The organism is Phytohabitans aurantiacus (assembly GCF_027923225.1).
Classification (GTDB): Bacteria; Actinomycetota; Actinomycetes; order Mycobacteriales; family Micromonosporaceae; genus Phytohabitans; species Phytohabitans aurantiacus.
The window spans coordinates 1-40,909 of the sequence record NZ_BSDI01000060.1 but is presented as its reverse complement, the minus strand read 5'-3'; the positions used below and the strand labels follow the sequence as shown (position 1 = coordinate 40,909).

Below are 40,909 nucleotides of genomic sequence, written 5' to 3'. Positions count from 1 at the left end.
CCCACCCCACCAAGCCGCGCGCCCACCAACGCCGGCTTCGGGCCACGCCGCAAAAGGCGCGGCGTAGCCGTGCGTCGTGAGGTCGCACGTCGCAAGAGCCCGCCACTCACCACGCCGATCAAGGGCATTCGCATGGATCAAGGGCGAACGCACGTGGAAAAGAGATCCAACCGCGTGCATTCGCCCTTGATCGGCGCGGCCAGGCCAGGCCAGGCCAGGCGCGCAAGGCGCGGCGCGGCCAGCACAGCGGGGCGAGGCGCGGCGGAGTGCGGCTTGGCGTGGCGCGGCCGGGCGCGGCGAGGCGCAGTGCGGCCAGGCACCGCGAGGTGCGGCGCGTGCGTTTGCCCTTGATCGGTGCGTGAGAAGGGCGTGACGAGATGTGTGTGCCGGTGGGGATGGGCACCTATCCCCACCGGCACCATCGGTGCGGCGTGCACCGTGTACGCGATAGCCGGCCCCACGATTCCGGCATCCCCGCGCCCACACCAAAAGAGTAGGCCCGTCCAGGTTTCGGGTGGTGACACGCCTATGACGTTATTGTTTCGACTCTGGTCAATCGATCGACGTGTCCGAGCAGGGCGTCGAGCCTTAGAGCCGGTTGGTAGGCCTGCGATCGGCCGCGCCGGGCCCAGACGACGACCGACTTGCCGGACGCCGCCTGGACCTCGCCGCAGCTCGACCGCAGGCTTACCAACAGGCTCTTACGGGACTCGGGCCACCGCCGCGAACGTCGCGGACCGGAATGGCTCGGCGTGCAGGGCGTCGCTCTCGTCGGGCTGCCACTCGGGCGTCCACACCACGCCTGGTTCGAGGATTTCGAGACCGCCGAACAGAGCGGTGACCTCGTCGCGGTCGCGGTGGATTATCGGTGCGCCCGCCTCTTCGAAGACCTTCTTGATGACGGCCTCGATTTCGGGGCGGGGGTCTTCGGTGGTGTGCGAGATGACCAGGAAACTGCCGGGCGCCAGCACCGACTTGTATCGAGCCATGATGTCGGCGATGCCATCATCGTTGGCCACGTAGTGGAGTACCGCCACCATCATCAGACCCAGCGGCTGGCTGAAGTCGATCAGCCGCTGGGTCTCGGGCGCGTGCAGCACCGCCTCGGCGTCGCGCATGTCGGCGTCGACGATCGCCACGTTGGGCACGTCGGCGATGATCTCGCGGGTGTGTGCGACCGCGACCGGTTCGTTGTCGACGTACACGACGCGGGCGTCGGGGTTGAGCTGCGTGGCGATCTCGTGCACGTTGCCGACGGTCGGGATGCCGGAGCCCAGGTCGAGGAACTGCGTGATGCCCTGCGACACGCAGTACCGCACGGAGCGCTGCAGAAACGCCCTGTTGGACCGGGCGACGAGCGGCGCGTCCGGGTACGCCGTGAAGAACGCCTCGGCGGCGGCCCGGTCGGCGGCGAAGTTGTGCGCGCCGCCGAGCGCGTAGTCGTAGATGCGGGGCGCGCTCGGCGTGTCGATGTCAGTGCCGGGCGGCGGCCACGTACTCGACTCTGACATCGAAACCCCCAGGTTTAGGAATGCAACAACGCAGAATCCTACGACAGGCGCACGACCATCTTGCCGACGTTGTCGCCGCGCAGCATGCCGAGGAACGCGCGGACGGAGTTTTCCAATCCGTCGACGGTCGTCTCGTCGAAGCGCACCTTGCCGTCGCGCAGCCACTCGGCCATCTGGGCCGCGAACTCGTCCGCCAGGTGGCCGTACGAGCTCACGATGAAACCCTTCAGCGTCAGCTGCTTGCCGATCGCCAACGCGAGGTTGCGTGGCGCCGCGGGCGGTGTCGTGTTGTTGTACTGAGCGACCGCTCCGCACATCGCGACCCGCCCATGTGGACGGAGCGAGGAGAGCGCGGCCTCCAGGTGGTCGCCGCCGACGTTGTCGAAGTACACGTCGATCCCGTCGGGTGCGGCCTCTCGCAGCGAATCGCCGACCGGGCCGTCGTGGTAGTCGAATGCCGCGTCGAAGCCCAACTCTCGCGCGTACGCCACCTTGGCGGCGCTGCCCGCGCTGCCGACGACGCGCGCCGCACCGCGCAGCTTGGCGATCTGGCCGGCGAGGCTGCCCACCGCGCCAGCGGCGCTGGAGATGAAGACAGTGTCGCCGGGACGCATCGCGCCGACCTCGACCAGCCCCGCGTACGCGGTGAGTCCGGTCATGCCGAGCGCGCCCAGGTATGCGGTCGGTGGCGCGAGGCCGGGGTCGATCACCTTGGTGCGGCTCGCGTCGAGTACCGCGTAGTCGCGCCATCCGAGCCCGTGCACCACCAGGTCGCCGACCTTGCGGTCGGGGGACTCGGAGACGATGACCTCGCCGACCGCGCCGCCATCCAGCGGTGCGTCCAGCGCGAACGGCGGGACGTAGGACTTGACGTCGTTCATCCGCCCGCGCATGTACGGGTCGACCGACATGGCTATGTTGCGCACGATGACGTGACCCGGGCCGGGCGATGGCACCGGCGCCTCGACGATCTGGAAGTTTTCCGCCACGGGCCAGCCCGACGGGCGCGAGGCGAGCCGCACCTCACGGCCGATGAGCCGCCCAGCGGCCGCTCCGGCGCTCATTCGTCCACCACCGTCAGTTTGACGTCGATGTTGCCGCGCACCGCGTTCGAGTACGGGCAAACCTGGTGCGCGCGGTCGACGAGCTGCTGCGCGGCCACGCGCTCGACGGACGGCAGGGCGATTTCCAGCTCGACGGCGAGACCGAAACCACCATCGCCGTTGGGTCCAATGCCGACACGGCCGATGACGGTCGATCCGCTGACGTCCGCGCGCGCCTGGCGCGCGACGCGCCGCAGCGCGGAGTGGAAGCACGCGGCGTATCCGGCCGCGAAGAGCTGCTCGGGGTTGGTCGCGCCGCCGGCACCACCCAGCTCCTTCGGTACGGCCAGATCGGCCTCGAGGAGGCCGTCGAAGCTGCGGACGTGCCCCTCGCGCCCGTCGCCAGTTGCCAGCGCTTCCGCGGTGTACAGCACCTGCATCGTGTGCTCCTACTTCTTCTTGGCCGCCAGCTCCGCAGCGGCAATGTCCATAGTGGATGCCAATGTGGTGAGTGTGTCGCGCAGTTCCACGAGCGTTTTCCTGTCGAGACCGGTTGCGGCCACGAGCGTGGCCGGCACGCTGCGCGCACGGGCCTGAAGCTCCGTGCCCGCGGCGGTCAGCCGCACCTCGACCACGCGCTCGTCGCCGGCCGTCCGGTGGCGCGCCACCAGACCAGCGGCCTCCATGCGCTTGAGCAGCGGCGAGAGCGTGCCGGAATCCAGACGCAGCTCTTCGCCGAGCTCCTTCACCGTGCGCCCGTCGCGCTCCCAGAGCACCAGCAGCACCAGGTACTGCGGATACGTCAGGCCGAGCTCGTCGAGCAGCGGCCTGTAGAGCGCGGTCGTCGCCCGGGATGCCGCGTAGAGCGCGAAGCACACCTGGCGCCGGAGGGCCATCTCATCCACGTACTGAACGGTAACTTGCAATTAAGTTGTGCACAACCAAACCAGGTGTGACCCCGCCCTCATCGGCGCGGACCGGGGCATATAAGAATCCCGACACCCTTGCCGACCTGACCAGTCGCGGCGACATCGGCCACTATGGAGGCATGCCCGAGTACCGTCACGCCATCGTCGTCGGCGGCAGCCTCGCCGGCCTTTGTGCTGCCCGCGCCCTTGCCCAGCATGTCGAGCAGGTCACCGTCGTCGAGCGTGACCGGTTTCCGGACGAGCCCAAGGTGCGCAAGGGCGTGCCTCAGGCTCACCATCTGCACGTGCTCATCACCGCCGGTCAGCGCGCCCTGGAGCGGCTCTTTCCCGGCATGATGGCCGAGCTGCACGCGCTGGGCGCGGTGCCGGTCGCCGCGCCGACCGACATTCTGTATCTGAGTACCACCGGCTGGCGGGAGCGGTTTCCGCCGACGCACGGCCTGGTGGGGGCCAGCCGGGAGCTGATCGACTGGACCGCCCGGCGGCGGCTCGTCGAGGATCACCGGGTGCGGTTCCGCACCGCGCAAATCGTCGTCGGGTTGCTGCCGAGTGCCAGCGGTGATGGCGTCGCCGGCGTCGAGGTCCGCGACCGGGAGACCGGTGTGATCGAGCGGATCGCCGCCGACCTGGTGGTCGACGCAAGCGGGCGGAGCTCGCGCAGCCCCGACTGGCTGGCGCAGCTCGGATACGGGCGGCCGGAGGAGAGCCGCGTCGACGCCGGTCTCGGATACGCCAGCCGCCGCTACCGGTTGCGCCCCGGCGCGGTCGACGGATGCAAAAACATCCTGCTCATGCCCAAGCCGCCGGAGTCGTCGCGGGGCGGCGTGCTGTATCCGATCGAAAATGACCGTTGGATGGTGACTGTCGGAGGGCTGGGCAACGACTGCCCGCCGACCGACGAGGAGGGCTTCCTGGAGTTCACGCGAAGCCTGCGCAGCCCTCTGCTGTACGACGCGATCCGGGACGCCGAGCCCGACTCGCCGATCCACGGCTTCCGGCAGACTGCCAACCACCGCCGGCACTTCGAGGCGATGCCGCGGTGGCCGGACGCGTTCCTTGTCGTGGGTGATGCGGCGTGCTCGTTCAACCCCGTGTACGGCCAGGGGATGGCCGTCGCGGCGATGGCCGCGGTGCGCCTCGACGACCACCTGCGAAGCCACCCCGGCGCCTTCGGGCGCGAAATGCAGGCAGCCGTCGCCGAGTGCAGCGCCGCCGCCTGGCTCATCGCCACGGGCGCCGATTTGCGGTACCCGACCACCGCCGGCCCGCGCCCCGGACGGCTCAGCCGGCTCTCGCACTGGTACCTCGATCGCACGTCCGATGTGGCCAACCGCGACGCGCGAGTGTCCGAAGTGCTCACCGACGTGCTGCATCTCGTCTCGCCGCCAGCGGCGCTGATGCGGCCGGGCATCGCGCTCCGGGTGCTCCGCGGGCGGCCCGGCCCGAGGCTGACCGAGCCGCCGATGAGCGCTACTCGGTTGCCCCGTTGAGAATCCAGGGCAGGTTCACCTTGCGGAACACAATGGACACGTGCGAGGTGTCAGTGTTGTTCCTGTCCTCATTGACTTCGATGAGCGCGCCAACGTAGTAGTCCGCCGTCTTGGCCATGCTGGAGTACCCGCCCTCCGCCCACGCTCCGGAGCCCAACGCCGCCCAGTCAGGCAGCGGGGCGTCGCTGAGGAACCGGTGCACCGGCCAGGTCTTGCCCTCGTCGTAGCTGATCCGCAGGTTCATCTTGGTGCGGGTCAGCGTGCTGGCCGAGTTGAGGAAGACGATCCGCGTCGGTGAGTCCAGGTTGTACCGCAGCACCGAACCCTGCATCGCCGGATCCAGCAGCGTTTCGTCCGGCGCGAACGTGGTGTAGGCGCCACCGATCGTGCCGCGCGAGACCCACCGGCGCTTTCCCGTGTTCCATACCTGCGTGGTCGCGCGGTCGTTGCGCATCAGCCGGCCGTCGGTCAGTTCGAGTACAGTGCCTTCGCTGGTGCCTTCCTGGTACGCGCCGCCGCTGGTCGTGATGCGCTGCACCTTCCAGCTAACGCCGTGGTCGTCGCTGTAGATGTTGCGGTGCTGCGCGGGAATGACCAGCCGTCCGGTCGAGGTCTGGATGCCGACGCCCGGCCCGATGGCGTCCCACGCCCACGGGTCGCCGTTGGCCAGCGTTCGAGGTTTCAGAGCCGCCGTCATGTCGACCGGGTCGCTAAAGGACAGTCCGTCGTCAGTGCTGCTGGAGACGTACACCTTGCGGTGCTCCCACGCGGTGATCTTCGTCGTGCCGTCCACGCCGTTGATGCTGTATCCGGCCGGGTTCCACGACATGAAGAGCCACACCTTGTTGTTGCTCTCGTCGACCACGGCGGTCGGGTTGCCCCACGTGCCCAGTCCGGCGCCGACCACCTCCTGCAGCCCCGACCAGGAGGCGCCGTTGTCGATGGAGCGCTTGTAGAGCAGGTTGATGTTTCCGTGGTCGTCGTTCGCCGCCGCCCGTCCCTCGACGAACGCCAGCAGCGTGTTCGACCGGGTGCGGACCAGCGACGGGATGCGGAACGAGTGGTACGTGATGCCGTTGAGCGACTCGCTGCCGCCACCGTCGAAGAGCAGGCGCTCGCTGTGTGCGGGCGTCGCTGCGCCGGCCGGGCGGGACAGTGCTGTCACCGCCAGGCCGGCGAGCAGGCAACCGGCTACGAGGAAGGACGTCCTACGAATGTTGGCCACGCAGCCATGATCGCAAATATCCTTCGACGTTCGTAAGTGGATGGTAGGTGAATTTCACACTGTGCGCAGTGCGGCCGCGGCCGCCGGCGTGAGCTTCAGGTTCGCGTCGAACGTGAGCGACGACTCGCCCGCGGGCGACGGCAGCCCCGTGATGGAGTTGAAGAGCGCGGCCACCAGCAGCGGGCACTTCCAGGTGTGCTGCGCCGCCGGCACCGGGTCCTCGTTGCCGACGAGCTTGCCGTTGAGGTTCGTCATGTCGGTACCGCCGAATGGAGCACCGGTCAGGGCCCCGCTGCGGTCCGTGGTGAGCGCCGAGCGGAACGGTCCGATCGAGCACTTACTCAGTAGGAGATCGGCCGTGGCGACCACCTGGCCGCTGAGTGCGATGTGGATGCCGTCGGCGCCGAACGTCACCGGCCCGCTGAAGTCGGTCACCGGCACGATCTCGACCTCGACCGAGAGCAGGCCCACCGGCACCGAAAGCGGCTCGAACGCCAGGTTTTCCTTGGGAATGACGCCTTCCAGCGTCAACTCGGGTGTCCACCGTACGACGCCGCACGCGGTGGCCGTGGCGCCGGTCGCCGGATCCAACTGTCCGATCTGGACGGCACCGTTGCTGAGCGTACTGGTGAACGGGATGCCGTCCGTCGGGCAGGCGGCCGCCGCGGCGGCGAACCGCGGCGCTACGAAAAGGGTCGAGAGAAGGGCTAGTAGGGCGAGACTGGTAAGGCGCCAGCGGCGGCGCGCAGGGATGAGCGACACGTCTCCACCTCCGGGAGTGTGGCACTGAAGTCGCTACCGATCGGTAAGTTACCGGCGAGTTTAGGATGTGTAACGGCGGCCGTCAATGTGTTGTTTCGGGGTAGGGTACGACGTGGTTTGGAGCGATACGCCGCTGGCGCGCGACCTCGGAATACGCCTGCCGATCGTCCAGGCGCCCATGGCCGGCGGCCCCTCGACACCGCACCTCGCCGCCGCCGTCTCGGCCGCCGGCGGCCTCGGCTCCATCGCGGGCGCGATGCTCGCCCCTGACCAGCTCCGCGCGGCGATCACCGCGGTCCGGTCACTCACCGGCGCGCCTTTCGCGGTCAACCTTTTCGCACCGCAGCCGCCGCCGCGCACCGACCGGGTCGCGGAGTGGTCCACCTTGACCGGTGTACCGCTTGCGGAGCGACCGCCTCCGCCAAGCTTCGACGATCAGCTCGACGTCATAGTGTCCGAGCGGGTGCCGGTCTTCAGCTTCACGTTCGGGATACCGCCTCTCGCGGGCGTCGACGCGGTCATCCTCGGCACCGCGACGACGGTGGCCGAGGCGGTCGCGCTCGAAGAGGCGGGCGTGACCGCGGTGGTGGCCCAGGGCTTCGAGGCCGGCGGTCACCGCGGCACCTTCGACCGCCCAGTCGACCGATCATTGATCGGCACGCTAGCGCTGGTACCGCAGATCGTCGACGCGGTATCGGTGCCGGTGATCGCGTCCGGCGGCATCATGGACGGTCGCGGGATCGCGGCGGCGTTCATGCTCGGGGCTCAGGGCGTGCAGTTGGGCACCGCGTTCCTGCGCTGCCCCGAGGCCGGCACCACCGACGCGCACCGGCGGGCGGTGGGGCAGGAAACCACCGTCACCCGCGTCCTGACCGGCCGCCACGCCCGCGCCGTACGCACCCCGCTCGTCGACCGTCTCGAGTCCTCCACAGTGGACCCGCCCGACTACCCGCTGCCCCGCTACCTGACCCCCGAGCCCCCCATGCTCGTGGGCCAGGCCGGCGCGCTGTCACGGGATCTCCCCGCCGCGGACCTGGTAGCAACCCTCGCCTCCGAAACCACAATCCTCCTCCCGTGAAGGGGGTGGGGTTAGAACCAGGGGGAGGGGCCGGTCGCCGCCGGGATGGGGCGTTTCGTGGATGGTTTGGTGTCGAGGGCGGGTGTGAAGCGGCGTGGTGCCGCCGGCAGAGCCAGCCGGTTGCTTGCCGGCAACGCGGCCACGGGTGCCGCGTCTGGGCGCCGCCGCGGCCGGTCGGTGATCGTCACCAGCATTGCCAGCAACGCGAACGCCACCCCCGCCGCCCCGAACGCCCACGCGTACCCGCCCGTGGTCGCCACCACGGCGCCGGCGTCGGCCAGGTGCGCGCTGCGTGCCGCGGCCACCGCCATCAGCATGGTCAGGCCGACGGTCGGGCCCACCTCCATCGCGGTATTCATGACGCCGCCGGCCAGTCCGGCCTGCCGGGCCTGTACGCCCGCCAAAGATAGGACGGTCGCGCCCGCGAACGCGAGCGCCAGCCCGGTGGCGACGAGCAGGAGGCTGGGCAGGATGCCGGTGGTGTACGGGGTGCTCGGGTCGAGTGTCGCTAGCAGGAGCAGCCCAGCGGCGGCACACGTCAGGCCGAACGCGATGACGCCGTGAGGGCCGCGGCGTTCGAGCCGGCGCCGGCACAGCCGTCCCGCGAGCAGCAGCGTGATCCCGTACGGGAGGAACGCGGCCGAAGTGCGCAGCGGCGTCCAGTCGCGGATCTGCTGGAGGTACAGGCCGAGCAGCAGGGTGATCAGCGAGGCGCCGGCCGCCGCGAACGCGATCGTGAGCAGGCCGACGATGCGGCTGGTGTCGTCGAGGAACGACAGCGGCAGCAGCGGGGAGCGGCCGCGCGCCTCCACCGCGATGAAGAGCAACAGCAGCAGTACGCCACCACCGAGTGGACCGGCGACCATCGGGTCGGTCCACGGATACTGGTCGGTGACGACGAGGCCGTAGCTGACCAGGGTCACCCCGGCGGTGGCGAGGACCGCGGCGAACAGGTCGAGCTGCGGGCGCTCGACCGGCGCGCTGCGCGGCACGAGCCGAGGGGCGATCAGCAGCCCGAGGATGGCCACGGCGATGCCGGGCGCGAACATGTACCGCCACGACACCCACGTGCACACGCCAGCGGTGAGGATGCCCGCGGTCGCGCCGAGCACGGACAGCCCGCCCCAACGGGCCATCGCGCGGCGGTGACTCGCCGGGTCGGCGTACAGGCGATGCAGGACCGCGACGGCCGCCGGCGCCGCGAGCGCCGCGCCCACGCCCTGCCCGAACCGCGCGGCCACGAGCATCTCAAAACCATTCGAGAACGCCGCCGCGGTCGACGCGACGGCGAAGAAAGCCAGGCCCGTGAGCAGCAGGCGGCGGCCGCCGTACCTGTCGACGAGCCGGCCGCCGAACAGCAGCAGCCCGCTGAAGGAGAGCGCGTACGCCGCGCTGACCAGGATCAACTCTGACCGGGTGAGCCCCCAGAGCGTGCCGATGGCCGGCAGGGGGACGGACACCACGGTGATCGTGAAGATGAGCGTCGCCTGGACGGTGCCCAGCAACGCGAATGCTCTGCGGCGCCTGACGATGGCGCGCCGGGGGAATGGCACTACCATGGCCGGTCCTCCCCGGGCCGGGCTTGAATACGATCAGTGGCCGACCCATCACCGTTCGTATCACTGTATCAATATCCATCGTCATGTAGGGACCCGTGCCGGCCAGATCGTACGATCAAGGCGTGCACGCATCAGCCGGTCCCGTGGTCGTAGGTCTCGACGTGGGTGGGACCAGTACCAATGCCACCCTTCTCGACGCGTCCGGCCAGTTCCTCATCGATCGCATGGTCGAGACGCCGAGCTGCGTCCTGCAGGGGCCGGAGGCCGCCCTCGACGCGCTCGCCGGCTCGGTCGAGCAGGTGCTCAGCCTGACCGGCACGGACGCGGCGGCGGTACGCGCCGTCGGGCTCGACACGCCCGGCCCGGCCAGCGCCGACGGGGTGATCTCCTCCCGCGGCGCCACGAACTTCTCGTTGCCCGCCTGGTACGGCTTCGACATCCGGGGCGCTCTCGAGGCGCGGCTCGGCTTGCCCGTGGTCTACAACAACGACGGCAACGCCGCCGCCCTGTACGCCCACGTAGTGCACTTCGGCGCCGACGCGTTCGCGCGCTCGTCGATCTCGGCGATCGTGGGCACCGGGCTGGGCGGCGGCGTCATCGAGTCCGGGCAGGTGGTCAAGGGCGCCACGGGTACCGCTGGCGAGCTGGGCCACGTCCACATCCCGCTCGACGGGCTGCTCGCCGACGGGCAGCAGGTCCCGAAGTGCAACTGCGGGTTCAGTGGTGACGTCGAGAGCGTCGCGTCGCTGACCGGCATCGTGAAGAACCTGCTGCCGTACTGGCTGACCCGCTTCGACGGGCACGAGCTGGCGGCGGTGCCGATCGACAAGGCGGCCCGGCTGGTCCGGTCGTACGGCGAGCGGGGCGACCCCCTCGCGCGGGCGATCTTCGAACAGCAGGCGATGGCGCTGGGGCGGCTCTTCACGATCGCGGCCAACTTCACCGACCCGCACGCGTTCTTCGTGGGTGGCGGGGTCGTCGAGACGGTGCCGGAGTTCCGCGACTGGTTCCTGGGCAAGGTGCGCGAACACACCGTGCTGCGGCGGGAACAGTCCGAAACGGTCACCTTCTCCCTGGTACCCGATCTCGACATGGCCGGGGCGCGCGGCGCCGCGCTGGCCGCGCAGGCCCTCCACCCGTGATCAAAGCTTCATTCAAGTGGTAAGAGCGACTTGAATGAAGCTTCGATCACGGTGCAGCGGGCTGGCGGCGCGTAGCCGGCACGAGCGCGAGTGCGGGCAGCAGGATCAGCGGGACGATCAGCAGCGCCTTGAGCGTGCCGGTGTGGTCGCCGAGGAAGCCCACCAGCGGGGGACCGGCCAGGAATGCCGTGTACCCGATCACCGCGACCACGCTGACCCGCGCGGGCGCCCGGTGTTCCTCGTCGGCCGCGGCGCTCATGCCCACGGGGAAGCCGAGCGACGCGCCCACGCCCCACAGCGCGACGCCGGCGAGGGCGACCGCCCACGAGTTGGCGAGTATCGCGATCAGCGCGCCGGCGCCCGCGATGAAGATCGTGACGGTGAGGGTGCGGACCCGGCCCCAGCGGTCGATGGCGAGCGTGCCGAGGGTGCGCCCGGTGGTCATCGCGGCCACGAACACGCCGAACGTCGCCGCGCCGGCCGCCTCGGTCACGCCGTGACCGTCGACGAACGCCACCGCCAGCCAGTCGTTCGCGGTGCCCTCGGTGAACGCCATGATCAGTACCAGAAGGCCGATCAGCAGCGTGCGCGGCTCGCGCCAGGCGGCGAGGACGCCGCCCGACTTCTCGCGCGGGGCTTCCGGGTCGGCCGCCAGGAAGGAGCGGACGGCGACGAGAGTACCGGCGAGCATGACGCCCGCCGCGAGCATGAGGTGCGCGGCGAGGGGAAGTCCGACGCGCGCCGCGCCGGCTCCGATGCCCGCGCCCGCGACCGTGCCGAGGCTCCACGCCGCGTGGAAGCGCGGCATGATCGTGCGGCCGAGCCGGCGCTCCACGGCCGCGCCCTCGACGTTCATGGCGACGTCGCACGTGCCCGACCCGTACCCGAGTGCGAAGATTCCCAGTCCCACCACGACGATCGAGGCCATGCCGCCACCCAGGCCGGCGATCGCGAGGCCTGCCGCGGCGATGGCCGCCGCCATCGTGACCGTGCGGCGCGGGCCGAGCCGGTGGGTGATCACGCCGGACGTCGGCATGGCCAGGATCGCGCCGGCAGACATCGCGAGCAGCAGCATGCCCAGCCGTCCCGCGGACAGGTCGAGAGCGTCGCGCGCGGCCGGCACGCGGGCGAACCACGAGGCGACGCCGAGCCCGTTGAGCCCGAACACCACCGCGACGCCGTTGCGGGCGGACAGTAAGTACTGTGGCGGGGCGGTGGTCGTGACCATGTCGTCGATACCACCTCTGAAAGCGCTCTCACTTCAAGCGGCTGGTGATGCATGATTGCTCACATGAGTAGACCCGCGACACACCGCGCCACGCTGGACGACGTCGCGCGCGCCGCCGGCGTGTCGCGCTCGACCGCCTCCCGCGTCATCGCGGGGTACGGGCCAGCCTCGGCCGCGACGCGTGACCGGGTCGTCGAGGCGGCCGGCCAGCTCGGGTACGCGCCGAACCCCGCCGCCCGAGCCCTCGTGACCGGCACCGGCTTCCGGCTCGTCGTGGCCGTCGTCGGCGCGACACCGGACGTGCTGCACGACCCCTACGTCGACCGGGTGGTCAGCACCGCCGCCAGCATGTGCGCCCCGCACGACGTCGGCGTCTCGCTGCGCTGGCTGTCGCTGAACGCACCCAGCGACCTGTACGCCATGGCCAGCGACCCGAGCGTGCACAGCGTGCTGCTCGTCAACACCACCCAGGCTGTCCTCGACGCCGTGCCGGCGCGGCTGCTCGGGCGCGTGGTGTCGATCGGCGTCGGCTCGCCGCAGGTGCCCGGATTCGACGTCGACAACGGCGGCGCGGCGGCGGCGACGCTCGCACACCTGTACGACTCGGGCCGGCGCCGGATCGCGATGGTCACCGGTCCACAGTGGATGCCCTGCACGCACCGGCCCGTCGAGTCGTACCTCGCCGCCATGCGCGCCGCCGGCCTGCCCGCGCGGTCGGTCGAGGGCGACTTCACCGTCGCCAGTGGACGGACCGGCATGGCCGAGGTGCTGCACCGCTGGCCGGACACCGACGCGGTGTTCGCCGGCAGCGACGCCATGGCGCTGGGCGCGCTCGCCGTCCTGCGCGAGCGCGGCGTCGACGTGCCGGGCGACATCGCCGTCGCGGGCTTCGACGACGTGCCGTTCGCGGCGCTGAGCGCGCCGGCGCTCACCACCGCCACCCACCCCGTCGAAGAGATCGCCGCCGGGGCCGTCACCGCTCTAATGGCGGGATCGCGGGTACCGCCGGCGACCGCGTACGCCTCCAGGCTGGTCCTTCGGGAGAGCGCCTGACATGGCTTTCGACGTATCGTTGACGCGGGCCGCCTATCCCGCGCTGGCAGACGGATACGCGTACCTCGACGGGGCGGCCGGCACGCAGGTGCCGCAGAGCGTCGTCGACGCGATCGCGGGCGCGTACCGATCGGGCATCGGCAACGTGGGCGGCGCCTTCCCCGCGAGCGACCGCTCCGGCGGCATCGTCGCCGAGTGCCGCGCGGCGGTCGCCGACCTGGTGGGCGGTCACCCCGACGGGGTCATCCTCGGGCCGAACATGACGACGCTGACGTACCGGTTGGCCGCCGCGCTGAGCCGCGACTGGGCGCCCGGCGACGAGGTGGTCGTCTCCCGCCTCGACCATGACGCCAACGTGCGACCCTGGGTGCAGGCCGCTTCGCGGGTGGGCGCGACCGTGCGCTGGGCCGAAGTGGACACCGCCACCGGAGAGTTGCCGGTAGAGCAGTACGACACGCTGATCGGCCCGCGCACCAGGCTGGTGGCGGTCACCGCGGCGAGCAACGTGCTCGGCACCCGCCCGGATGTGGCCGCCATCACGGCTCGCGCCCGCGGTGCCGGCGCATTGTCCTATGTGGATGGTGTGCACGCGAGCGCGCACGGATACACTGACATGGTCGCGCTGGGCGCCGACTTCTACGCCACCAGCGCATACAAATGGTCCGGCCCGCACGTCGGTGCCGTGGTCGCGGATCCGGCCCTGCTGTCGACCGTACGTCCCGACAAGCTCGCCTCGTCGCCCGACACCGTGCCGCAGCGCTTCGAGACGGGTACCTCACCGTTCGCCGACTTCGCCGGTGTGGTGGCGGCGGTCGAGCACCTGGCTGGGCTGGACCCCGCGGCGACCGGCGACCGGCGGTCACGCTTGCGGTCCTCTTTGGACGCGGCTGAGATGTATGAGCGGGAGCTGTTCGGCGTACTGTTGAACGGGCTGGAGGCGATGCCGCACGTAACGCTGTACGGCAAGCCGGCCCGGCGCACCGCCACGGCGTACTTCACCGTGGCCGGCCGCACCCCAGCCGCCGTCGCCGAGCACCTCGCCGCCCACCGCGTCAACGTGTGGCACGGCCACAACTACGCGTGGGAGGTCACGGCCGCACTCGGCATCCGCGACGCGGGCAGCGCGGTCCGCGCCGGCCTAGTCCACTACAACAACGAGGCCGACGTCGACCGCTTACTCTCCGCCATCACCGACCTGCCCTAACCAACCACTCCTGCACGGTCCGAGCGTCCCGTCCCGCGCCGCCCGTCCCGTCCCGTGCCGCGCCGTCCGTGCCGTGCCGTCCGTGCCGCGCTGTCCCGCGCCGCGTCGCGCTGTCCCGCGCCGCGTCGCGCTGTCCCGCGCCGCGTCGCGCTGTCCCGCGCCGCGTCGCGCTGTCCCGCGCCGCGTCGCGCCGTCCCGCGCCGTGGCGCGGACGCGCCCTCTCCGCCGATCAAGGGCGTATGCACGTGGTTGGATCTCTGTTCGCGTGCGTTTGCCCTTGATCCATGCGAATGCCCTTGATCGGCGGCCGCTGGCGGCGTCGTGCGCGGAGCGAAATGTGCGGCTTCGGGTGCTACGCGCATGGCGCGTCAGCGCCGGCCCGCCGGATGCCCTCACGGCGCCAGGACACCTCGCCGCCCGCGGGCGGTTGCGGCTACCTCTTGATCCAGCGCGTCCAGTCGGGGTCGCGCTTGTACCCGGCTGCCTGCCACGCGTGGTGGGCGAGTTCGTTGCGGTCGAGGACCATGGCGTCGAGGCGTCGGGCGCCGAGGGCGCTCAGGCGCCGCTCGGCCGCTTCGAGTAGCGCGGTGCCGATGCCGCGGCGGCGTTGGTCGGGGTGCACGGCGAGCCGGTACAGGTGGGCGCGCCAGCCGTCCCAACCGGCGATCACCGTGCCGACGATCTGGCCGTCGGCCTCGGCTAGCAGCAGCGCCTCGGGATCGCGCGCGATCAGCGCGCCGACGCCGTCGGGGTCGTCGCTGATGCTCGTGCCCTCCGCCCCCACGCGCCAGAACGCGAGCACCGCGTCGATGTCCGCGTGTGTAGCGGCTCGAACGGTGACCACAGTCGTGTCCTTTCGCTCGTCGATCAAGGAGATGTTCATGGATCAAGGGCGAACGCACGCGGAAAAGAGATCCAACCACGTGCATTCGCCCTTGATCGACGAAAAGAGCGGCGCGCCGCGCGCGCGGAGAGCGCCGCGCCGCGACAGGAAGCGGCGTGCGGTGCGCGGCGAGTGCTACAGGCCCTGGGCGAGTTTGTAGTATGCGGCGTTTAGGCGGATCTCCCGGGTGAAGGAGCGAAGGTCGGTCGTCGCGTCGATGGTCAGCAGCTCGATGCCGGCCATGTCGGCGAAGTCCTGGAACGCCTCGATACCCACCGCCGTCGTCATCACTGTGTGGTGTGCCGCGCCGGCCGTCAGCCACGCCGCTGCCGACGTGTGGAAGTCGGGCTCGGGCTTCCACACCGCGCGGGCCACCGGCAGCTTCGGTAGCGCCTCGTCGGGCTGGATGACGTCGACGACGTTGGCCGTCAGGCGGAACCGGTCGCGCATGTCGCTCAGCGCCACCACGACCGCCGGGCCGGAGTCGGCGTTGAAGACCAGGCGTACCGGGTCTTCGCGCCCGCCGATGCCGAGCGCGTGGATCTCCAGGGAGGGGCGGGAGGTGGTGAGGCCGGGGCTGACCTCCAGCATGTGCGCACCGAGGATTTTCTCCTCGCCGGGCACCATGTGGTAGGTGTAATCCTCCATCAGGGAGGCGCCGCCGGGCAGGCCGGCACCCATGACGGTCGCGATGCGCACCAGTACGGCGGTCTTCCAGTCGCCCTCGGCGCCGAACCCGTATCCGTCGGCCATGAGCCGCTGCACGGCGAGCCCGGGCAGCTGGCGCAGCGCGCCCAGGTCTTCGAACGTGGTGGTGAACGCGCTGAAGTCGCCCCCGGTCAGGAAGCTGCGCAGGCCCACCTCGATCGCGGCGCCGTACCGCAGCGACTCGTGCCGGTCGCCGCCGGGCCGCAGGGCGGGCACCACGTCGTACAGGTCGAGGTATTCGCTGATCAGAGCGTCGATGTCGGCGGCGGAAGCGGCCTGCACGGCGTCGGCCAGGTCGTTGACGCCCCAAGTGTTAACCTGAACACCGAGGCGCAACTCAGCCTCGGTTTTATCGCCTTCGGTGACCGCCACGTAGCGCATGTTGTCGCCGAATCTGGCCAGCTTCAGCTCGTGCGCGGCGCGCCAGCCGGCGGCGGCGCGCGACCAGGTGCCGATCGCGGCGGTGACGCGCGGGTCGGTGGCGTGGCCGACGACGGTCTTGCGGGCGACGCCGAGCCGCGTCTGGATGTATCCGAACTCCCGGTCGCCGTGGGCGGCCTGGTTGAGGTTCATGAAGTCCATGTCGATCTCGGACCAGGGCAGCGCCACGTTGGCCTGCGTGTGCAGGTGCAGCAGCGGCTTGTCGAGGGCGTCGAGGCCCGCGATCCACATCTTGGCCGGGGAGAAGGTGTGCATCCAGGCGACGACGCCGATGACCTTGTCGTCGGCGTTGGCGTCGAGCATGGCCCGCCGGATCGACGCGCTGTCTTTGAGGACCGGCTTCCACGTGAGGGTGACGGGGATGTCGCTGGCCTCCCCGAGCACGCGGGCGATCTCCCGCGACTGGTCGGCCACCTGCCGCAGGGTGTCCTCGCCGTACAGCCCCTGGCTGCCGGTCAGGAACCAGACCTCGTACCCGGACAGGTCCGGGATGATGCTTGTGCTCAACGAAAGCTCCTCTGCCTGGTGGGGCGTGCCGACTAAGTTTGCCGCCCCGGCGCCGCCCTGGTGTGCCCGCGCCGCCTTCATGGTGCCCACGCCGTCGTGGTGTGCCCGCCCAGGGACCGCTCAGCCCCCGCGCAGCACCCTGGCGAGGGTGTCGAGCGCCGCGAGGTATCCGCGCTCCGGCGGCGTGCCGTAGCCCACGATGATGCCCTGCGGCCGCTCGCCGGCCCCGGTGCCAGCGGTGTGCCAGTGGCTGCCCAGCTCGCCGACGGCGAGTCCCCGGTCGGCGGCGGTGGCCAGCACCTCGCTCTCCGTTGGCCCGCCAGCGGGCAGGGTGATCATCGCATGGAGACCAGCCGCGATCCCACCCAGCGGGTGCCTCCTGCCGAGGCGGGCAACCAGCAGGTCACGGCGCCGACGGTACCGGAGACGGCAGGCCCGCACGTGCCGGTCGTACCCGTGTGTGGCGATCAGGTCCGCGAGAGCGAGTTGCCCGAGACTTTCGGTGTGGGCGTCGGCGTACCGTTTGGCCTCGGTGACCGGTTCGACGAGGTGGGCGGGGAGCACCATCCACGCCAGCCGGAGCGCCGGGCCGAGGGTCTTCGAGGCGGTGCCGACGTAGACGACACGATCCGGTGCCATGCCTTGCAGCGCCCCGACGGGCTGCCGGTCGTACCGGAACTCGCCGTCGTAGTCGTCCTCGATGATCAACCCGTCGGTGGCGGCTGCCCACTCGGTGAGCGCGTGCCGGCGGTCGGGCGCGAGGGTGGCTCCGGTCGGGTACTGGTGTGCGGGGGTGACAAGTACCGCTCGCTCCCTTGTGGACAGCAGGTCGGTGCGCACGCCGTGCTCGTCCACGGGAATCGGCAGCACGCCGTGCCCGTGGCGGCGGATCAGCTCCCGGTGGAACGCGAGGCCCGGGTCTTCGGTGGCGATCGGCCCGTCGACCAGTCCGGCGAGCAGCGCCAGCGCCTGCACGTACCCGGATGTCACCACGATGCGGTCCGGGCTCGCGAGCACGCCGCGGGCGCGGCCCAGGTACTCGGAAAGCACCGTGCGCAGCTCGTGCGTGCCGGCGGGGGTGTCGTAGTCGTACCGGCTGGCGGGCGCCGTCGCGAGCGCGCGCCGAAGCGACCGGAGCCACGCCGTGGTGGGGAAGGTCGACACGTCAGGGCTTCCGGGGCGCAGGTCGTAGCGCGGCGCGGCGCCCTCCGGCTCGGTTTTCGAGGAGGCCGGTCGCGGCGCGGGCGGTAGTCCCGCGACCACCGTGCCCGAGCCGTGCCGCGCGGCGAGGTAGCCCTCGGCGACGAGCTGGTCGTAGGCCGCGCTGACGGTGTTGCGGGCGAGGCCGAGCTCGGCGGCGAGGGCGCGGGTGGAGGGCAGCCGGGTGGCCGGCGTGAGCCGCCCGGCCCGGATGGCGTCGCGCAGCGCGCGCTCCAGCCCCGCCCGCCGGCTCCCGCCGCCCAGGTCGAGGTGCAGGTCGCCACCGAAAGTGGCCCAATTTCGCGGCACAATATTGGACCTTAGCGCGGAGCCACTTGCTCCGTAGTGTCATTGGCATGACAACGACGACCGGCACCGTCCGCCTAGCGGTGGACACGCTCGCCCCGCATATCAACCGCGCCATGAACAGCCTCGACGCGGCGTCCCGCAAGACCGACCTCGAACCCGTCCTGCTCGACCTCGTGCGCGCTCGCGCCTCGCAGCTCAACGGCTGCGCGTACTGCGTCGACACGCACAGCCGCGACCTGCGCGAGGCCGGCGAGTCCGAGCGCCGCGTCTACGCGCTGCCGGTGTGGCGGGAGACGCCGTTCTTCACCGCGCGCGAGCGGGCCGCCTTGGAGCTGACCGAGGCCGCCACCCGGCTGACTGACGGCCCAGTCAGCGACGAGGTGTACGGGCGGGCGGCGGCCGAGTTCTCCGAGAAGGAACTGGCCGAGCTGATCTGGACGATCACGGTCATCAACGCCTGGAACCGGCTCGGCGCCATCGCGCACCCCTGGCCCCTCTCATGAGGTCCGCGACCGGCGCCTCCGCCCGCGATCCGGGGCCGGCGCTCGCCGCCCGAGCGGCCGCGCTGCGTGCGCTGCACCGCCCGGGAGACCCGCTCGTGCTGGCCAACGCGTGGGACGCGGCGTCCGCGCGCGCCACCCAGGCCGCGGGTTTCGCGGCCGTCGCCACCAGCAGCGCCGCGGTCGCGGAGGTGCTCGGGTACGCCGACGGCGAGACCACCCCGGCGGGAGAGATGCTCGACGCGGTCGCGCGGATCGTCCGGGCGGTCGAGGTACCGGTCACCGCCGACCTCGAGCGTGGATACCGGATGCGCCCTGCGGAACTTGTCGAGCGGCTCGCCGCCACGGGGGCGGTCGGCTGCAATCTCGAGGACTCGGATCCCGGTACCGGAAAAATGGTGGACCCCGGCGAGCAGGCCGATTTCCTCGCGGCCGTGCGTGCCGCGGCCGTCGAGGCCGGTTTTGACCTGGTCGTCAACGCGCGGATCGACGTGTACATGCCCGAGGTGGCGGGCGTACTCGACGAGGCGGTCGCACGGGCCGAGCGCTATCTGGCGGCCGGCGCCGACTGCGTGTACCCGATCGGCGCCACCGACGCGGACGTCCCCGCGCTGGTGGAGGCCGTGGGAGGCCGGGTCAACGTGCTGGCCCGAGCCGGCGGCCCGCGGATCGCCGACCTGGCCGCCCAGGGCGTGGCCCGAGTGAGCCACGGCTCAGGATTGTTCCGCGCGACGGCCGCCCACCACGAGGCCCAACTAGCGATGATCAGGGCGTCCCTGACGTCGTCCTAACGACATGAGGGACGCCCTGATCACGAGGGGTGGGGGAGGGGCGCGGCGGGGAGGGTGACGCGGACGGTCAGGCCGCCGCCATCCCTCGGGTCGGCGGCGACGTCGCCGCCGTGTGCGCGGGCCACCGACCGCACGATCGACAGGCCGAGGCCCACGCCCCGGTCCTGGCCCGTCCGCTCCCTGCCATATCGGCGGAACGGTTCGAACAGACCTGGGATCTCGTATCGGGGCACCACCGGCCCCGAATTGCTGACGGTCAGTTCGACACGGCTCTCGGGAAGCGTGCGGCAGGCGACCCGCACCCAGCCGCCGTCGCCGTTGTGGCGGATGCCGTTTTCGACGAGGTTCTGCACGAGGCGTTCGAGCAGCACCGGGTCGCCCAGCGTGAACGCCTCGGCGGGATCGGGGCAGCCGACCGTGATGCCCGCCTTGTCGGCCTCCGGCCCGAGCAGCCCGAGCGTGTGCTCGACGACGTCGGCGAGGTCCACCAGCGTCTGGTCGACCATCTCGTTTTCGGAGCGTGCCAAAAGCAGCAGGCCGTTGATGAGCCGCTCGTGCCGGGCGTTGATGTCGAGGAGCAGGTCGGTGAGCTGTCGGACCTCGGGTGTGGCCGCCTCGCGGTGCGCGGTGTATTCCAGCACCGCGCGGCTGAGCGTCAGCGGCGTGCGCAGCTCGTGCGAGGCGTTGGCGACGAAGCGGCGCTGCCCGTCGAACGACCGGTCCAGCCGCTCCAGCATGGTGTCGAACGCGTCCGCCAGCACCTTTATCTCGTCGCGTGGCCCGGTGAGTGCGATCCGTTCGTGCAGGCTGCGGTCGGCGGCGGGCGCGTCCGCGATCCGGTGCGCGGTCTCGGTGATGCGCTGCAATGGTTGCAGTGCCCGCCCGGCGAGCAGCCAGCCGAACGCGATCGCCACGGCGGTCACCAGCACGAGCGCGATGCCGCCTTGGGTGAGCAGGTTGGTGAGCGCGGCGTCCCGGAGCTGATCCGGCATCTTCGCGGCGTACTCGACGTTCGGCAGGTCGCTTCCGGGCGGGCGGTTGTATGTGGCGAGGACCTTGACGCCGAGCCGTTGGCCCAGCAGGACATAGGTGAGGGCGAGCATCACGACACCCGCGGTGAACAGCAACGCTCCATAGAGGACGGTCAGGCGGGCCCGGATCGGCAGGCGCTTCATCGGATGCGGTATCCCTCTCCGGGCACGGTCTCGATGACCGGCGGGTCGCCGAGCTTGCGACGCAGCTTGAGCACCGTGACCCGCACGGAAGCGGTGAACGGGTCGGCGTGCTCGTCCCACACCTTCTCCAGCAGGTGCTCGGCGCTGACCACCGCACCGCCGGCGCGCATCAGTTCGGTGAGCATCGCGAACTCCTTGCGGGACAGCGAGATGTAGCGGCCGTTGCGGTACACCTCGCGGCGGGGCATGTCGAGTCTGATGCCGGCGCGCTCCAGTACCGGCGGTGCCGCGGGACGGCTGCGGCGGCCGAGCGCCAGCACGCGCGCCCCCAACTCGGGAAAGGCAAAGGGCTTCGGCAGGTAGTCGTCCGCGCCGAGCGAAAGGCCCGCGACCCGGTCACCGATCTCGGCGGCGGCGGTGAGCATGAGTACCCGGGCCTCCGCGCCCGAGTCGACGAGCGCGCGGCACACATCGTCGCCGTGCACGACGGGCAGGTCGCGGTCGAGCACCACCACGTCGTAGTCGTTGACACCCAACCGTTCCAGGGCGGCATCACCGTCGTACGCGACGTCGACGGCGTGCGCCTCGCCCCGCAGCCACCTCGCGATCAGGTCGGCCAGCAGCCGTTCGTCCTCGACGACCAGTACACGCATCGTCCAATGATTACCGGGCGCGATGTTGTTTCCGCGTTAACACCGGACGAAACAGTGGGATAACCGCCGCGCGCGTTGACTTCGCTTCTCTACTGAAGGGGAGTCTTTGATGAGACTGGTTGTGGCAGTGGCGGCGCTTGCGATGGCGCTGACCGCGTGTGGCGGATCGACGCAGGATGACGACATCGCAACGGCGGGTAATGGGGCGGGGGCGAGCCCGAGCGCCAGCGCTTCCGCGGCCGGTGATCGCGCTTCGGCGGCGGGGGATCGGGACGAGCAGATGCTCAAATTCACCGAATGCATGCGCGGCGAGGGCGTCGACATGCCCGATCCCGAGCCCGGCGGCGGCATCCGCATCCAGGGCGGCGACCCGGCGAAGACCGACGCCGCGATGGCCAAATGCCGGCAGCACCTGCCGAACGGCGGCGAGATGGGCAGGATGAGCGCGGCCGACATGGAGAAGGCCCGCCAGTACTCGAAGTGCATGCGGGACAACGGGGTGACCGCCTTCCCCGATCCGGACCCGGAGACCGGCGGCATCATGCTGCGCGGCGGTCCGGGCAGCGGGCTCGACCCGAACAGCGACACGTTCAAGGCCGCGCAGAAGACCTGTGAGAACCTGCGGCCGCGGCGCGCCGGTGGCGCCGGATGAGCCGGCGACGACGCGCCAAGGTCCTGGTCGCCGCCGGGGTCGCGGTCGCCGCCGCCGGTGGCGGCACTGCGGCGGTCGGCTTTGGCGGTACCGGTGGAGGCGCGGCCGGTACCAGCGGGCTCCCGCCCACGACGGCGCAGGTGACCCGGTCGACGCTCACCGATTCGGAGACCGTGGACGGCACGCTCGGGTACGGTACGGAGACGGCGATGAGCGGCAGGCTCCCGGGTACCGTCACGTGGCTCCCCGCCGAAGGCGCCACCGTCAAGCGCGGCCAGCGATTGTACACAGTGGATGACGAGCCGGTGGTGCTGATGCGGGGGCGGCTGCCGATGTACCGTGACCTCCACACCGGGCTCGAAGGCGCCGATGTGAAGCTCTTCGAGGAGAACCTCGCCGCGCTCGGCTATGACGGGTTCACTGTGGACGATTCGTTCTCGTCGGCGACCGCCGCGGCCGTCGAGGAGTGGCAGGAGGATCTGGGCCTGCCGGAAACCGGGCGGGTGCGGGCCGGTCAGGTCGTGTACGCGCCCGGCGACGTGCGCGTGGCCGACCTCAAGGCGCAGGTCGGTGACGCCACCGGGCCCGGCCGGCAGGTGCTTTCGCACACCGGCACGACGCGTGTGGTCACCGTGCGGCTCGACATCGACCAGCAGCGGCTCGTGGCAGCGGGCACGGCCGCCTCGGTGGAGCTGCCGGACGGACGCGCCGTCTCCGGCAAGGTGTCCACTGTAGATACCATCATCGATCCGGGTAGCCAGAACCAGGAACCGGAGACACGGCTGGAGGTGACGCTCGCGCTCACCGACCAGAAGGGCCTCGGCACGCTCGACCGAGCCACGGTGGAGGTCACGTTCGTGGCGTCCAAGCGGGAAAACGTCTTGAGCGTGCCGGTCGCGGCGCTGCTTGCGCTGGCGGAGGGCGGTTATGGCGTACAGGTCGTCGAGGGCACCGGCACCCGGATCGTCCCGGTGGAGGTGGGCATGTTCTCCGGCGGGCGGGTCGAGGTGACCGGCGAGGGCCTGGCCGAGGGCATGTCCATTGGAGTCGCGGCGTGAGCGTTCTCGTCCTTGAGGATGTCACGAAGACGTACCCCGGAGGCGTGTCGGCGCTGCGCGGCGTCTCGATGGCGGTCGAGCGCGGCGAGATGGTCGCGATCGTCGGGCCGTCCGGGTCGGGCAAGTCGACGATGCTGCACGTCATCGGCACGCTCGACCGACCCTCCACCGGCACCGTGCGGGTCGACGGGCACGACGTTTCCCGGCTGTCCGACCGGCAGCTGTCGGCGCTGCGGGCGTCCCGGATCGGCTTCGTCTTCCAGCAGTTCCACCTGGCGTCCGGGGTACCAGCGGTCGACAACGTCGCCGACGGCCTGCTGTACTCCGGCGTCCGGCAGCGCGAGCGGCGCCGCCGGGCCGCGGCGGCGCTGACCCGGGTCGGGCTGGGGCACCGGCTCGAACACCGGCCGCACCAGATGTCCGGCGGCGAACGGCAGCGGGTGGCGATCGCCCGCGCGGTGGTCGGCGAGCCGGCGCTGCTGCTCGCCGACGAGCCAACGGGCAACCTCGACACCGCGTCGGGTACCGCCGTGATGGAGTTGCTGCGCGAGCTGCACGCGGCCGGTACGACGGTTGTCGTCATCACCCACGACCGGGAGATCGCCGCGGCCCTGCCCCGGCAGGTGCGCATGCGTGACGGCCAAGTGGTGAGCGAGGTCGCTTGGGATGGCGCCGCTTCTAACGCCGGGGGTGTGGTGTGAGGGCCTCATTGACGCCGGCCCGGCTGGGTGCGGCCGATCTGGTGCGCGTGGGCGGCGCCGGGCTCCGGACGCGCCCCATGCGGGCGTTCCTGTCGGCGCTGGGCATCGCGATCGGCATCGCGGCGATGGTGGCGGTGGTCGGCGTGTCCACGTCGAGCCGCGCCGACCTGGAACGCACCCTCGAAGCACTCGGCACCAACCTGCTCACCGCCGGCCCGGGCAACGACCTCTTCGGCGCACCCGCGACGCTGCCGACCGAATCGGTCGCGATGGTCGAGCGGATCGGCCCGGTAACCGACGTCTCGGCGACCGGACGGGTAGCCGACGCCCGCGTGTACCGCTCCGACCGGATCCCCGAGGTGGAGACGAACGGCTTGCTGGCGCTGGCCGCACGACTGGACCTACTGTCCACTGTGGGCGCGACAATGTCCCGCGGCACCTGGCTGAACGAGGCCACCGCGCGGTACCCGGCAGTGGTGCTCGGCAGCACCGCCGCCGCGCGGCTGGGAATCGGCACGCCCGGCGAAGACGTGCGGGTACTGGTGGGCGGGGAGTGGTTCACTGTGGTGGGCATCCTGGCGCCGGTGCCGCTGGCCCCGGAGCTCGACGTGGCCGCTCTCATCGGATGGCCGGCAGCGGAGTCCTATGTAGACTTCGATGGGCTGCCGACCACCATCTACACCCGGGCGCGCGAGTCGGCGGTTCCGGCCGTACGAGAGGTGCTCGCCGCGACCGCCAACCCCGAGGCGCCGAGCGAGGTCAAGGTGTCCCGCCCATCCGACGCGCTGGCCGCCAAGCAGGCAGCCGACCGCGCGTTCACCGGGCTGCTTCTCGGCTTGGGCGCGGTGGCGCTACTTGTCGGCGGCGTCGGAGTCGCCAACACCATGGTCATCTCGGTGTTGGAGCGGCGGGCGGAGATCGGGCTGCGGCGATCGTTGGGCGCGACGCGGGGGCAGGTGCGGGTGCAGTTCTTGGCAGAGTCCTTGCTGCTGTCTCTTCTGGGTGGGGCGGGCGGAGTGGCGGTGGGCACCGCAGTGACGGCGGCGTACGCCACGACGCAGGGCTGGCCAACCGTGGTACCGGTGTGGGCGATGGGAGGCGGTCTGGCGGCCACCTTGTTCATCGGTGCGGTGGCCGGCCTGTACCCAGCCGTGCGCGCCGCCCGCATGTCCCCGACAGAAGCCCTATCCGCTCCCTAACCCTCCACGGTGATCAGGGCGTCCCTCACGTTGTTAGAGCGACTTGAGGGACGCCCTGATCATGGGCGGAGCGCCGCGGCCTTGCGCGCGCGGTACGCCTCCACAGCAGCCTTGTTGCCGCAACCCGCGTCGCAGAAGCGTTTGGAGCGGTTCTTCGAGAGGTCGACCACTACGTTGCCGCAGTCGGGGTACTCGCAGATCCGCAAGCGGCGCAACTCGCCGCTGCGCACGACGTCGACGAACCCCATCGCCGCCTCGACCGCCATCCGCATCGCGAGCGGAGCGTCGCGCGGCACGGAGTGCAGGTGGTACGGCTCGTCGTCGTGCTTGACGAGTTGCGGGAGCGCGCTGCACTCCCGCAGTAGCCCGTTGACGATCTCGGCGGCGCGATCCTCGTCGGCGTACCAGACCTCGCGCAACCGGGGTCGTAGCGCGCGCACTTCGCGCAGCTCGGCGTCGGTGTGCTCGTGCCGGCCGGTCCAGCCGTACGCGCGGAAGAACGCGTCGAGCGCCGCCACGTCGGGGAGCCCTTCGCGGTCGGGGCCGGTGGTGTTCACGAGCGCGGCGGCGGTACCAAGGGCGATCTCCGTGTCATGAGCAAAAACCATCTTGACTCCTGTCACCTCGCTCGTCTAACGTCATCAGCATAGCGACTCTTTGCTTATTACAGGGGAGGGTAGATGCGACCCCAACGCTCCACCGGCACCGGCTTCGCACTGGCGCTGCTGTCGGCCGTCACGTTCGCGACGTCCGGCACGTTCGCGCGGTCGCTGATCGAGGCCGGCTGGTCCGCTGAGGCCGCCGTGGCGACCCGGGTCGGCTTGGCCGCGCTGGTCCTCGCCATCCCCGCCGTGATCGCGCTGCGCGGCAAGTGGCACGTGCTGCGGCGCAACCTCGGCATGGTCGGCGTGTTCGGGGTGCTCGCGGTCGCCACCGCCCAGGCATGCTTCTTCAACGCCGTCCAGTATCTGCCGATCGGTGTCGCACTGTTGCTGGAGTACCTCGGCATCATCCTCGTGGTGGGCTGGATGTGGGCGGCGCACGGCCAGCGGCCGCGGCGGTTGACCATCGCGGGGTCGGTGGCGGCCGTGTTCGGCCTCGTGTTCGTCCTCGACATCACCGGCGGCGCGCGCCTCGACCTGGTCGGCGTCCTGTGGGGGCTGGGCGCGGCCGTCGGGCTGGCCGCCTACTTCGTACTTTCGGCCCGCGGCGACAACGAGTTGCCGCCCGTGGCGCTCGCCAGCGGCGGCATGGGCGTCGGCGCGGTGGCGCTCGTCGCGCTCGGCCTGACCGGCGCGCTTCCGTTCGACGCCACGTTCGGTCAGGTCACATTCGCCGGGTACAGGATGAGCTGGCTGGTGCCGGTGCTGGGCCTTTCGCTGGTGGCGGCGGTGATCTCGTACGTCGCCGGTATCGGCGCGGCCCGCATCCTCGGGGCGCGGCTCTCGTCCTTCGTCGGGCTGACCGAGGTCATGTTCGCGGTGCTGATCGCCTGGCTGGTACTCGACGAGTTGCCCACAGCGGTGCAGTTGCTAGGCGGCGTGCTGATCGTCGCGGGCGTCACGCTGGTACGCCTGGACGAGCTGCGCCCGACGAAGGCCGAACCGGCTCCCGAGCCTGCACTGGCGACGACCAACGCGTAGGACCAGCCGGCCCCCGCACCGATCGGGGGCCGGCTGGCGTCTTTGATTGAGATTTATCAATGGATAGTACGGGGTTCGCGGCCGTACCCAACCTCAGAGTTACCTCAGAGTTTTTGTCGGTGGGCGCTGGCACACTGCGCGCATGACGACGGTGGACGAGGTTGTGCGGGAGTACTGGGCTCGGGCGGAGGCGCGCGACTGGGCCGGCTTTGGCGAGCTGCTCGCCGATGATGTGGTCTACGACTTGCCGCAGAGCAGCGAGCGCATCCGCGGCAAGGCCGACTATCTGCGGTTCAACGAGGAATACCCGGGGGATTGGCACGCCACGCTGGTGCGCGCGGTTGGGCAGGGGACGCACGCGGCGACTTGGGTCTCGGTCACCACCGACGGCGAGGAGCAGTCGGCGCTGACATTCTTTCAGTTCGACGAGCAGGGGCTGATCGCCCAGATCACGGACTTCTGGCCCGAGCCCTACGAGCCGCCGCCGGGTCGAGAGCACCTGGCCGAGCGCTTCTGAAGGGGCTTCAGCGCCAATCGAGCGCTCGCGTCGCTCGCGTCGCTGGCGTCGCTCGCTCCCATTTCCGTCGATCAAGGGCGAATGCACGTGGTTGGATCTCTTTTCCGCGTGCGTTTGCCCTTGATCCATGCGATCTCCCTTGATCGGCGTCCTTGAGTCGAGGCCGGGGAGTGTCACGGTCGCCGAAACGGTGGTCGGGTGCGGCGCGGACGGCCGGTGTCGGCAGCTGGATCTGGATCGTGGAAGATGGCTGCCCCTGGAGGGGCAGCTGGGACGCCTACGGCGTCAGCGCTTCCGTCGCTAGAGGCGACGGTGGCGCTCCAAGAGGCCAGCTGGGCGGGACCGGCGCTCGGCGGCCGCGCGCTTTCGCGACCTTTCTTGATCGCGGCGGCGAGGCCGGGTGCCGGATCGTCCCGCGTGTGCGGCGCGGCCGAAGGTCGCCGCGTGTACCGGCGGCGTGGTCGCCGGGCGGCCACGCCGCCGGCAGGCGCTGCCGGCCTGCGCCTCGCCTTATTCGGCGATCTTGCAGTTGTCAGGTCCCAAATGGGGCAATCAGCCATGACAACTGCAAAATCGCCGGGGGATGGGGTTTTCGGGCGGCGCCCGCGCGCGGCGCATCTCGAGGCGCCGCGGAGGGTGCCTTATCGCGGCCGACCGGCAGGGCGTCGACTTGCGCGGCGTCGATCAAGGAGATCTGCGTCGATCAAGGGCGAATGCACGCGGAAATGAGATCCAACCACGTGCATTCGCCCTTGATCGACGCGAAGAGGGACGCTGCGCTGCGGCACGCAGCAGCCCTCGCGCCGCCGGACCGCCGCCGGTCGCACTGGGGGCCGCGCTGCGGCCGGTCATGTGCCGCCCGTCGTGCTGACGGCCGCGCCGCCGCCGGTCGCGCCGCTGCCGCGGCGGTGCTCGGTCGCGTTGCTGTGCTGTCGCTGCGGGCTCGTCGGCCGCTATACAAGCGTCGGCGAAAGGCCGCTCGCGGGTGCTTGGGGGAAGGGTTAGCCGCCGGCCATGGCGCCTACCACCAGGAAGGGTTCCTTTCCCACCACTACCTCGTCGGGCAGGGGTGAGTCGGGCTCTTCGTTGGACAGGTCTTCCTCGCAGGCGTAGAAGCGGATGAACGCCCGCCGCTTGCCCGTGCGTTGGTCGCGGATCGTGCCGCGCAGCATCGGGTACTGCGCTTCGAGCGCGTCGAGAACGCCGCGTTGCGTGATGGGTTTGGCTACGTCGAGCTGGACCTCGCTGCCCACTCGCGCGAGATTTTTCAGGTGGGCGGGCAGCACGACCCGGATCACGGCAGCACCTGGACTTCGACGGACAGCACCGGAGGCAGGTCGCGAACGATCGCCGTCCACGTGTCGCCGCCGTCGGCCGAGCCGTAGACCTGGCCGCCGGTGGTGCCGAAGTAGATGCCGCACGGGTCGAGCGTGTCGACCGCCATCGAGTCTCGCAGGATGTTGACGTAGCAGTTGGCCTGCGGCAGGCCGTTGGTGAGCGGCTCCCACTCGTCGCCGCCGACCGTGCTGCGGTAGACCCGGAGCTTGCCCTCCGGCGGGTAGTGCTCCGAGTCGCTGGTGATCGGTACGACGTAGATCGTCTCGGGCTCGTGCGCGTGCACCGCGATCGGGAAGCCGAAGTCGGTCGGCAGGTTGCCGCTGATCTCGCGCCACGTGCCGCCGGCGTCGTCGCTGCGCATGACGTCCCAGTGCTTCTGCATGAAGAGGACGTCGGGGCGGGACGGGTGCCTCGTGATCCGGTGCACGCAGTGGCCGACCTCGGCGTCTTCGTCGGGCAGTCCCTGCGACCGGAGCCCGCGATTGATGGGCAGCCAGGACTTGCCGCCGTCATCGGTGCGGAACGCGCCCGCCGCCGAGATGGCCACGTAGATCCGGCCCTTGTTCGCCGGGTCGAGGATGATCGTGTGCAGGCACAGACCGCCGGCACCCGGCTGCCAACCCGGCCCGGACTCGTGCGTACGCAGCGCCGGCAGCTCGGACCAGGTCTTGCCACCGTCGGTCGTCTGAAACAGCGCCGCGTCTTCCGCGCCCGCGTACACCGTGTCGGGGTCGTCAGGCGACGGCTCGAAGTGCCAGATCCGCTTGAACTCCCACGGGCGCGGGGTGCCGTCGTACCACAGGTGCTCGCCGGCCTCGCCCTCGTACGCGAAGTCGTTGCCGACCGGTTCCCACGTGCGCCCGCCGTCATCGGAGCGCTGCACCACCTGCCCGAACCAGCCGGACGTCTGCGACGCCCAGATCCGGTCGGGCGCCGCCGGCGAGGCGTTGAGATGGTACATCTCCCAGCCGCCGAAGAGTGGGCCGTTGACCTCCCACTCGCGGCGGGCACCGTCCGCGGTCAGGATAAACGCGCCTTTGCGCGTGCCGACCAGTAGCCGTACTCCGCTCATGCGTGTGCTCCTCTCCCACATTGTCCAACGCCGTGCCCCGCCACGCTCGGGTTCGGGACAGACGCGTCCGATGACGATTAGACCGCCGGGGGCCGACAAACTCATCGCTCGCGGCCCGGGTTCATCTGGAAGAAGCCAGCGATCGCGGCGCGTCGATCAAGGACATTGGCATCGATCAAGGGCAAACACACGCAGAAAAGAGGTCAAACCACGTGCATTCGCCCTTGATCGGCGGAGAGAGCGCGAGCGGCGGGCCGCGCGGAGAGAGCGCGGGCCGCGCGCCCGGTCGGCGAAGGGGACGAGCGGGGGGCGGCGGCGGGGGTGGGGGCGGCGTAGGGTCGGTCGGCGTGATGTTTTCTCGGCGCCGGCCCGCACCTGACAGCAGCATCGCGGAGTTCTGGCAGTGGTGGCAGGGCGCGCGCGGGCGCGTCGAGGCGGCGATCAAGTCGGGCGATTGGGACGCGTTGACCGACGAGATCAAGGCTCGCGTCGACGCCATCCACCCGGATCTGCAGTGGGAGTTCTCCAACGGCAGCCACGCCCAGCACGCGCTAGTCGTGTCACCGGCCGGCGAAGCGAGCCTCCGCGCGGTGGCGGCCAGGTGGGCGGCGAGCGCTCCGCCGCCCGACGAGACGTGGGAGTACCACGCTTCCCGCCAACCCGACCCGGCGGTCTTCGACGCGCGGATGGGCATCGCCGGTGCCGAGATCGTGCTGGCCGACCTGCGTTACGAGTTCGCCGTCACCCCCGGCCGGCAGCTCATCGACGTCACCGTCCACCACCCGGCCTTTCCGTCGCTTCCCGACGAGGTACGCGCTCAGATCGCGTTTCTCTCGCTGGACTGGCTCCTCGGCGAGGAGGGCGTCGAGCGCTGGGTGGGTGTCGTCGAGTTCGGTGGCGCGCCGCCGCCGGACGCCCGGTCGCGCGAGCAGTTGCGAGCCGCTGTCGAGCGCCAGGCGATCGAGTACAAGGAACCGACTTGGGCGGTGCTCAGTGCCCAGGACCGCAAGGGGTGGCCCCTTCTCGCGACCGCACAGCTGCCGCTGCTGCCCGTCCGGTTCCCGCGTTTCGACACGCACGTGGCCGTGACGCTGCCGTTCCGTGAGGCCAACGAGGGCGGCTTGCCGCTCGACGGTTCTCTCCAGGCGTTGCGTGCTTTCGAAGACGAGCTGACCGCCGCCGTCGGTGCCGACGGTGACCTGCTCGCACACGAGACCACCCGCCGCGTACGCACCCTGCACTTCTATGTAGACGGTACGACCGCCGCCGCGGCGACCATCGAGGAGCGCTTGCCGGGGTGGCGGGAGGGCCGGTCGAGCCTGCGGACTGGGTACGACCCGGGATTGGAAGAGGTGGGCCACCTGCGCGGCGCCTGACGGGGCACACAAGAGCGTGATCTTGCGGCAGGATAGCCGCCGTGGTTCGTCTCTACGGCTTGCTGTTCTTCGTCGACCTGATCCTGATCGTGGTCGCGCTGATCGACTGCATCTCCACTGAGGAGTTCGCGGTACGAAACCTGCCGAAACTGGCCTGGGTGTTCATCATCCTGCTGTTCCCGCCGATCGGCCCGATCGTGTGGTTCGTTGCGGGCCGCCCGCAGAAGCACCGGGTCGGCCGTGCCGGCGATTGGCGCCCAGGCAGCGGCTTCCCTGAGTACGAGCGGCCGCGCCCCCTCGCACCCGACGACGACCCGGAGTTCCTGCGTAGCCAGACTCGCGGTCGTAAGGAAGACGAGGAGCTGTTCCGCAAGTGGGAGGCCGACCTGCGCAAGCGCGAAGAGGAGCTGCGCCGCAAGGATGGCGACGACCCTCCGAGGGCATGAAGACGTGCTGGGATCCCGGGCATCGAACCGAGGCCCGGGACCCCCACCGCCCGACCCAAGCAGGCTGGGACCAGCCCGGGCCAGTTCTGTTCACGGCCTCATGACCGTACGCCGTCCTGAGTGCGAAAAGGGACCGATATGTCGGCCTTGCTAGCGGGCCGCAGATCTGAGCATCGGCTCCGATTGGCCGCGCCGCAGCGTGAAGACGTTGGTGCGTCGTAGCTGGGCGTCTTCCGGCGTGCCCGCACCCTGAACCGTGTAGCTGGCCATCAGGTCCAGCGCCACCGAGGGCAGGTGACCCCGGTCAGGGTCTCCCAGCAGTACCAGCGCGCCGCGGTCGGCGGCACGAATCAGGAACGGCCTGACCCGCTCGGCGACGGACTCGTCGTAGAGCACATCGCCAGCGAGTACCACCTGTGCGCCGTGACCGTCACCGTCCAGGACGTCTTCCTCCAGCGGAGTGACGGCGACGCCGTTGGCCTGCGCGTTCGCGCGGATCGCGACGATCGCGTTCGGATCGATCTCGGTGGCGGTGACGTCCGTCGCGCCGGCCATCGCCGCGGCGATGGCGACGATCCCGGATCCGGAGGCGAGATCCAGTACGCTGCGGCCGGCAACCGACTCCGGATGATCCAGAACGTATCGCGCGACCGCCTGCCCGCCGACCCAGGCGGAGGCCCAGTACGGCGCGGGAAGCGAGACTCCGGCCGCCGCCTCCAGCCGAGCCCACAGGACGATCGCGTCCTCGGCGAGAAACAGGCGCATCTCGGGCACCAGCGGCACCGGAGACAGCGCGAGCTGATCCATGCCGGGCGCGTGGGAGCGGTCCAGAGCGTTCAGCGTCATCCCCTTTACAAGGCGACGCGCCTCCCGAGCGGGACGGAACCCGTTCCGCACGGAAGGCGCGTCGAAATGTGTCGCCGATCGCGTCTCCGCGGCTTCACGCTCGTACGTCGACGCCACGGGGATACGCGGGCGCGGCCTCAGATGAGGCGGATGTTCGCGGCCTGCGGGCCCTTCTGGCCCTGCTGGACGTCGAACTCGACGCGCTGGTTCTCCTCCAGGCTGCGGTATCCGTCAGCCGCGATCGCCGAGTAGTGGGCGAACACGTCCGGGCCACCGTTGTCCTGGGTGATGAACCCGAAGCCCTTGTCCGCGTTGAACCACTTCACAGTGCCGACAGCCATGTCAATCTCCTTCACACAAGGCTGATGGAACCCGCACCGCGCGGGCCCCGCGTCGCCGCGTTGATCAATCCTCGTCCGGAGAGCACCGGCAGAACAAAGAGCGCCTGGATCATTGAGTCACCAGGCGCCTGCAAAGTACGTGGAAACCAAAACTGCAACGCCCCCACCGTAGCACGGTCGCGGCGTGCCGTCCGGGAAGGCCATGGCTACGATCGTCCAGGCGGCGGAATCGGACGTGCGACCGCACCGAAGGGCCGGGAGCCAAGACAGGAGACGCGACGACATGCAGGTGCTCTTCCTGGGTGGCCCGTGGCACGGCGAAAGGCACGACGTTCCACCGTGTCGCAAGGCACACGGGGCGGCGTCGCTGCCCGCTCTCTACAGCGTGGCCCGACCGCCCGCCGACGCCGATCCGACCAGCGCCCGCGTCGTCTACACGAGACGCTTCGCGCAGGGCGGCGGCGAGCGGCGCCCGGTCTACGTCGCCCCCGACTACCGCGGGCCTGCCCGCGCCTAGATCAGGTTCAAACCCAGGCTTTGAGCTGCCGCGATGCCCGTCGCGGCTCAGACCGTCGCTCCCGCGGCCTCGCCCTCCGCGCCCAGTCGCGCTCACGACCGTACGTGCGGGGCGGGTTGTGTAGTCGCGGAGGGTGAGGCCGCGGGAGCAACGGCCCCGGACCGCCGCGAACGTCGCGGCAGCCCGATATTTCTCGGACTAGATCCGTCCAGTGCCTCCCCTGCTCCGCAGCCGGAAGACCATCGCGGCCTCCGGCGTGTCGGCCATGCCCGAGCGGCGCCGGGGCGTCCGCGCCAATCAAGCCCTCTCCCGCCCCTCCCGCCGATCAAGGGCAAACGCACGTGGTTTGATCGCTTTTCCACGTGCGTTCGCCCTTGATCCTTGCGCTTTTCCTTGATCAGCGCCGTTCGGGCGCTGCGGTCGCGCCGGTCGCGGCGGTCGCCGTCGCCCGCGCGCCGCGCGGCGGCGCTTCCACCCCTCCTGTTCGCCGATCTTGCCGTTGTCATGGCGGAATGCCCGGAATGGGACGTGACAAGTGCAAGATCGGCGTGGTGAGCGCGCACGGCGGCGCGTCGTCGTGGCGGGGGCGAGCCGCGGGGTTTGAGGGTGGCGACGGCGTGTCGCCGCGCCCTGCGCGGTGCGCGCCGATCAAGGGCGATCGCATGGATCAAGGGCGAATGCACGTGGAAAAGAGATCCAACCGCGTGCATTTGCCCTTGATCGGCGGGTGGGGCGTGGCGACACGCCGTGTCGGGCTGGCCCGGGGGCGGACGCGTGCGGAGAAGAGATCCAACCGCGTGCATTCGCCCTTGATCGGCGGAAGCGGCGTGGCAACCCCGCTAGGCGGGGGCGGGTTGCAGGGCTGGGGTGTCGGGTTGGGGGTCGTCGAGTTTGTGGCGGAGTTTCTCGCCTTCGACGTCCACATTGGGCAGGAGCTTGTCGAGCCAGCGCGGCAGCCACCACGCGGCCTTGCCCAGCAGCGTCATCACCGCCGGCACGATCGTCATCCGCACCACGATCGCGTCGAACAGCACCGCCACGCCCAGCGCGAACCCGATCGACTTGACGATCGACTCAGGCGACAGGATGAAGCCGGCGAAGACGCTGATCATGATGATCGCGGCGGCCGTGACGACGCGGGCGCCGTGCCCGAAGCCGCTCACCACCGCCTCGTGCGGCGTGGCGCCGTGCACATAGTCTTCGCGCATCCGGGTGACCAGGAAGACCTGGTAGTCCATGGCCAGCCCGAAGACGATGCCGATGAGGAAGATCGGCAGGAAGCTGATGATGGGTCCGGTGTGGTCGACGCCGAGCAGGTCGGCGGCCCAGCCCCACTGGAAGACGGCGACGACCGCGCCGAACGTGGCGGCGATGCTGAGCAGGAAGCCGACCGCGGCCTTGATGGGCACCAGGATCGAGCGGAACACCAGCATCAGCAGGAACAGCGCCAGCCCGACGACCACGGCGAGATACGGCAGTAGGGCGTCGCCGAGCTTCGTGGACATGTCGATGTTGATGGCGGTCAGGCCGGTGACGCCAATGGTGGCGCCCGCGACGGTGCCGTCGAGCTGCCGGATGGCGCGTACCAGATCCTTGGTGGCGGAATCGCTCGGCCCGCTCTTCGGGATGACGGTGAGCACGGCGGTGTCGCCGGCCTGGTTGTACGTCGCGGGCGTCACGGCCGACACGTCGGCGAGGCCCTGTATCTCCTGCGTCACCTCGTCCGCGGCGGCCCTGACCTGGCCGGCCTTGCCGTCGACGACGACGGTCAGCGGCGCGTTGAAGCCCTGCCCGAAGCCCTGCGACACCAGGTCGTAGGCCTTGCGCTGGGTGGTGTCGGGCGCGGCGGTGCTGTCGTCGGGCATGCCGAGGCGCAGGTCCAGCGCGGGGAGGGCGACGGCGCCGAGCGCCAGTACCGCGACCACCAGCACCGCGACCGGCCGGCGGGTGACCGCGCGGGCCCAGCGGGTGCCGAAGGCGGCGGTCTTCTGGTGCGCACGGACGGGCGCCGGCTTGATGCGGCGGCCGGCGAAGCCGAGCAGCGCGGGCAGCAGCGTCAGCGCGATGAGGACGGCGACCGCGACGGTGCCGGCGGCGGCGAGGCCCATCTGGGTCAGGAACGGCACGCCGACGACCCACAGGGCGGCGAGGGCGATCATCACGGTCAGACCGGCGAAGACCACGGCGGAACCGGCGGTTCCCACGGCGCGGCCCGCGGCCTCCTCACGCTCGCGGCCGGCGGTCAGCTCGTGCCGGTACCTGGACACGATGAACAGGGCGTAGTCGATGGCGACCGCGAGACCGAGCATCAGGGCGAGGATCGGGGTGGTGGACGACATGTCCACGAAGCCGGTGGCGGCGGTGATCGCGCCGATGCCGATGGCGATGCCGAGCAGCGCGGTCAGCAGTGGCAGGCCGGCCGCGATGAGCGAGCCGAACGTGATCACCAGTACGACTGCGGCGACCGCGACGCCGATGATCTCGGTGGCGCCCTGCTCGGGTTGGATCTGGAGCGCGTCACCGCCGATCTCGGCGGTCAGCCCCGCGGCACGTGCGTCGTCGGCGGCGGATGTCAGGGCGGCGCGTGACTGATCGGTCAGTTCGGCCGACGGCACCTTGTAGGTCGCCTGGGCGAGGCCGACGGTGCCGGCCTCGTTGATGGCGCCGCTGGCGAACGGGTCGGTGACCGAGGCGATCTGCGACGACTGCTTCAGCTCGCTGAGGACCTGCTCGATGGCGCCCCGGTTGGCGGTACTGGTCAGCTGCTGCCCCTCCGGCGCGGCGAAGACCAGCCGGGCGGTGGCGCCGTCGGCGGATGCCTGCGGGAACCGTTCCTGCAGCAGGTCGATCGCCTTCTGCGACTGCGTGCCGGGGATGCGGAACGCGTCCGAGGTCGGCCCGGACAGGGTGGCGGCGCCAGCGAGCGCGGCGATGAGGACCGCGACCCACAGGCCGGCGACGAGCCACCGCCGGCGGTACGCGAACCGGCCGAGCCGGTACAGGAACGATGCCATCTCAAGTCTCCTCCAGAAGGGTGTGTGACGCCGAGGACGCTAGCCGATCGTAAAGTCGATGCCTAGCCGATCGTGAAGTAGTTCACTCGCCGATCGACTAGTTGTCACCTAGCCGATCGTCAAGCTATGTTCGGAGTCACACACGAGATCAGTAAGGGCGGAAGACATGGCATCCGGTGCGACCGACAGCCGGCAGCGCTTCATCGACGTCGCGATCCGACTGTTCATACGGCACAGCTTCGCGGGCACGTCGTTGCAGATGATCGCCGACGAGGTGGGCGTCACCAAGGCCGCCGTGTACCACCACTTCCGCACCCGCGAAGACCTGCTGGCCGCCGTCGTCGAGCCGCTCGTCGCGCAGGTGCGGACCATCATCGAGCAGGCCGAGGCGCAGCGCGGGCGGCACGCCCGTGCCGACCACATGCTCACCGGTTACGCCGACCTCGTGGTGCGCAACCGTGCCCTGATGGCGGTCGTCGCTGGCGACCCGGGCGCGATCGACATGCTCCGCACGCACCCCGACCTGCGCGACCTCATCGAGCGGCAGATCAGGCTGCTCGCCGACGTCGAGCCGGGGCCGGGCGGTCTGGTCAAGGCCGCCATTCTCCTGGCCGGCACCGCCGGCGCGGCCGGGCCGGTCCTGGTCGACCTCGACGACGACACCCTGCGCCAGCAGTTCGTCGAGGCCGGCCGCCGCCTGCTTGGGCTGCGCACACCGCGCCGCCCGCGGTAAGAGCCTGTTGGTAAACCTCCGGTCGAGCTGCGGCGAAGTCCAGGCGGCGTCCGGTGCGTTCGCGCTAGCCCTCACGCCGGGCGCGGCCGAAAGGTGGTCGTCACCTTGGAGTGACAGTGGCGGATACGCTGAGTCCATGGTGGAGGCTTCGGCACGCCCGCGGCACTATACGACGCCGCCGGCACTCGTGCGCCGGTACACCGGCGATCTGTCCGTGGAGTCGCAGCGCGTCCGGGCCCAGGCCGGCCCGATCATCGCCGACCTGCTGCCGCCCCGGCCGGAGCGCCCAAGCCTGGTGGCCTCGGCGGGTGGACCGGTCACGCGGATCCTGTTCACCATCCCGGCGTACGCGGTCGACTCGCCGCCGCTCGCCGCGGCGTACCAGGATCTGCTGGCCAAGCTGCCGGCGCAGACGCGCTTCCTCGTGCTGACGCACGAGTCAGCCGCCGAAACTGTCGGCGGTTGGAGCGACCGGATCGACGTCGTGGCCGGGCCCGATCACATCAACTTCAGCGTGTGGGCGGAAGACGGCTACGTCGTGGTCGTCGACGCGGGCACGACCTACTTCGTCGAGCCGTTTTCCTTTCCACGGTACGGCGACAGCCTGGTCGCCGATCTCGTGGCCAACGCCGATCCGGCCCTTGAGCGCACCCAGGCACCGCTGTACTTCCAGGGCGGCAACCTACTGATCGGCGACGACTTCTTCCTCATCGGCGCCGACTATCCGGCCAATACATTGCGGTACGTCGGCGGCATCCTCGTGCCCGAGCCGGGGGAGCGGCCGGCAGACCTGGTGCGGCGGCTCTACGGCGAGTACCTCGACCCTGACCGGCGGCTCATCTACGTCGGCAGTTCGCTGCCGGTGCCGGAGCAGCGCACCCGGCGGTTCACTCTGGACGGTGCGGAGTGGACGGAGGTCCTGTACGCGGGCAACCAGCCCGGCACGACCCAGCCGGTCTTCCACATCGACATGCTGGTGACGCTCGCCGGCCGCGGTGACGATGGGCGATACCGGGTGCTCGTCGGCGACCCGCGAGCGGCGGCCGAGGTGCTCGGCACACCAACTCCGGCGCACGCCATGCCGGAGGTGTTCGACGACATCGCGGCGGGTCTGGCGCGGCAGGGCTTCGACGTGGTGCGCAACCCGCTGCCGCTGGTGTACGTCGACGACCCCGACCGGCGGGAGCGCTGGTGGTACTTCGCCACCGCCAACAACGCGCTCGTCAGCGACGGCGTCGTGTACCTGCCGACCTATGGGCACGGTGCGTGGCCGGAACTCGCCGCCACCGACGAGGCCAACGGCCGGATCTGGACAGGTCTCGGCTACGAGGTCGTGTACCTCACCGACTTCCACCCGTTCGCGGAGAACCTTGGCTCGGTGCACTGCATCAAGAAGTACCTGGCTCGCGCATAGAGGCGCCGACGCCGCGACCGGTGGTGAGATAGTCGGTCGAGGGGAGCCGGCCGTCGGGGCGCCGTTGCCCCTGGGCGCCGCTGGGATCGGTCGACTCGAAGGCGCTGGCCGCCCAGGAGCCACCGTCCCACGTGTTGCGGCTTGACCCGGTACCGGTACGCAGCTCGGCATCCCGGGCGTTGTCGACGGAAGCGTTGCTGCGCACGGTAGACGGCGCGGTGGGCAGGTGGAAGCCGGTCCCACCGTTGCGGAATGCCGTGTTGTTGCTCAGCTCCAGCCGCCCCGAGTTTCCACCGTCACTGAACCCGTGACCTGCGTTGGCCCAGGAGGCGTTGTGCCGCAACACGTGTGGTGCCGGAGGGCCGCCGCCCAGATGGAATCCGTCGGCGTTGCTCTGCCAGATCGGGGCGCTCCAGCGGTTGACGCCGTTGCCGTAGGCCCAGTTGTATTCCAGGCGCACCGCGTCGGCGAACTCGCCGAGATCGAAACCGGAGTCGGCGTTGTCGAAGGCGCGGCAGCCGCGCACCACGTTTCCCGCGCCCGCACCGAACTTGATGGCCAGGCCGACGCCGGACCGCCCCTGGTCGGCGGGATCGTAGTTGCGGTAGAAGTCGCTGTCGAGCACCTGGTTGTCGACGGTACCCGGATCGCGCAGTGTCAGGCCCGACCGGACGTTGTCGTGAATGGACAGCCGGCGGAAGGTGTTGCCTCGGCAGGAGACGCACACGTACGCGTGGCTGCTCGAGTTCTTGATTTCCAGTCCCTGCACGGTCCAGTACCCGCCGCGGTGGGTCACGGCCCAGCTCCCGGCCGGCACCCGGCTGGCGTCGATGACCGGGCGCTCGTCGCGGTAGTTGCTGACGGTGATGCGGCGTTCCGGAGTGCCGTTCGTGTCGATGACGACCGGATCGGCCGAGCGGTACGTGCCGCCTCGCAGCGCGATGGTCTGCCCCGGACGCACCACCGCGACCGCCTTGGCGAGGCTCGCGTACGGCCGATCGATGCTGCCGTCGCCGGCATCCGACCCGTTCACCGCGACGTACACGTCGGCCACCGCCACGCCGCTGAAGGCCGCCGGCACGGATGTCGGAGTTGCGGCGGCGGTCGGGCTCGCGGCCAGGGCGGGCGGTTGGGGCACCAGCTTCCGGGTCGCCGCTGTGGGACTCACGGTGGCTGTCGCGCCCGGCGGGGTGGACGCGGGCTCGTGGTAGACCGCGTACGCGAAGCCGCCGCTGGCGACGGCGGTCGTGGCTGCCAGTACGGCGACCTTGTTGTGCAGGAAGCCCTGGACGGCGTGCAGAAGCGACGGTGCCGCCGGCGTCGCCGCCTCCAGCGCGATCCGTAAGCCCTCCACGACCGCCACCGGTACCGGAAGCGCGCTGGCGCCGAGCGCCAGGTCTTCGAGGGTCGCGAGACCGTGCCGGTGAACGTCGCACTGTGGACAGTCGCGGGTGTGCCGGATCAGCCGTTTGCGCCACAGCGGGTCGGCGACGCCGTTCCAGCTCTGGAGCAGCGTGGCGAGCTGGGCGCAGCGCGGCCGAGCCCGCATCGCGCGCACGACGCCTCTTGCCGCGTCCAGCCGCTCGCGCAGGCGCCGCACGCGTACGGCCGCGTGCTTCGGCTTGACCGCGAGAGCGGTCGCGAGCTCCGCGCGGGTAAGCTCGCCGGCCGCCTCCTGCCACCAGAGCGCCAGCAGTTGGCGGTCGGCGCCTTCCAGCCACCGGACGGCCTCCGCCAACTCCTGCCGTTGCCCGTCGAGCACCAGCGTGGTGACGGTCTGCTCGGCGAAGTCGCCGTCGGGGTCGGGCACGTCTGGCGGCGCATCCTCGACGCGGACCATGGCCTTGCGGCGATTGCGCAGGTACAGGTGCAGCTGCCGGTACGCGATGGTCACCGCCCAGGAGCGGAACCTGTCGGGATCCCGCAGCCCCGGCAGGCCAGCGATGATCCGGACCATCGTCTCCTGCACCACGTCGTCGACGTCGGTGTGCCCGTTGAGCGCGCGGCTGATGACGTTGTAGATGACCGGAAGATGCGTGGCGACGAGCTCGTTGAGCGCGTCTCGGCTCCCCGCCTGCGCGGCGCGTACGAGCACGGTGACGTCAGGTGCCTCACTGTGCGTCATCATCGCGTCCACCGTCGCTGATAGTCGCACAACGATGTCTGTCTGTAAAGAAGGTCATCTCTGTGAAGAGTCGCCGCAGGTAGGCGCAGGGCGCCAAATTTCTTTCAGCATTTTCGGTTATCCCTGGTGGGTGCCGTGCATCTACCAGAGTGCTGCCGACCGCTCCATCGGTAGTGCTCGCTCACAGTAACCGCCTCGAAAGGTCCTCAGATGGTCAAACACCTCAGGCGCTGGTTGCCGCTCGCGATCGCCGCCCTCGCGGTGCCGTCCGCGGTTGTCGTGGCGTCGGCGTCGCCGTCGTTGGCCGCGACGATCGACACGTCGGCCTACTACGTGCTCACCTCCCGCCACAGTGGCAAGGCGATCGACGTGTACAACCTGGCGACGAATGATGGTGCGCCGATCGTGCAGTGGGCGCGTAACGATGGAAATCAGCAGCAGTGGCAGTTCGTGTCGGTGGGTGGTGGCTATTACCAGGTGAAGTCGCGGCTCAGTGGCAAGGTGTTGCAGATCGCGTCGGCTCAGG

At 70.5% G+C, this 40,909-nt stretch carries 39 protein-coding genes; 19 read left to right on the top strand and 20 right to left on the bottom strand.

Translation table 11 applies throughout. The annotated features are described in order from the left end of the window. Positions 1–701: 701 nt before the first annotated feature. From QMG73_RS38290 to QMG73_RS38275, 4 genes are read right to left on the bottom strand one after another with little or no spacing between them, the layout of a single operon-like run. Positions 702–1,511, bottom strand: coding sequence for an SAM-dependent methyltransferase (locus QMG73_RS38290; RefSeq protein ID WP_281903893.1), 810 nt, complete (start codon positions 1,509–1,511; stop codon positions 702–704). Between the two features lie 38 nt (positions 1,512–1,549). Then, positions 1,550–2,575: an NADP-dependent oxidoreductase gene (locus QMG73_RS38285; protein ID WP_281903892.1), complete on the bottom strand. Its 1,026-nt coding sequence runs from the start codon at positions 2,573–2,575 to the stop codon at positions 1,550–1,552. After that, positions 2,572–2,994, bottom strand: a complete 423-nt coding sequence (locus QMG73_RS38280; RefSeq protein ID WP_281903891.1) for an organic hydroperoxide resistance protein — start codon at positions 2,992–2,994, stop codon at positions 2,572–2,574. The genes QMG73_RS38285 and QMG73_RS38280 overlap by 4 nt, the downstream gene beginning before the upstream one ends. 9 nt (positions 2,995–3,003) lie before the next feature. Continuing rightward, entirely contained in the window at positions 3,004–3,450 is a 447-nt protein-coding gene (locus tag QMG73_RS38275) for a MarR family winged helix-turn-helix transcriptional regulator (RefSeq protein ID WP_281903894.1), read from the bottom strand. A gap of 152 nt (positions 3,451–3,602) precedes the next feature. Here QMG73_RS38275 and QMG73_RS38270 point away from each other — a divergent pair, with 152 nt between their 5' ends. After that, the gene (locus tag QMG73_RS38270; protein WP_281903890.1) at positions 3,603–4,973 is read left to right on the top strand and encodes an NAD(P)/FAD-dependent oxidoreductase; all 1,371 of its coding nucleotides are present in this window, start codon (positions 3,603–3,605) and stop codon (positions 4,971–4,973) included. On the opposite strand, the gene QMG73_RS38265 is transcribed toward QMG73_RS38270, so the two are convergent. Continuing rightward, on the bottom strand, positions 4,954–6,198 hold the full coding sequence (locus QMG73_RS38265; protein WP_281903889.1) for a sialidase family protein: 1,245 nt from the start codon (positions 6,196–6,198) through the stop codon (positions 4,954–4,956). The two genes, QMG73_RS38270 and QMG73_RS38265, sit on opposite strands and share 20 nt — an antisense overlap. Before the next feature lie 54 nt (positions 6,199–6,252). Then, complete coding sequence (locus QMG73_RS38260) at positions 6,253–6,960, bottom strand: hypothetical protein (protein ID WP_281903887.1); 708 nt, start codon at positions 6,958–6,960, stop codon at positions 6,253–6,255. A gap of 112 nt (positions 6,961–7,072) precedes the next feature. Between QMG73_RS38260 and QMG73_RS38255 the strand changes: the two genes are divergently transcribed. After that, positions 7,073–8,038: an NAD(P)H-dependent flavin oxidoreductase gene (locus tag QMG73_RS38255; RefSeq protein ID WP_281903886.1), complete on the top strand. Its 966-nt coding sequence runs from the start codon at positions 7,073–7,075 to the stop codon at positions 8,036–8,038. Between the two features lie 11 nt (positions 8,039–8,049). Here the strand turns inward: QMG73_RS38255 and QMG73_RS38250 are convergent, their stop codons facing one another. After that, positions 8,050–9,597, bottom strand: a complete 1,548-nt coding sequence (locus tag QMG73_RS38250; protein WP_281903885.1) for an MFS transporter — start codon at positions 9,595–9,597, stop codon at positions 8,050–8,052. Positions 9,598–9,719: 122 nt separating this feature from the next. On the opposite strand from QMG73_RS38250, the gene QMG73_RS38245 reads away from it, so the two are divergent. Further along, complete coding sequence (locus QMG73_RS38245; RefSeq protein WP_281903884.1) at positions 9,720–10,739, top strand: ROK family protein; 1,020 nt, start codon at positions 9,720–9,722, stop codon at positions 10,737–10,739. A gap of 46 nt (positions 10,740–10,785) precedes the next feature. On the opposite strand, the gene QMG73_RS38240 is transcribed toward QMG73_RS38245, so the two are convergent. After that, positions 10,786–11,967 (bottom strand): MFS transporter, encoded by a 1,182-nt coding sequence (locus tag QMG73_RS38240; protein WP_281903883.1) that lies wholly within the window; start codon positions 11,965–11,967, stop codon positions 10,786–10,788. 63 nt (positions 11,968–12,030) lie between these two features. Here QMG73_RS38240 and QMG73_RS38235 point away from each other — a divergent pair, with 63 nt between their 5' ends. Together QMG73_RS38235 and QMG73_RS38230 are read left to right on the top strand one after the other, a co-directional pair. After that, positions 12,031–13,020: a LacI family DNA-binding transcriptional regulator gene (locus tag QMG73_RS38235; protein ID WP_281903882.1), complete on the top strand. Its 990-nt coding sequence runs from the start codon at positions 12,031–12,033 to the stop codon at positions 13,018–13,020. Between the two features lies 1 nt (position 13,021). Then, the gene (locus tag QMG73_RS38230; RefSeq protein ID WP_281903881.1) at positions 13,022–14,224 is read left to right on the top strand and encodes a cysteine desulfurase-like protein; all 1,203 of its coding nucleotides are present in this window, start codon (positions 13,022–13,024) and stop codon (positions 14,222–14,224) included. Between the two features lie 433 nt (positions 14,225–14,657). Here the strand turns inward: QMG73_RS38230 and QMG73_RS38225 are convergent, their stop codons facing one another. The 3 genes from QMG73_RS38225 to pdxR form a co-directional block, all read right to left on the bottom strand. After that, entirely contained in the window at positions 14,658–15,107 is a 450-nt protein-coding gene (locus QMG73_RS38225; protein ID WP_281903880.1) for a GNAT family N-acetyltransferase, read from the bottom strand. Positions 15,108–15,242: 135 nt separating this feature from the next. Further along, positions 15,243–16,763, bottom strand: a complete 1,521-nt coding sequence (gene araA / locus QMG73_RS38220) for an L-arabinose isomerase (protein ID WP_281903879.1) — start codon at positions 16,761–16,763, stop codon at positions 15,243–15,245. A gap of 120 nt (positions 16,764–16,883) precedes the next feature. After that, entirely contained in the window at positions 16,884–18,272 is a 1,389-nt protein-coding gene (gene pdxR, locus QMG73_RS38215; RefSeq protein WP_281903878.1) for a MocR-like pyridoxine biosynthesis transcription factor PdxR, read from the bottom strand. 47 nt (positions 18,273–18,319) lie between these two features. Here pdxR and QMG73_RS38210 point away from each other — a divergent pair, with 47 nt between their 5' ends. Beyond that, positions 18,320–18,775, top strand: a complete 456-nt coding sequence (locus tag QMG73_RS38210; protein ID WP_281903877.1) for a carboxymuconolactone decarboxylase family protein — start codon at positions 18,320–18,322, stop codon at positions 18,773–18,775. Beyond that, a complete protein-coding gene (locus QMG73_RS38205) occupies positions 18,772–19,563 on the top strand; it encodes an isocitrate lyase/PEP mutase family protein (RefSeq protein ID WP_281903876.1) in 792 nt (263 codons plus the stop codon). Before QMG73_RS38210 ends, QMG73_RS38205 begins: the two co-directional genes overlap by 4 nt. Positions 19,564–19,583: 20 nt before the next feature. Here the strand turns inward: QMG73_RS38205 and QMG73_RS38200 are convergent, their stop codons facing one another. Both QMG73_RS38200 and QMG73_RS38195 read right to left on the bottom strand, forming a co-directional pair. After that, complete coding sequence (locus tag QMG73_RS38200) at positions 19,584–20,738, bottom strand: sensor histidine kinase (RefSeq protein WP_281903875.1); 1,155 nt, start codon at positions 20,736–20,738, stop codon at positions 19,584–19,586. After that, complete coding sequence (locus QMG73_RS38195) at positions 20,735–21,391, bottom strand: response regulator transcription factor (protein ID WP_281903874.1); 657 nt, start codon at positions 21,389–21,391, stop codon at positions 20,735–20,737. The genes QMG73_RS38200 and QMG73_RS38195 overlap by 4 nt, the downstream gene beginning before the upstream one ends. Before the next feature lie 109 nt (positions 21,392–21,500). Between QMG73_RS38195 and QMG73_RS38190 the strand changes: the two genes are divergently transcribed. Genes QMG73_RS38190 through QMG73_RS38175 form a run of 4 tightly spaced genes read left to right on the top strand, consistent with a single transcriptional unit; the run spans position 21,501 to position 25,001 of the window. Beyond that, positions 21,501–22,043: a hypothetical protein gene (locus QMG73_RS38190; protein ID WP_281903873.1), complete on the top strand. Its 543-nt coding sequence runs from the start codon at positions 21,501–21,503 to the stop codon at positions 22,041–22,043. Next, positions 22,040–23,101, top strand: coding sequence for an efflux RND transporter periplasmic adaptor subunit (locus QMG73_RS38185; protein ID WP_281903872.1), 1,062 nt, complete (start codon positions 22,040–22,042; stop codon positions 23,099–23,101). The genes QMG73_RS38190 and QMG73_RS38185 overlap by 4 nt, the downstream gene beginning before the upstream one ends. After that, positions 23,098–23,802, top strand: a complete 705-nt coding sequence (locus QMG73_RS38180; protein WP_281903871.1) for an ABC transporter ATP-binding protein — start codon at positions 23,098–23,100, stop codon at positions 23,800–23,802. The genes QMG73_RS38185 and QMG73_RS38180 overlap by 4 nt, the downstream gene beginning before the upstream one ends. Continuing rightward, complete coding sequence (locus QMG73_RS38175) at positions 23,799–25,001, top strand: ABC transporter permease (RefSeq protein WP_281903870.1); 1,203 nt, start codon at positions 23,799–23,801, stop codon at positions 24,999–25,001. Before QMG73_RS38180 ends, QMG73_RS38175 begins: the two co-directional genes overlap by 4 nt. A 59-nt stretch (positions 25,002–25,060) precedes the next feature. On the opposite strand, the gene QMG73_RS38170 is transcribed toward QMG73_RS38175, so the two are convergent. Then, on the bottom strand, positions 25,061–25,609 hold the full coding sequence (locus QMG73_RS38170) for a CGNR zinc finger domain-containing protein (RefSeq protein WP_281903869.1): 549 nt from the start codon (positions 25,607–25,609) through the stop codon (positions 25,061–25,063). Positions 25,610–25,681: 72 nt separating this feature from the next. Between QMG73_RS38170 and QMG73_RS38165 the strand changes: the two genes are divergently transcribed. Both QMG73_RS38165 and QMG73_RS38160 read left to right on the top strand, forming a co-directional pair. After that, complete coding sequence (locus QMG73_RS38165) at positions 25,682–26,644, top strand: EamA family transporter (protein WP_281903868.1); 963 nt, start codon at positions 25,682–25,684, stop codon at positions 26,642–26,644. A gap of 142 nt (positions 26,645–26,786) precedes the next feature. Beyond that, entirely contained in the window at positions 26,787–27,161 is a 375-nt protein-coding gene (locus QMG73_RS38160; RefSeq protein WP_281903867.1) for a nuclear transport factor 2 family protein, read from the top strand. Positions 27,162–28,162: 1,001 nt separating this feature from the next. Here QMG73_RS38160 and QMG73_RS38155 read toward each other — a convergent pair. Together QMG73_RS38155 and QMG73_RS38150 are read right to left on the bottom strand one after the other, a co-directional pair. Next, a complete protein-coding gene (locus QMG73_RS38155) occupies positions 28,163–28,459 on the bottom strand; it encodes a MoaD/ThiS family protein (RefSeq protein WP_281903866.1) in 297 nt (98 codons plus the stop codon). Further along, positions 28,456–29,571 (bottom strand): WD40/YVTN/BNR-like repeat-containing protein, encoded by a 1,116-nt coding sequence (locus QMG73_RS38150; RefSeq protein ID WP_281903865.1) that lies wholly within the window; start codon positions 29,569–29,571, stop codon positions 28,456–28,458. The genes QMG73_RS38155 and QMG73_RS38150 overlap by 4 nt, the downstream gene beginning before the upstream one ends. Before the next feature lie 347 nt (positions 29,572–29,918). Here QMG73_RS38150 and QMG73_RS38145 point away from each other — a divergent pair, with 347 nt between their 5' ends. Both QMG73_RS38145 and QMG73_RS38140 read left to right on the top strand, forming a co-directional pair. Then, complete coding sequence (locus tag QMG73_RS38145; RefSeq protein WP_281903864.1) at positions 29,919–30,947, top strand: DUF695 domain-containing protein; 1,029 nt, start codon at positions 29,919–29,921, stop codon at positions 30,945–30,947. 41 nt (positions 30,948–30,988) lie between these two features. Then, positions 30,989–31,393, top strand: a complete 405-nt coding sequence (locus tag QMG73_RS38140) for a PLD nuclease N-terminal domain-containing protein (protein ID WP_281903863.1) — start codon at positions 30,989–30,991, stop codon at positions 31,391–31,393. Positions 31,394–31,543: 150 nt separating this feature from the next. On the opposite strand, the gene QMG73_RS38135 is transcribed toward QMG73_RS38140, so the two are convergent. Both QMG73_RS38135 and QMG73_RS38130 read right to left on the bottom strand, forming a co-directional pair. Next, positions 31,544–32,239, bottom strand: coding sequence for a class I SAM-dependent methyltransferase (locus QMG73_RS38135; protein ID WP_281903862.1), 696 nt, complete (start codon positions 32,237–32,239; stop codon positions 31,544–31,546). A 137-nt stretch (positions 32,240–32,376) separates the two neighbouring features. Further along, positions 32,377–32,580, bottom strand: coding sequence for a cold-shock protein (locus tag QMG73_RS38130; protein ID WP_265249784.1), 204 nt, complete (start codon positions 32,578–32,580; stop codon positions 32,377–32,379). A gap of 283 nt (positions 32,581–32,863) precedes the next feature. Here QMG73_RS38130 and QMG73_RS38125 point away from each other — a divergent pair, with 283 nt between their 5' ends. Next, complete coding sequence (locus tag QMG73_RS38125) at positions 32,864–33,097, top strand: hypothetical protein (protein ID WP_281903861.1); 234 nt, start codon at positions 32,864–32,866, stop codon at positions 33,095–33,097. A gap of 839 nt (positions 33,098–33,936) precedes the next feature. Here the strand turns inward: QMG73_RS38125 and QMG73_RS38120 are convergent. Continuing rightward, positions 33,937–36,111, bottom strand: a complete 2,175-nt coding sequence (locus tag QMG73_RS38120) for an MMPL family transporter (RefSeq protein ID WP_281903860.1) — start codon at positions 36,109–36,111, stop codon at positions 33,937–33,939. A 166-nt stretch (positions 36,112–36,277) separates the two neighbouring features. Between QMG73_RS38120 and QMG73_RS38115 the strand changes: the two genes are divergently transcribed. Both QMG73_RS38115 and QMG73_RS38110 read left to right on the top strand, forming a co-directional pair. After that, a complete protein-coding gene (locus QMG73_RS38115; protein ID WP_281903859.1) occupies positions 36,278–36,844 on the top strand; it encodes a TetR/AcrR family transcriptional regulator in 567 nt (188 codons plus the stop codon). Positions 36,845–36,980: 136 nt separating this feature from the next. After that, positions 36,981–38,258, top strand: a complete 1,278-nt coding sequence (locus QMG73_RS38110; protein ID WP_281903858.1) for a hypothetical protein — start codon at positions 36,981–36,983, stop codon at positions 38,256–38,258. Here QMG73_RS38110 and QMG73_RS38105 read toward each other — a convergent pair. Beyond that, on the bottom strand, positions 38,233–40,386 hold the full coding sequence (locus tag QMG73_RS38105; RefSeq protein WP_281903857.1) for a sigma-70 family RNA polymerase sigma factor: 2,154 nt from the start codon (positions 40,384–40,386) through the stop codon (positions 38,233–38,235). The two genes, QMG73_RS38110 and QMG73_RS38105, sit on opposite strands and share 26 nt — an antisense overlap. Before the next feature lie 207 nt (positions 40,387–40,593). Between QMG73_RS38105 and QMG73_RS38100 the strand changes: the two genes are divergently transcribed. Then, positions 40,594–40,909, top strand: a 316-nt coding sequence (locus tag QMG73_RS38100) for an RICIN domain-containing protein (protein WP_281903856.1), incomplete at its 3' end; no start/stop codon positions are given.

What these genes read in the sequence shown, in the direction of transcription:
- QMG73_RS38280 (WP_281903891.1), bottom strand. Translation starts at nt 2,994, where the DNA reads ATGCAGGTGCTGTACACCGCGGAAGCGCTGGCAACTGGCGACGGGCGC.
- QMG73_RS38210 (WP_281903877.1), top strand. Translation starts at nt 18,320, where the DNA reads ATGACAACGACGACCGGCACCGTCCGCCTAGCGGTGGACACGCTCGCC.
- QMG73_RS38230 (WP_281903881.1), top strand. Translation starts at nt 13,022, where the DNA reads ATGGCTTTCGACGTATCGTTGACGCGGGCCGCCTATCCCGCGCTGGCA.
- QMG73_RS38130 (WP_265249784.1), bottom strand. Translation starts at nt 32,580, where the DNA reads ATGGCTGTCGGCACTGTGAAGTGGTTCAACGCGGACAAGGGCTTCGGG.
- QMG73_RS38285 (WP_281903892.1), bottom strand. Translation starts at nt 2,575, where the DNA reads ATGAGCGCCGGAGCGGCCGCTGGGCGGCTCATCGGCCGTGAGGTGCGG.
- QMG73_RS38225 (WP_281903880.1), bottom strand. Translation starts at nt 15,107, where the DNA reads ATGAACATCTCCTTGATCGACGAGCGAAAGGACACGACTGTGGTCACC.
- QMG73_RS38200 (WP_281903875.1), bottom strand. Translation starts at nt 20,738, where the DNA reads ATGAAGCGCCTGCCGATCCGGGCCCGCCTGACCGTCCTCTATGGAGCG.
- QMG73_RS38270 (WP_281903890.1), top strand. Translation starts at nt 3,603, where the DNA reads ATGCCCGAGTACCGTCACGCCATCGTCGTCGGCGGCAGCCTCGCCGGC.
- QMG73_RS38120 (WP_281903860.1), bottom strand. Translation starts at nt 36,111, where the DNA reads ATGGCATCGTTCCTGTACCGGCTCGGCCGGTTCGCGTACCGCCGGCGG.
- QMG73_RS38150 (WP_281903865.1), bottom strand. Translation starts at nt 29,571, where the DNA reads ATGAGCGGAGTACGGCTACTGGTCGGCACGCGCAAAGGCGCGTTTATC.
- QMG73_RS38110 (WP_281903858.1), top strand. Translation starts at nt 36,981, where the DNA reads ATGGTGGAGGCTTCGGCACGCCCGCGGCACTATACGACGCCGCCGGCA.
- QMG73_RS38250 (WP_281903885.1), bottom strand. Translation starts at nt 9,597, where the DNA reads ATGGTAGTGCCATTCCCCCGGCGCGCCATCGTCAGGCGCCGCAGAGCA.
- QMG73_RS38125 (WP_281903861.1), top strand. Translation starts at nt 32,864, where the DNA reads ATGCAGGTGCTCTTCCTGGGTGGCCCGTGGCACGGCGAAAGGCACGAC.
- QMG73_RS38115 (WP_281903859.1), top strand. Translation starts at nt 36,278, where the DNA reads ATGGCATCCGGTGCGACCGACAGCCGGCAGCGCTTCATCGACGTCGCG.
- QMG73_RS38205 (WP_281903876.1), top strand. Translation starts at nt 18,772, where the DNA reads ATGAGGTCCGCGACCGGCGCCTCCGCCCGCGATCCGGGGCCGGCGCTC.
- QMG73_RS38190 (WP_281903873.1), top strand. Translation starts at nt 21,501, where the DNA reads ATGAGACTGGTTGTGGCAGTGGCGGCGCTTGCGATGGCGCTGACCGCG.
- QMG73_RS38195 (WP_281903874.1), bottom strand. Translation starts at nt 21,391, where the DNA reads ATGCGTGTACTGGTCGTCGAGGACGAACGGCTGCTGGCCGACCTGATC.
- QMG73_RS38235 (WP_281903882.1), top strand. Translation starts at nt 12,031, where the DNA reads ATGAGTAGACCCGCGACACACCGCGCCACGCTGGACGACGTCGCGCGC.
- QMG73_RS38185 (WP_281903872.1), top strand. Translation starts at nt 22,040, where the DNA reads ATGAGCCGGCGACGACGCGCCAAGGTCCTGGTCGCCGCCGGGGTCGCG.
- QMG73_RS38290 (WP_281903893.1), bottom strand. Translation starts at nt 1,511, where the DNA reads ATGTCAGAGTCGAGTACGTGGCCGCCGCCCGGCACTGACATCGACACG.
- QMG73_RS38170 (WP_281903869.1), bottom strand. Translation starts at nt 25,609, where the DNA reads ATGGTTTTTGCTCATGACACGGAGATCGCCCTTGGTACCGCCGCCGCG.
- QMG73_RS38275 (WP_281903894.1), bottom strand. Translation starts at nt 3,450, where the DNA reads ATGGCCCTCCGGCGCCAGGTGTGCTTCGCGCTCTACGCGGCATCCCGG.
- QMG73_RS38135 (WP_281903862.1), bottom strand. Translation starts at nt 32,239, where the DNA reads ATGACGCTGAACGCTCTGGACCGCTCCCACGCGCCCGGCATGGATCAG.
- QMG73_RS38160 (WP_281903867.1), top strand. Translation starts at nt 26,787, where the DNA reads ATGACGACGGTGGACGAGGTTGTGCGGGAGTACTGGGCTCGGGCGGAG.
- QMG73_RS38105 (WP_281903857.1), bottom strand. Translation starts at nt 40,386, where the DNA reads ATGATGACGCACAGTGAGGCACCTGACGTCACCGTGCTCGTACGCGCC.
- QMG73_RS38240 (WP_281903883.1), bottom strand. Translation starts at nt 11,967, where the DNA reads ATGGTCACGACCACCGCCCCGCCACAGTACTTACTGTCCGCCCGCAAC.
- QMG73_RS38165 (WP_281903868.1), top strand. Translation starts at nt 25,682, where the DNA reads ATGCGACCCCAACGCTCCACCGGCACCGGCTTCGCACTGGCGCTGCTG.